We start from the raw sequence: 56,769 nt of genomic DNA, 5'->3' as shown, positions 1-56,769 counted from the left end.
TGTGGCGTCAGAGGCGGGTCCAGCCGTCCGCGAAGTCGCACCGGAGGTCGCTCCATCCGCGTAGCCCCTCCGGGGTGAAGGCGGGGTCGTCGCGCAAGCCGGGCGAGACACCGACCCAGGTGTCCCAGAGGCCGCCCGGGGTGAGGAACCGCTCGGCGTACGAGGTCCCCAGGGCGGCGTCGAGCCGCAGCAGCGAGCCGAGCGCCTTGTGCTGGTCGTACCGGAGGTCGGTCCGGGGCAGATAGCGGTCCAGGTAGGCGGCGAGGAGCTCCGCGTCCGCGCGGGTGCCGAGCCTGGCGAGGGCGAAGCAGTAGGCCCCGCCCGCGTAGCAGACCTCGCTGGCCAGGAGCAGCGCGCCGAGCCGCTCGCGGAACCGGGCCCGCCGGTCCACGCCGATCAGCCAGGCCGCCGTGAACCGTGACCGCCACTCATACGCGAGCAGGGCGTCCAGCTCCTCGTCGGTGATGCTCGCCGCGTCCTCGGCGATCCGGCGGGTGAAGTCGCGGTCCGGCTCCTGCCCGGGGTGCAGGTACCGGCCGCCGAGCAGCCGCAGGTAGCGCGGCCGGCCGCCGTCTCCGCCCCCGGCGACCACGTACCGCTCCACGACGTCGCCGTGCCCGCTGTCCCGGGGGTCCCGCAGGACCATCCGGCCGGTGGCGCCCGCCACATGGGCCTCGACGCCGGTCACCTCTCGACTGCCGCTCATGGGACGCAGTCTGCCGGGGAACGGCGCCGAGCGGCCAGGTGTTTACGCCCGCCTGCCCGCCCGCTCCCCCGTACGTCAGGAGCGCCCCGGTCCCAGGCTCACGGGACCAGCCCCGTCTTCGCGCCCGCCCCGCAGAGCGGTACCACCGTGAGGCCCGGGCGGGGCGGGGTCGCGTTCACCGCCGCCCAGCAGGCCACTCCGGTGGCCTCCACGAAGAGGCCGCGTCGCGCCAGGTCGTGCTGGGCGGCGCGGATCTCGTCCTCCGGCACCGTGAGGAACGTGCCGCCCGTCGCGCGGACCGCCCGGAGGATCTGCCGGGCGCGGGGCGGGGCCGGGATCGCGATGCCCTCGGCGAGGGTGGGGCGCGCGACCGCCGGTTCCGTCAGGTCGTCCGCGCCCGCGTGGAAGGCTTCGGCCAGCGGGGACACGGCCTCCGCCTGGACGGCGACGAGCGCGGGCCGGGTGCCGATGAGGCCGTGGCCGTACAGCTCCTCGATCGCGAGGGCGGCGCCGAGGAGCAGGGTGCCGTTGCCGACGGGGACGACGATCGTCTCCGGGAGCCGGCCGCCGAGCTCCTCCCACAGCTCGTAGACATAGGTCTTCGTGCCGTGCAGGAAGTACGGGTTGTGGACGTGCGAGGCGTAGAACACGCCCGGCTCGTCGGCGGCCTCGCGCGCCGCCCGCGCCGTCGCCTCGCGGTCGCCGGGGACCTCGACGGTCCGGGCCCCGTGCGCCCGGATCTGCTCCAGCTTCTTCGGGGAGGTGCCCTCGGGGACGTACACGACGCAGTCGAGCCCGGCCCGCGCGCCGTACGCGGCGATCGCCGTGCCCGCGTTGCCGCTGCTGTCGGCGAGGACCGTGCGCGGTCCCAGCGCGCGGGCGTGCGCGGCGAGCATCACGGCGCCCCGGTCCTTGAAGGAGAGCGTCGGCATGAGGAAGTCGAGCTTGGCCGAGACCGATCCGGTGGCCGACGCGGTGAGGGGTACGAGCGGGGTGCGGCCCTCGCCGAGGCTCACCTCCGGCCCGTGCGGGAGCGGCGGGAGCGCCTCCGCGTAACGCCACAGCGAGTTCACGCGCGAGCCGAGGGACGCGAGCGGGACGGGCCCGCCCGTGAAGGCGAGGTCCCAGGGGCCGCGGCACTTCGGACAGCACCAGGCGAGGGCGGAGACGGGGGACTGGGTCCGGCAGTCGGGGCACTCGTAGAAGGTCATGGGCGGCAGCATCGCAGTCGTACGGCAGGGGTGTCGTGAAGGTGCGCGGGACCTCGCGGGAGTGCCGTGGACCGGTCGCCGCCTCGCCCGTCGGCCGGACCTCGGCGCCGGAGGTCCGCACCAGGGCGCCGCGGCCCCGGAGTTCCGGTCTCGGCCCCGCGCCTGCTCCGCGTCGGCCAGACCTCAGGCCGGAGGTCCGCACCAAGGCGCCGCGGCCCCGGAGTTCCGGTCCCGGCCCCGCGCCTGCTCCCCGTCCGAAACAGGGGGGTGGTCGCCCGAGGGCAGCCGCCCCTTACGTACGATGCGCGACCGAGCATTTGTTCGCGTCGCCCGCCCGCCCGTCACAGGAGCACGCACCCGTGGAGCCGAGCCAGCCGAGCCAGCCGACCCCGCCGCCCTCGGGCGGCCCGCAGTCCGGGGGTGGTCCGGGTGCGGGAGGGTGGCCCGCGCCCGGCCCGTACACGTCCCCGGGAATGCCGTACGGGCCGCCCGGCCCCGCCCCCTACGGGCAGCCGCAGCACCGCTCCACCAACGGGTTCGCCGTCGCCTCCCTCGTCGCCGGCCTCGTGTGCTGCGTCCCGCCCCTCGGACTCGTCCTCGGCCTCGTCGCCCTGCCGCGGATCAGGAAGAGGGACCAGAACGGCAAGGGCCTCGCGATCGCCGGCATCGCGCTCTCCGTCGTCAGCTGCCTGCTGCTCGTCGCAGGGCTCGTGAGCGGCGGCTTCCGGACGGCGTACGAGAGCTTCAAGGAGGGCGTCGACGAGGCCTCCCGCTCGCGGTCGGCCTTCGCGCTGCGCCCGGGGCAGTGCTTCACGGACCACAGCAAGGGCGAGGAGTACGCGACGGACGTCCGCGTCGTCGACTGCGCCGGCCCGCACGACGGCGAGGTCAGCGGCACGTTCAAGGTCACCGGCGTCGCCACGTGGCCCGGCGACGACGCGCTGGAAGACATCGCGGACGAGCGCTGCGAGCCGATCAACGCGGCGTACGCGATGGACACCTGGGCGATCCCGCGTAGCGTCGGGCTCTCCTACTACCAGCCCAGCCGGGAGAGCTGGCGGCTCGGGGACCGTGAGGTGACCTGCGCCTTCACCGGGGAGAAGCCCTTCTCGGGCTCGGTGCGCTCCGACACGACCCGGCTGACCCTCGACCAGGAGCACTTCCTGCTCAGCCTCAACCCGATCGAGACGGTCGGCTACCGGGAGCCGGAGGAGGACCCGGACGAGGACTTCGAGGCCAACCGGCAGTGGGCCCGTGAGCTGCTGGCCGCGATCGACTCGGCGCGCGAAGGCGTGCGGGACCGCGACTGGCCCGGCACCTCCAAGCCGGCGCTCGAGGCGCTCGGCAAGGAGCTCGACACGGCCTCGGAGCGCTGGCGCGCGATGACCGCGGCGACCGACGCGGACGCGTACTGGGAGGGGTACGAAGCCGCCTGGGACGCCCTCCCCGAGGACCTGGGCGCCGAGGCGCGGACCGCCCTCGGCCTGACGGGCACGCCCCCGGCGGACGAGGGCACCCAGGCCTGAGCCCCGGGCGGGCGGAGGGAGCCGGGGCGCGGACCCGCGCGGCCTGGCCGACGGGGTGCGGACCCGGGCGTACGGACGGGGCCAGGCGTACGGACGGGGCCGGGCGTGCGGACGGGGCCGGGTGTACGGACGGGGCTGGGCATACGGACGGGGCCGGGCGTTGGGACGGCCCGGGCATACGGACGGGGCCGGGCCTCCCTTCTCGGGAGGCCCGGCCCCGTCGGGTGCGGACCGGCGGCGGTGGACCGGTGCGGCGGCCCGTGACCGACCGCCGTGCCGGTTCACCGTGGGCGGCGGGGCGCCGGTCCGCGGTTCGGGGGGTGGCTCAGCGCCGGGTGAGACCCCGGTCGATGGCGGTGATCAGCTCGCCGTCGGGGGTGTCCCCGTCGAGGGACCAGACCATCGCGCCGCCGAGCCCGTTCTGCCGGACGTACGAGGACTTGGCGCGCAGGACGGTCGGGTCGTCGTACGTCCACAGGGTCGTGCCGTCGAAGAGCCAGGCGTGGCCGTTCTTCGCGCCCCGGTAGAGCTTGTACGTCCCCGAACCGGCCAGCTTCCTCAGGTTCTTGTAGTCCTCCGTGCCGGCCGTCCAGGTGGCCGGGGCGGGGGCCGCCGCGGGCTGCCCGAGTCCGTCGCCGCCGCCGGTCACTCCGGTCCAGCCCTGGCCGTAGAAGGGCATGCCGACCACGAGCTTGTGGGCGGGGGCGCCGCGCCGCAGCCAGGCCCGGACGGTCTGGTCGACGCTGAAGTCGTCCTTGGCGTAGAGCGCCGACTGCTGGGCGGTGGTCGCCTCGCCGGAGACGTGGAAGTCGTAGCCCTGGAGGTTCACGAAGTCGAAGTCCCGCATGATCCTGGCGACCTCGAAGCCCGCGTCGATCTTCGCGGGCGCGGTGGGCACGTACGCGCTGAGGTCGTAGTGCCGGCGCTGCTTCTGCGTGCGGCCGTACGCGTCGAGCTGCGTGCGGAACTCCCGTACGAGCTTGGTGAAGTTGGGCTTGTCCTCGGGGCGGATCACGTTTCCCGGGGCGCCTTCCGAGCCGGGCCACTCCCAGTCCAGGTCGATGCCGTCGAAGACCCCGGCCGCGGCCCCGGCGCCGCCTCGGGCGCCGTCCACGGGCAGGTTGCCCTTGATGTACGTGTCGATGCAGGAGGCGACGAGGGCCTTGCGGCCGGCGTCGGTGCGCACCGCGTCGGAGAAGTGCGCGGAGCCGCTCCAGCCGCCGAGCGAGATCATGACCTTGAGGCCGGGGTGCTTCGCCTTGAGCTCGCGCAGCTCGTTGAAGTTGCCGGCGAGCCGCTGGTCGGCGGTGTCGGCGGCGCCGTCGACGGAGTTCGCGGCGTCGACGGGGCGGACGTAGTCGGCCCACGGGTCCGCGCCCGGGGCGTTGCCCACGAGGCACTTGCCGTCCGCGCCGATCACGCCGAAGGCGTAGTTGATGTGGCTCAGCTTGGCGGCCGTGCCGCTCGTCTCCAGATCCTTGACCTGGAAGTTCCGGCCGTAGATGCCCCATTGGGTGAAGTAGCCGACGCGCTTGAGCGCCGGCGTGTGCGCGGTCCCGTGCGGGGACGCGGACGTGTGCGGGGCCCTGGGGGTCGCGTCGGCGGCGGGGGCCAGGGTGGCGAGGAGGCCGAGGGCGGCCGCGGCGGCGGTGCCGAGGGTCAGCGTGGTCAGGGCTCTGGGGCGCATGGGCTCGTTCCTGTGCGAGGCGGGATGGAGCGTGCGGGCAGGAACTTATTGGTCTGGACCAATAGGGGTCAAGGGGTCTGACGGCATCCGTCTCGACATGACCGCCGGTAGCCGGGATCGTCATCACTTCGAGTGAAACTTTGGCCCATGCTTGCGGATCGCGACCGTCGGTTGTCAGGCTGTAGCTGACAGTCAACCTGAGGGGAGTGTCCAGTGACGTTCGGTGAGCAGCCCGCCTATCTGCGCGTGGCGAGCGATCTGCGGGAGAAGATCGCCAACGGCTCGCTTCCGCCGCATACCCGCCTCCCCTCGCAGGCACGCATCCGCGAGGAGTACGGGGTGTCGGACACCGTCGCGCTGGAGGCCCGCAAGGTGCTCATGGCGGAGGGGCTGGTGGAGGGCCGCTCGGGGTCGGGGACCTATGTGCGCGAGCGGCCCGTCCCGAGGCGGATCGCCCGCTCCGGCTACCGGGCCGCGTCCGGCGCGAGCCCGTTCCGCCAGGAGCAGGCCGCCGAGGGGGCCCGTGGCACCTGGGAGTCGCGCAGCGAGCAGGAGCCGGCGAGCGTCGAGGTGGCCGAGCGGCTCGGCATCGACCCGGGCGAGCGGGTGATGCGCACGCGGTACGTCTACCGGGACGGCGGCGAGCCCATGATGATCTCCACCTCCTGGGAGCCCCTCGCCGTCACCGGCCGGACTCCGGTCATGCTGCCGGAGGAGGGTCCGCTGGGCGGCTGCGGCGTCGTGGAGCGGATGGCGGCGATCGACGTCGTCGTGGACAACGTGGTGGAGGAGGTGGGCGCCCGGCCGGGTCTCGCCGAGGAGCTCCTGACCCTCGGAGGGGTGCCGGGGCACGTGGTCATGGTCCTGGAGCGGACGTACTACGCCTCGGGCCGCGCCGTCGAGACGGCCGACGTCGTCGTCCCCGCCGACCGCTATCGCGTCGCCTACCACCTACCGGTGCGGTGAGGCTCCGGGGGTGGGGTGGATGCGGGGGTACGGGGGCCTCCGGCGGTGCGGCGTCGGTGCCTGGCGGGGCCTCCGCGCCCGCCCGCCCCGCCGGTGGCTCCCTCCCGCCCTCCGTCGCTCCGTCGCCCCCCGCGACCACTGTCCCGACCGTTCAGCGGGTCCGGCCGTCCGGGTGGTGTGACCGCGAGTTAACGGGGCGTCAACTCGTGTAACCGCGCGGCAACCGCCCGCCGACGCCCGCCGTCACGCGCGGCTCCTACCTTCCTCGTCCGTACCCGCGACCCGGTCGGACGACAGGAACCCTCATGACGGACACGGTCACCCCACCCACCCCGCAGCCGGAGGCGGCCCCCGAGCCGCACGCCGGACCCCGCCGCAGCTACGCCAGGCTGGCCGCGGACGAGAGCCGCGAGGACTACTCCCTGCGGTACGCCCCGCACTCCTTCCGGCGCTGGTCGCCCGGGACCGTCGCCGGCACCGCCCTCGGCGGCATCGCCTACCTCGCCGACTTCGCGATCGGCGCCTCGATCGTCTTCACCTACGGCTTCACCAGCGGCCTCGCCTCGATCCTCACCGCCGCCGCCCTGATCTTCCTCACCGGCATCCCCATCGCCCGGGCCTGCGCCACGTACGGCCTGGACATGGACCTCATCACCCGCGGCGCCGGCTTCGGCTACTTCGGCTCCACGCTCACCTCGCTGATCTACGCCTCCTTCACCTTCATCTTCTTCGCGCTCGAAGGCTCGATCATGGCCCAGGCCATGCACCAGGCCGTCGGCCTCCCGGTGCAGGCCGGCTACCTCGTCACCACGCTGATCGTCATCCCGATCGTCTTCCGGGGCATGGGCGCCCTCGCCAAGGTGCAGGCCTGGACCCAGCCGATCTGGCTCGTCGGCCTGGTGCTGCCCTTCGCCGTGCTGGCCTTCGAGGCCCCCGACGCCTGGGGCGCCTTCGCCTCCTTCGGCGGCACGGAGGGCGCCGGAGCGGGCTTCTCGTGGATCGGCTTCGGTCTCGGCACGGGCGTCGCGCTCTCGCTCATCGCCCAGATCGGCGAGCAGGCCGACTACCTGCGCTTCATGCCTGCGAAGACCGAGGCGAACAAGCGCCGGTGGAACCTCGCCGTGCTCGCCGCCGGACCCGGCTGGGTCGTGATCGGCGCGGCCAAGCAGCTCGGCGGCGCCTTCCTCGCCTTCGTCGCCCTGGAGGCCGTCGGCAAGACCCACGCCCTGGAGCCGATCGCCCCTCAGATCGAGGCGCTGAGGCCCTGGCTCGGCTCTGTCGCGCTGCCCGCCGCTGCGCTCTTCGTGATCGTCTCCCAGATCAAGATCAACGTCACCAACGCCTACAGCGGCTCGCTGTCCTGGTCGAACTTCTTCTCCCGCGTCACCCACCGGCACCCCGGGCGCGTCTGGTACATCTTCCTCAACCTCGTCATCGCGCTGACGCTGATGGAGATGAACATGTTCGCCGCCCTGAACAAGCTGCTCGGGTTCTACTCCAACGTCGGCATCGCCTGGATCGCGGCCGTCGCCGCCGACCTCGTCATCAACAAGCGGGCCGGCTGGAGCCCCCCGTACATCGAGTTCAAGCGCGCCTACCTGTACGCCGTGAACCCGGCCGGCTTCGGTGCGATGGTCATCGCCTCCGTCGTCTCGATCCTCGCCTTCTTCGGCCTCTTCGGCACCTACGCCGAGGCGTTCTCCACCTTCATCGCCGCCGGCCTGGCCCTCGTCCTCTGCCCGCTCATCGCGTGGGCCACCCGGGGCCGCTACTACCTGGCCCGCCCCAACACCGTGAACGGCCCCGGGGCCGACGTCGCCGACGAGCGCGCGACCCACACCTGCGCCGAGTGCGAGACGGCCTACGAGCTGCCGGACATCGCCGACTGCCCGGTGCGGTCCGGCCCCGTCTGCTCGCTGTGCTGCTCGCTCGACGCCACGTGCGGGGACGCCTGCCGCAAGGACCCCGGGGGCGCGGGCCGCGGTCCCGTCCTGATGCCGGTGCCCACCGTCCCCGCGGCGGCGCCCGGAGTGTGACCTTCGGCCTCCGTCCGTCGGTTCCCGGCCGATCCGTGCCTCTTTGTGAAAACCCGTATCCGCTGTGTGAAGGTCAGGCGTAAGCTCCGGCATATGCGGATTGCGGTTTCCCGGAGATCCTTGACGGTGCCCGGACCGGCGGAGGGAGAAGCCTGATGACCGACAGCGGCCCCGTCCTTGCCTGGCTCGTCATACGGCAGGACGACAACGGCAACCGCTACCGGGTGGGGCGGTACGCGACCGAGGCCGAGGCCCAGAAGATCGCGGACAGTCTCGACGACCGAGGTCACAAGCAGCTCTACTGGGTCGAGCGCATCGGCACCCCCGCCCTCTGACCCCGGCGGGCCCCGCCCGGTCCGGGCTACGCTCACGCCCATGACGGAACGCGCCACCGGCCCCGCCGCATCCCACGAGCACCACCGCGACGCCGACCCCGGCCAGGGGGCCGGCGTCGTGGTCGTCGTCGCCGGCGCGCTGTACGACCGGGGTCGGCTGCTCGCCGCCCGCCGCAGCGCCCCCGTCGAGCTCGCCGGCCGCTGGGAACTGCCCGGCGGCAAGCTCGAACCGGGCGAGACCCCGGAGGATGCCCTGGTCCGCGAGCTGCGGGAGGAGCTCGGCGTGGAGGTCGAGCCGGGTGAACCCCTCCCCGGCGTCTGGCCGCTGAAACCCGGATACGTCCTGCGGGTGTGGACCGCGCGGCTGCTCTCCGGCGAACCGCGCCCGCTGGAGGACCACGACGAACTGCGCTGGCTCGCCCGGGGCGAACTCGACTCGGTCGACTGGCTCGACCAGGACCGCCCCGCCGTCGCCGAGGCCGCGCTGAGACTGCCCGCCGCCCCCGGCGGTGGCGCGCGCGACTGACTTCCTACGCCGTTCGTGCCACCGTGCGCCTGTGGACGCCCCCGACGGGATATCCCGCCCCAAATAGCGGGTATGTGCAGAATGTCCCCTGGGGGAGGGGGCTGGACCTTCCTGCTGACGCACGGCTGGGGAAGTGATCGGGTGTGATCGACACCGAGGGCGACCGCGCGGAGTGGCACTTCCCCGCGGAGGCGAACGCCGTGCGCACGGCCCGCCACGCGGTGCGCGAGACGCTCCGCGCCTGGGAGCTCGACAAGGAGCTCGGCGATGTGACCGTCCTGCTGGTCAGCGAGCTGGTGACCAACTCCCTGCGGTACGCCTCCGGACCCATCGGGGTCCGGCTCGTCCGGCCCCGCTCCGACGGCGCCGACCCGGCGCATCCGCCGGCGCTCCTGGTGGAGGTTTCCGATCCGCTTCCGGATCCCCCCACCGAGCGGGCCCCGGGACCCGAGGACGAAGGGGGCCGCGGCCTCGGTCTCGTGGCCTGTTCCGCCCGCCGCTGGGGGACCCGTAGAGGAAGCCAGGGCAAAACCGTATGGTTCGAGCTGGCTCTCCCGGGTGAGTAAACAGGGTGGGACAACGATCACCGGTACTCGGCGAGGGACGAACGAGACCACCCTGTGATCGTGAACGTCGTGCCGTCGGGGCCCGCTGTATTGAATACTGCGGGCATGGCCGGTCCGGTGCGGTGAGCTGGAGGGGACGGTCGCGTGAGCGAGATACCTGAGACGGCGAGCGGCGGCGTCGTGTGGCAGAGCAGCCCGCCCGGCTCGATCTATGACTACATCCGGGTGGCCTCCTTCTCGATCGGGCCGGACGGCCTCGTCGAGCAGTGGAGCCGACGGGCCGTGGACCTGTTCGGGGTCACCGCGGAGGAGGCCAGGGGCAAGGACCCCGTCGAGGCCTTCATGCCCGCGGACCTGCGGGAGCGCGGCCACCGGCGGGTCAAGGAGATCCTCGACGGCAAGGAGTGGACGGGCCTCGTCCCGTTCCGCATGCCCGGCGAGGACCGGCCCCGGGGCATCGCCGAGATGTACGTCATGCCGAGCGAGACCCAGACCGGGGAACGGGCCGCGCTGTGCATCGTCGTCGACGTGCGCGCCCTGCGCCGCATCGAGACCGACCTCGCCGCCTCCCAGGCGATATTCGGCCAATCCCCCTTCGGCTTCCTCCTCTTCGGCACCGACCTCACCGTGAAGCGGGCCAACCGGCGTTTCGCCACCGTCTTCGGCGGCGAGGCCGACGACCACCGCGGCCGGACCGTCCACGACTACCTCGGCCACGCCGAGGCGGACCGGATGACCACGGCCCTCCGGCGGGTCCTGGAGACGGGCGAGTCCGTCACCGACTTCCAGATCATCGGCGCCGCCCCCGGCGCCAGGGACCGCCGCCACTGGTCCATCAACCTCTACCGCGTGCACAGCGGCTCCGGCCGCCCGATCGGCGTCGCCGGGCTCGGCATCGACGTCACCCGCCGCCACAACGCCGCCCGCGAAGCCGCCAACGCCCGCCGCAACCTCGCCCTGCTGAACGAGGCCGGCGCCCGCATCGGCAACTCCCTCGACCTGGAGGCCACCGCGCGCGAGCTGCTCGACGTCGCCGTCCCCGGCTTCTGCGACCTCGCCTCCGTCGACCTCTACCAGGGCCTCCTCACCGGGGACGAGGCACCACCGGGCCGCTGGGGCAACTCCCACGACGTCGGCTACGGAGCGGGCAGCGCCGAACTCCGCAGGGTCGCCTTCGCCAGCGCCGTCTCCGACACCCCCCTCAGGACCGACGAGGGACACGGACCGGACAGCGGCTGTCGCGGACCCGTGCCCATCGAGGTCGGCGCCGTCCACCGCTACCCCTTCAACTCGCCCTGCGCCGGAGCCCTGCGCACCGGACGCGTCCGCACCGTCCCGGGCGGCGAGGGCGACCTCGTCCAGTCCACGCTGATCGTCCCGATGGTCGCCCACGACACCCTCGTCGGGCTCGTCCAGTTCTCCCGCGCCAAGGGCAGCGAGCCCTTCGGGGAGCGCGACCGGGCCCTCGCCGTCGAACTCGCCGCCCGCGCCGCCGTCTGCATCGACAACGCCCGCCTCTACCGCCGCGAGCACGAGCGCGCCCTGATCCTCCAGCGCAGCCTGCTCCCGCCCGGCGACCCCGAGGCCGCCGGCCTCGACATCGCCTGCCGCTACCTCCCCGGCACCGCCGCCACCGAGGTCGGCGGCGACTGGTTCGACGTCATCGAACTCCCCGGGCACCGCACCGCGCTCGTCATCGGCGACGTCATGGGCCGCGGCCTGCGCGCCGCCGTCGCCATGGGCGAACTCCGCACCGCCGTCCGCACCCTCGCCCAGCTCGACCTGGAGCCCGCCGAGGTGCTCTCCCACCTCGACGAGATCGCCCGGGGCCTGGGCGCCCCCATCGGCGCGCAGCAGTCCCGCAGCCACAAGAACCGGGGACCCGAGCTCTCCGAGGTCTACCTCGCCACCTGCGTCTACGCCGTCTACGACCCGGTCACCCGGCGCTGCACCTTCGCCAACGCCGGACACCTCCCGCCGGTGCTCGTGGAGCCCGGCGAGCCGGCCCTGCTCCTCGACGTACCCCCCGGGATGCCGCTCGGCGTCGGCGGGGAACCCTTCGAGGAGGTCGAGGTCGAACTGCCCGAGGGCGCGCTCCTCGCCCTCTACACCGACGGGCTCGTCGAGTCCCGCGACCATCCCCTGGACGAGGGGCTCCAGGCCTTCCGCCGCGCCCTCACCGACCCGGACCGCGCCCTGGAGGACGTCTGCGACCGCGTCCTCACCAGCCTCGACACCGGACACGGCGAGGACGACATCGCCCTCCTCATGGCCAGGATCCAGGGGCTGCCCGGCGAGGCGGTCGGCGACTGGCAGCTGCCCAGGGAACCCCGCTCGGTCGGCCGGGCCCGCGAACTCGCCCGCGCGCAGCTCGCCGCCTGGGACCTGGACGCCCTCGTCGACACCGTCGAACTGCTCGTCAGCGAACTCGTCACCAACGCCCTGCGCTACGGGGAGGGCGAGATCAGGCTCCGCCTGCTGCGCGACCGCACCCTCGTCTGCGAGGTCTGGGACGCCGGACTGGTCCAGCCGAGGCGCCGCAGGGCCCGGGACACCGACGAGGGCGGCCGCGGCCTCCAGCTCGTCGGGCTGCTCTCCTCCTCCTGGGGCTCGCGGCGCACCCCGCGCGGCAAGACCGTCTGGTTCGAACTGGCCCTGCCGGACGGCGAGGGGGCTGCGGAGCCGACGGTGGAACAGCTCCTCAGCATGTTCTGAGGGGCCGCCACCGCCGGCCTCGGGCGAGGAGCACGTCGGTCCTCGGGGGCCTCGGTCCTCGCGTACTTCGGTCCCTGGGTCCGTCGGCCCTCGACCACCGCGGCTCCCGGGGCTCCCGAGGACCCTCGGCTCCCGCGCGGCCTCAGTTCTTGAGGGCGGCCAGCCGGGCCTCGATCTCGGCGCTGTCGCCGAGCGCGTCCAGCTGCTCGAACTGGGCGTCCAGCGAAGAGGCGGCCAGCTCCTGCTTGCCCAGCGCCTTCGCCTCCTCCCGGCGCACCTTGTCCTCGAAGCGGCCCAGCTCGCTCGTCGGATCGAGCACGTCGATGTTCTTCACGGCGTCCATCATCCGGTTCTGCGCCCGGGCCGAGGTGGCCCGCGCGACCAGCTCGTCGCGCTTGGCCTGGAGCTCGCCGAGCTTGGCCTTCATCTGGTCGAGGCCGGTCCTGAGCTTCGCCACGACCTCGGTCTGGGCGGCGATCGTCGGCTCGGCGGTCCTCGCCTCCTTCTCCGACTGCAACTGGCGCCCCAGTGCCACCTTCGCCAGGTTGTCGAAGCGGTCCGCCTCCGCCGCCTGCCCGCCGGCCCGCAGCTCGTCGGCCTTCCGGCTGGCGGCGAGGGCCTTGCCGCCCCACTCCTTCGCCGCCTCCACGTCCTCCTGGTGGTCCTGCTCCATCAGCCGGAGGTTGCCGATGGTCGCCGCCACCGCCTCCTCCGCCTCCGCGATGTTGTTCGCGTAGTCGCGGATCAGCTGGTCCAGCATCTTCTGCGGATCCTCCGCCTGGTCGATGAGGGCGTTGATGTTCGCCTTCGCGAGCTGGGTGACCCGGCCGAGGATCGTCTGCCTGCTGCTCATGTCTCGCTCCTTGGAGATCGCGTGGAACTCAGAAACGGCCGCCGCCGCCCCGTCGGCCGCGGGTGCCGCTGCCGCCGAAGCTGCCGGGCCCGCCGCCGAAGCCTCCGCCCCCGAAACCGCCCCCGCTCCCGAAACCGCCCCCGCCCCCTCGGCCGGACCCGCCGCCGAACAGTCCGCCGAGGATGATGCCGCCGAGCACCGCGCCGCCGAGCCCGCCGCCACCGCCACCGCCTCCGCCCGGCCCGCGCGCACCGCCGAGGCCGTTCGGATTCCCGTACGTGCGGACGTCCCGCTCGGCGAGGTCCTGGGCGCGCCGGGCCAGGGCGTCCGCCTGCTGCGCCTCCGTCAGCGCCGCCTGCGGGTCGCCGCCGGACGCGAGCGACCGGGCCTTCTCCCAGCGGCGCTGGGCCTCGGCGAGGCGCGTACGGGCCTCGCTGCCCACCGCGCCCCGGTGCGTGGTGATGTAGTCGGCGGCTGCCCCGATCGCCGAACGGGCCGTCAGCATCACCTGGTCGAGGAGCACGCGGGCGCGCCGCGTCCCCGCGTCGCGCTCCCGCGTGCCCTCCAGCGTCTCGTCGAGCGCCCCGTCGGCCTCCTCGACCCGGCGCAGCGCGTCGATCGGGTCGTACCGCCCGGCGTCCACCCCCCGCCGCACCTCGGCGATCACCGACTCGGCGCGGGCGATCCGGCCCTGGAGGTTGGCCGTGGACACCCCCTCGGCGGTGCCCTTCAGCAGCCCCCGGGCCTCCGCCAGGTCCGCGTCCGTCTCCGCGAGCGCGCCCGGCAGCTTCCCCACGGCCTCGGCCAGCTCCCGCGCCCGGCGGTCCACCGCCTCGATGAGCCGGGCGGCCTGGTCCACCGCGCCCTCGGCGGCCCGGATGTGCACCGCCGCCCCGCCGTTGTCGCCGGCGTCGATCCGCCCGCGGGCCTGGCCGGCGTGGGCCGTGGCGAACACGAGCCGGTCCTTCGCCTGCTCGACGTCACCGGCGACGGGAGCCGCAGCCGTCTCCGCGTACCGTTCGCGCATCGCGGTCAGCGTCGCCTCGGCCGTCCCGATCCGGCCGGTCTGCTCCCGGAGGGTCTCCTCCACCGCGGCGAGCGCCGCCGGGGCCGTGCGCTCCAGGGCCCGCAGCCGGTCGAAGTCCTCCGTCTCGGCGTCGAGACGCGCGTCGGCCTCGGCGCAGCGGCGGAGGATCTCGTCCAGCATGCCCCGGCGGGTCGCGTCGTCCTCGGGGTAGGCGTCGTCGAGCTTCTGCCGCAGCCGGAACGAGGCCGTCAGCTGCTCCCTGGCGAAGTCGACGGCCTCGGTGAAGGGCCGGACGGCCTCCTCGCCGAACTGGGCGGAGGCGAATCCGAGTTCCTCCTGGCTGGTGCGGACGGCGTCGTCGGTGGCGACCAGGGTGCGGCGGGCCTCGCCGTCGAGCTCGTCCAGCGAGGGCGGCGCGGTCTCCTTCGGCGGGCCCCACCCCTGCCCGCCGCCCGGGGTGGTGCGGGTCTCGGCACGGCGCCGGCGCTTGGTGTACGCGTAGGCCGCGACGGCCCCCGCGCCGCCGACGAGGACCACCGGCAGGACGAGGTCGGTCGCCGAGGTGCCGTCGTCGGGCGCGGTCCCGGGATCGGCGGGGCCGGGGGTGACGGCCGGGGCGGGGACGGGCTGCCCGGCGAGCACGGCGCCGTAGCCGTTCGCCGCGCCGATGGCTGCGCCGGCCCAGTCGTTCTGCCGCAGGGCCGGTTCGATCGCGGTCCGCGCGACCTCGTCGAGCTGGGCCTGGGTGAAGCGGGAGCCGGGGTCGGCCGAGTAGCCGTACTGCCGGTCGTGGGTGGCGACGGCGAGCAGGAGGTCGTCGACGCCGAGCCCGTTGCGCTCGGCGGTGGCGTCGGCCCAGCTCTGGCCCGAGCGGCCGGAGAAGTCCCGTACGTAGACGACGAAGAGCTGGACGCGCCGGTCGTCGTAGAGCCGGTCGAGGGCCTGGACCACGGAGGCGCGGCGGTCCCCGAGGGCGTCCACCCGGTCGGTGATCTGCCCGTCCCGGGAGAGGACGACGGGATCGTCGGCGTGGGCACCGTGTACGGCGGGCACGAGGAGCCACCACGCCGCCACCAGCACCGCGAGAAGGGCTCGGGTGGCTATTCGCGTCACAAAGGGGAGGTTATGTCCGGGTATCTGCGCCCGCGACCGGACACCTGCCGTCCGGTCCGGGTATCTGCGCCCGCGACCGGACCCCCGCCGTCCGCAACCGTCCCCAGCCGCCCGGACGTCACTGTCAGTAGCCGCCGCTACGGTGGTTCCAGTGACGCGACGGCTCTCGGGGGGCTCGGGTGGACGGAAGGCTGAGGCGTGTGTGGCGGCGGGGGCGCTGGTTCGTCCTCGGTCTCGTGCTGCTGCTCGTGGTGCCCCCGCTGTTCGGCGCCCTGGCGCTGCGCGTCAGCTACGCCGGCGACCTGAGGGACGACGCGCGGACCCGCGGCAAGGACGCGTTCTGGATCGGGCACGCCTGGGTCGACGGGCGGAAGAAGGACGCCGACCTCACGGCGCTCGCCGCGCGGCTGAAGGGCAGCGGCGTCCGTGACCTGTACGTGCACGCCGGACCCCTGGAGCACGACGGGACCCTGCGTGCGGCGAAGTACCCGCGCGTCCGGTGGCTGATCGACGGGGTGCACCGCCTGATGCCCGGGATACGGGTGCAGGCCTGGCTGGGCGACGTCCTGGCCAGCGAGGGGCCGGTGGGTCTGCGCCTGGAGGACGCGGGGTCGCGCCGCGCCGTCGTGGGATCGGCCCGGCAGGTCCTCGACGCCGGCTTCGACGGGGTCCACTTCGACCTGGAGCCGCTGCACTCCGGCGACCGGGACTACCTCTCCCTCCTCGACGACCTCGGGAGGCTCACCGGCGCCCGAGGAGTCCCGCTCTCGGTGGCCGCCCACCAGATCGACCCGCTGCCGGGCGCCCACGCGGCCCTCGGCGCGGTCAGCCCGAACGGCAGCGAGAAGTGGTGGTCGCAGGAGTTCTTCGGCGAGGTCGCCCGCCGCGTCGACCAGATCGCCGTCATGTCGTACGACTCCTGGATGCCGCTGGAGAGCCTCTACGGCGGTTACGTCGCCCAGCAGACGGCCCTCGCCCTGGAGGTGACCCCCGGGAGTACGGACCTGCTCATGGGCCTCCCCTTCTTCCACGAGGACGACCTCGGCCACCACGAGGCCGCCGAGACGGTCTCCGCGGCGGTCAGGGGCGCGAGACTCGGCCTCGGCCGCACCGATCCCGGCCGCGAGCGGTTCGGCCTCGCGCTGTACGTCGACTTCGCGGCGGAGGACGCCGACTGGGCGGCCTACCGGGCGGGCTGGCTGTAGGGGTGTCCCGTATCGTCCCGGCCCCGACGCCGTAGGGGCCCTTTCGGGCATGCCCACGGCGCCCCGCGCACGGCCCCCGCCAGAAAGGGCGTCCGTCACCTCACGCTCGGGAGGGCGCCTGCACTTCGCCCTCAGAAGGGCGCCCTTCACCCCGCGCTCAGGAGGGCGCCCGCGTGTCGCGACGGAAGGGCGCCCGCGCCTCGCGACCGGAGGGCACCCGCGCCTCGCGACAGAGGGCGCCCGCCCGAGTCGTTGGGCCGCACGAGTGGGGTTCGGTGGGCGCGCCGCCGTGTCGCCGTGGCCGGATCCGCTCCGTCCTTTTCAGTGAATGGGCAATAGGTCTGATCATCTCCATATGGCATAAACCTGGACGAAGGGTACAAGTCATGTCCCAGATCGGCGCCCCTCGCGGGAGGACATGCTCCAGGAGCCCGCGCTCCCGCACGCTCCGCTCCGTCGCCACCCTCACCAGCGCGGTCCTCGCGGTCACCGTCCTCGCGGGCTGCAGCTCCGGCGACGAGGCCGACGAGACGCCCGCGGCGGCCCAGGACGACGCGCCCGCCGCCCGCGACCGGGTCGCCGACGGAGGGACCCTCCGCTGGGCCGTCGACGGGGTGCCCACCACGCTCAACGCCTTCCAGGCCGACGCCGACGGCACCACCGCCCGCATCGCCGGAGCCGTGCTCCCCTCCCTCTACACCCTCGACGACCGCGGCCGGCCGCGGCTCAATCCCGACTACCTGGAGAGCGCGCAGGTCATCGAGACCGAGCCCAAGCAGGTCGTCCTCTACAAGCTCAACCAGCAGGCCGTGTGGAGCGACGGGCGCGAGATCGGCGCCCCCGACTTCGTGGCCCAGTGGCGCGCGCTGAGCGGCCGCGACACCGCGTACTGGACCGCCCGCAACTCCGGCTACGAGCGGATCGAGAAGATCGAGCGCGGCAAGAACGACCTGGAGGTCCGGGTCACCTTCGCCAAGCCCTACGCCGACTGGCAGTCCCTCTTCTCGCCCCTCTACCCGAAGCAGGTGATGGGCTCGCCGAACGCCTTCAACGACGGCGCGCGCACCACCATCAAGGCCACCGCAGGACCGTTCCTGCTCAAGACCGTCGACCGCGGGAGCGGCGACGTCACCCTCGCCCGCAACCCCCGCTGGTGGGGCCGGCCCGCCAAGCTCGACAGCGTCGTCCTCAAGGCCGTCCCCCGGGCCGAGCGGGCCGACGCGCTCGCCGCGGGCACCCTCGACCTCGCCGAGATCGACCGGCCCGCGGCCGAGCGGATCACCCTCGCCCTCCGGGACGCCCGCGCCGGCCGCAACGGCGCCCAGGCGGCCCTCGCCCACGGCCCGGGCGCGGCGATCACCCCCTCCAAGGCGCTGAAGTCCTGGGCCCTCGCCCACGGCTCCGACGACGAGAAGGCGGAGGAGGTCCAGGCGGCCCGCAAGGAGAACCAGGAGGCGATCGCCCGGTACGCGAGCGCCCAGGACGCCCTGGCGAAGTACGTGGTGCGCAAGTCCCTGGAGCCCGCCTACACCCAGCTCTCGCTGAACGGCGAGTCCGGCCCGCTGGCCGACGAGCGGGTCCGGCGGGCGGTGGCCCGCGCCATCAACCGCCAGGAACTGGCCGACGTCGTGCTCAAGCCGCTCGGCCTCCCCGCCCGGCCCCCCGGCAGCCACCTCGCCCTCGCGGGCCAGGCGGCCTACGCGGACGGCAGCGACGCGCTCGGCGGTCAGGACACCAAGGAGGCGCAGGCGCTCCTCGCCGACGCGGGCTGGGTCCCCGGCGGCGCGCTCCGGAAGCCCCCCGGCACCAAGGCGGGCAGCGAGGCGGAGAAGGAGAAGGAAGGAAAGAAGGGGGAGGAAGGAAAGAAGAAGGAGGAGGAGAAGGAGACCACCGGGAAGACCGCGGAGACGGAGAAGAAGGCCGGGGGCTCCACCGACGCCAAGAAGAAGGCGGACGACGACGCCGCCTCCGACGAGGGCCTCTACATCGTCGGCGACGACAAGCCCGGCGACGTCGGCGCCGCCCCCGCCATCGGCGCGAACGGTCCCGAGAGCGCCACCGACGCGCTCGTCCCGGGCTCCGCCGCCGCCCGGCAGAGCGCCGCGCTCCTCGCCCGCGTCCAGTCGCTCGACACCGGCGCCGGTGCCCCCGCCGCCAAGCCAGACCAGGGGATGGCCGGGGCCTACGCCCCGCGCGGCACCGCCGCCCCCGTGACGGCCCCCGAGGCCGGCCAGGCCCTCGGCAAGGACGGCAAGGCGCTGAGCCTCCGCTTCGTCCTGCCGTCCGGGCCGGGCTCCGAGTCGCTGCGGACGGTCGGGGACAAGATCGTCCGGATGCTCGACGCGGTCGGGATCCGCACCGAGGTCACCAAGGTCTCCGACGACAGCTTCTTCAAGGACCACGTCGCCTCCGGCGACTACGACCTGGCCCTCTACTCCTGGCCGGCCTCCGCCTTCCCGGCGACCGACGCCCGGCCGATCTTCGCCAAGCCCGAGCCGGCCTCCGACGGCTCGCTCCTGGTCGAGCAGAACTACTCGCGCGTCGGCACCGACCGCATCGACCAGCTGTTCGACCAGGCGGCGGGGACGCTCGACGAGGAGGAGGCCCGCGACCTGGTGCGCCAGGCCGACGCCCGGATCTGGGCCGCGGCCGGTTCCATCCCCCTCTACCAGCGCCCGCAGCTCGTCGCCGCCCGGGCCGATCTCGCGAACGCCGGGGCCTGGGGATTCGGCACTCCGCGCTACCAGGACATCGGGTTCAAGAAGCCCGAATCCTCCAAGGGCGCCGAAAGAAACCGCTGAAACCTCTGAAAGCGCAGCTCACAACCTCAGAAGCAGCTCAATACCCTTGCCCGCCGGTGACCCCGGCGGGCAGGATCGCGACGGCCCCTTGACCCGGTCGCACGACCTGCCCCACACCCCCCAGAACTCCCGGCACCACCTCTCGGATCTTGGCCGGGGAAGCCCCTTGCGCGGCAGCCCCGTACCATAGGACATAGCCGTGGCGCGTCCGCCCGGCGGGCGTACGAGGAACTGACGCCGCATCCCACGATCCGAGAGAAGCGCAAGCACCCATGCCCACGCGCCACGACATCCGTAACGTCGCCATCGTCGCCCACGTCGACCATGGCAAGACGACCATCGTCGACGCCATGCTCAAGCAGGCCGGTGCCTTCGCCGCCCACCAGCAGCTCGACGACCGCATGATGGACTCGAACGACCTGGAGCGTGAGAAGGGCATCACGATCCTCGCCAAGAACACGGCGGTGAAGTATCACCCCAAGGACGGCGGGGCCCCGATCACGATCAACATCATCGACACCCCCGGCCACGCCGACTTCGGTGGCGAGGTCGAGCGCGGTCTGTCGATGGTCGACGCGGTCGTCCTCCTCGTCGACGCCTCCGAGGGTCCGCTCCCGCAGACCCGGTTCGTGCTGCGCAAGGCGCTCCAGCAGCGCAAGCCGGTCATCCTCTGCATCAACAAGACGGACCGCCCGGACTCCCGAATCGACGAGGTCGTCAACGAGACCTACGACCTCTTCCTCGACCTGGACGCGGACGAGGACCAGATCGAGTTCCCGATCGTCTACGCCTGCGGCCGTGACGGCATCGCCTCGCTGACCAAGCCGGAGAACGGCACCGTTCCCGCGGACAGCGACAACCTGGAGCCGTTCTTCTCCACCATCCTGGAGCACGTCCCGGCCCCGTCGTACGACGAGGAGGCCCCGCTCCAGGCGCACGTCACCAACCTGGACGCCGACAACTTCCTCGGCCGCATCGCGCTGCTCCGCGTCGAGCAGGGCGAGCTGCGCAAGGGCCAGACGGTCGCGTGGATCAAGCGGGACGGCACGATCTCCAACGTCCGCATCACCGAGCTGATGATGACCGAGGCGCTCACCCGCAAGCCCGCCGAGGTCGCCGGCCCCGGTGACATCTGCGCCGTCGCCGGTATCCCCGACATCATGATCGGCGAGACCCTGGCCGACCCGGAGAACCCGATCGCGCTGCCGCTGATCACGGTCGACCAGCCGGCCATCTCCATGACCATCGGCACCAACACCTCGCCGCTCGTCGGCCGCGGCGGCACGGGCAAGGGCGCGGACGCCAAGTCCGCGGTCAAGCAGCGCAAGGTCACCGCCCGCCAGGTCAAGGACCGTCTGGACCGCGAGCTGATCGGCAACGTCTCGCTCCGCGTCCTCGACACCGAGCGCCCGGACGCCTGGGAGGTCCAGGGCCGCGGTGAGCTCGCGCTCGCCATCCTGGTCGAGCAGATGCGCCGCGAGGGCTTCGAGCTCACCATCGGCAAGCCGCAGGTCGTCACCAAGGAGGTCGACGGCAAGACGCACGAGCCCGTCGAGCGCCTCACGGTCGACGTCCCCGAGGAGCACATGGGCGCGGTCACGCAGCTCATGGGCGTCCGCAAGGGCCGCATGGACAACATGTCGAACCACGGCTCCGGCTGGGTCCGCATGGAGTTCGTGGTCCCGTCCCGCGGCCTCATCGGCTTCCGTACGGAGTTCCTCACCAACACCCGCGGTACGGGCATCGCCCACTCGATCCACGAGGGCCACGAGCCGTGGTTCGGCACCCTGACGACCCGTAACAACGGCTCGCTGGTCGCCGACCGCGCCGGTGCGGTCACCGCCTTCGCGATGACCAACCTCCAGGAGCGCGGCGTCCTGTTCACCGACCCCGGCACCGAGGTGTACGAGGGCATGATCGTCGGCGAGAACTCCCGCTCCGACGACATGGACGTGAACATCACCAAGGAGAAGAAGCTCACCAACATGCGCTCCTCCTCCGCCGACTCCTTCGAGGCGATCGTCCCGCCGCGGAAGCTCTCCCTGGAGCAGTCGCTGGAGTTCTGCCGCGACGACGAGTGCGTCGAGGTCACCCCGGAGGCCGTGCGCATCCGCAAGGTCATCCTTGACCAGAACGCGCGTGGCCGGGCGTCTTCCCGCGCCAAGAACGGCTGAGTAAGGTCGCATACGGCCGAGTACGGCGGGGTAGGTCACGGACCTGTGATCTACGCCGCTCTCGGCTGACATGACGTCAGCAACGGAGCCCGGGCCCCCACAGAAGCTGTGGGGGCCCGGGCTTTTCGTCAAGTCGCGTCAACTCCATTTCGGAGGCGAGGTGTCCGCATATCGGCGATCGCTCTCCGGTACGTGTGTTAACGGTCCGTTTCGGGGGTGTCTGTCTGTGCTCAGTTTGTCCGGATTTCGGTCTTCGGGGCCCTGGCGATGTTGTCAAAACGAGACCACTTAAGTGTGGTTTACAGCCCGGACGTACTTAATAGTTGGCTCCATTGAGCTCGGGTCAATGGGTCACGCACTGTGGGGAGTGCCGACTCACGAGCACACTCGGGGCACTTGAGTGCAAAGCCGTCAGGGGTGTCGGCGAAACTCGGAGTGCCCCTCTTGTAGTGACAAAGTGGACTCATGAGGAGGAACCCATGCGCGGTGCCAAGAGCGCCAAGTGGGTAACGGGCGCGATCATCGTTGCCCTTGCTGCGACCGCCTGTGGCGGGGGTAAGAGCGACGGCGGCGACGCCAAGGGCGCTGTTGACCCGAACGGAATCTTCTCCGTGGAGCTGGGCGAGCCCGAGAAGCCGCTGCTCACCGGTGACACGATGGAGTCCAACGGCTCCGCCGTCATGTCCGGCCTGTTCTCGACCCTGGTCGACTACAAGGCCGACGGCTCCCTGGAGATGATCAACGCCGAGTCGGTCACCACGACGGACTCGAAGACGTGGACCGTCAAGCTCAAGCCGGGCTGGACCTTCCACGACGGCACCCCGGTCACCTCCAAGTCCTTCGTGGACGCGTGGAACTGGAACGCCAACGTCAAGAACGCCCAGGGTCTGGCGTCCTGGTTCGCGGACATCAAGGGCTTCGACAAGATCCACCCCGAGGCCGAGGGCGCCAAGCCCACGACCGACAAGCTCGAGGGTCTCTCCGTCGTCGACGAGAACACCTTCAAGATCGAGCTGACGAAGCCGGTTCCGTACTTCGCGCACAAGCTCGCCTACATCGTCTTCGCCCCGCTCCCGGCCTCCTTCTACAAGGACCCGGTCGCCGGCGGCCAGAAGCCGGTCGGCAACGGTCCCTACAAGTTCAAGTCGTGGGACCACAAGAAGAAGATCGAGATCACCCGGTACGACGGCTACAAGGGCCCGAACAAGGCGAAGAACGGCGGTGTGGTCTTCAAGAACTACACCACCCTCGAGGCCGCGTACGAGGACCTGAAGTCGGGCAACGTCGACGTCCTGCGTCAGATCGCCCCGAAGGACCTCCCGGTCTACCGCCAGGACCTCGGCGACCGCGCCGTGGACCAGCCGTACTCCGCGATCCAGACCATCGCCGTCGCCTTCTACTCCGACCAGTGGAAGAAGCCGAAGCAGGTCGACCCGCGCGTCATCCAGGGTCTGTCCATGGCGATCGACCGCGCCACCATCACCAAGACGGTGCTGAACGGCACGCGTGAGCCCGCGACCGGCTGGGTCGCGAAGGGCGTCCTGGGCTTCCAGGAGGACGGTGGCGCCGGCGTCACCAAGTACGACCCCGCCAAGGCCAAGGAGCTCATCAAGGCCGGCGGTGGCGTCCCGAACAACAAGATCTCCATCCAGTACAACGCCGACGGCGGCCACAAGGAGTGGGTGGACGCTGTCTGCAACTCCATCCAGCAGGCCACCAGCGTCCAGTGCGTCGGCGACGGCAAGCCGGACTTCCAGGCCGACCTGACCGCTCGTAAGACGAAGCAGGTCAAGTCGCTCTACCGCTCCGGCTGGGTGCTCGACTACCCGGTGAACGCCAACTTCATCTCGGACCTGTTCCGTACGGGTGCGGGCGGCAACCAGGGCGACTTCTCCAACAAGGAGCTGGACGCCAAGATCGCGAAGGCCGACTCGGCCGCCACCCTTGACGAGTCCGTCAAGGCCTACCAGGCGATCGAGAAGGACCTCAAGAACTACATGCCGTCCATCCCGCTCTGGTACTACAAGGTCAACGCGGGCTTCTCCGAGAAGGTTTCGGGCGTGGCCTACGGTCAGGACGGCGACCCGATCCTGACCGGCGTCGAGGTCACGAAGTAATCACCTAAGCGTAGTCCGCACGCCGTCACGGGACTGACGGACCGTCAGTCCCGTCTCGGTGCCTTACGCAGCGGCTGGGGGGCCCTTCCACGACATCAGCGTGCCCGAATCCGGGCATGCTGTCGCGGGAGGGCCCGTCGGTTGCGCTGTCACATCTCAACGGAGGCATGATGGGGCGTTATGTCGCACGACGACTGCTCCAGATGATCCCGGTTTTCCTCGGGACAACCCTGCTGATCTTCATCATGGTGCACAGCCTGCCCGGTGACCCCGTGCTGGCCATGTTCGGCGACAAGGGCGCCGATCCGGCGACGCTCGCCGCGAAGCGCCATGAGCTGGGTCTCGACAGGCCGCAGTGGGAGCAGTACGTCACATATATGTGGGACATGATCTGGCACCAGGACTTCGGTACCCAGATCCGCAACGGGCGTCCGGTCACCGAGGTTCTCGGCGACGCGTTCCCCATCACGCTCCAGCTGGCCGCACTGGCCTTCGCCGTGGAGCTGATCTTCGGCATCGGCCTCGGCATCGTCGGCGGTCTGCGCGCCGGCCGCCTGGCCGACAACCTGATCCTGATCTTCACCCTGCTGATCATCGCGATCCCGGTCTTCGTCCTCGGCTACATCATCAAGATGGTGTTCGCCTTCAACCTGGGCTGGATCTCCCCGAACGTCAGCACCGAACCGCAGTGGGGCGAGATGATCGCCCCGGCCATCGTCCTCGGTGGTCTCTCCCTGGCCTACGTGGCGCGGCTCACCCGCACCTCGATGGCGGAGAACCTGCGCGCCGACTACATGCGCACGGCCGTCGCCAAGGGCCTCCCGCGCCGCCGCGTCATCGGCGTCCACCTGATGCGCAACTCGATGATCCCCGTCGTGACCTTCCTCGGCACCGACATCGGCGCCCTCATGGGCGGCGCCGTCGTCACCGAGTCGATCTTCAACATCAAGGGCATCGGCGGCGTCATCGCCGACTCGATCTCCCGCCGCGAAGGTTCGACCCTGGTGGGCCTCGTCACCATCCTGGTGCTCGTCTACCTCGTCACCAGCCTGCTCATCGACCTGCTGTACGCGGTCCTGGACCCGAGGATCCGGTATGCCTGACGTGACCAAGACCGCCACCGCGGCCGTCGAGGACGCCATCGCCCCGCCCACGGTGGGCCCGCCTCCGGCGGCCAAGCAGGACAAGGCCCGCAGCCTCTGGGGCGACGCCTGGGCGGACCTGCGCCGCAACCCGTACTTCATCGTCTCCTCGGTCCTGATCGCGCTGCTGCTGCTGATATCGGCGTGGCCGACCCTCTTCACCGGCGCGTCCCCGACCACGGGTGACCTGGTCCACCACTTCCTCGGCAAGCCGGAGCTCAGCAAGATCGGCTCGGCCGACTGGCTGGGCTACGACCAGCAGGGCCGCTCCGTCTACGCCCGTCTGATCCACGGCACCCGCGCCTCCGTCACCGTCGGCATCGCGGTCACCGCGATCGTCACGATCATCGGCGGCGTGATGGGCATGATCGCCGGTTACTTCGGCGGCTGGGTCGACGTGGTGCTCTCCCGGCTCACCGACGTCTTCTTCGGCATCCCGTTCCTGCTCGGCGCCATGGTCGTCCTCCAGGCCTTCGTCGAGCGGACCGTCTGGGTCGTCGTCTTCGCCCTCGCGTTCCTCGGCTGGACCCAGATCACCCGCGTCATGCGCGGTGCCGTGATCACGGTCAAGCAGGCCGACTACGTCCACGCGGCGAAGGCGCTCGGCGCCGGCACGACCCGGATCCTCTTCCGGCACATCCTGCCGAACGCCATGGCCCCCGTGATCGTCGTCGCCACCATCGCGCTCGGCGGCTACATCTCCGCCGAGGCGACCCTGTCCTACCTCGGCCTGGGCCTCGCCGCCCCGACCGTCTCGTGGGGTGTCGACATCTCCGCCGGTGTCGCCCAGATCCGAGTGGCCCCGCACGTCCTGCTGTGGCCCTCGATCATGCTGAGCATCACCGTTCTGGCGTTCATCATGCTCGGCGAAGCCGTCCGCAACGCCCTCGACCCCAAGCTGCGCTGAGGAGGGCGTACCAGATGAGCATCATCGACAAGACCGCGGCCGTCCCCGCGCCGCGCGACGGCTCCGACCACAACGGTCCGCTGCTCGAAGTCAAGAACCTGCACGTCGAGTTCCACACCCGCGACGGTGTGGCCAAGGCGGTCAACGGCGTCAACTACTCGGTGGACGCCGGCGAGACCCTCGCCGTCCTCGGCGAGTCCGGCTCCGGCAAGTCCGTCACCGCGCAGGCCATCATGGGCATCCTCGACATGCCGCCCGGCAAGATCCCGCAGGGCGAGATCCTGTTCCGCGGCGAGGACATGCTGAAGATGTCCGAGGAGGGGCGGCGGAAGATCCGCGGCCGGAAGATCGCCATGATCTTCCAGGACGCGCTGTCCTCCCTCAACCCGGTCCTCACCGTCGGCTACCAGCTCGGCGAGATGTTCCGGGTGCACCACGGCATGTCCAAGAAGGACGCCAAGGTCAAGGCCATCGAGCTGATGGACAAGGTCAAGATCCCCGCCGCCAAGGCGCGGGTCGGCGACTACCCCCACCAGTTCTCCGGCGGTATGCGCCAGCGCATCATGATCGCCATGGCGCTCGCCCTGGAGCCGGACCTGATCATCGCCGACGAGCCCACCACGGCTCTCGACGTGACCGTCCAGGCCCAGGTCATGGACCTCCTCGCGGAGCTCCAGCAGGAATACAACATGGGCCTGATCCTGATCACCCACGACCTCGGCGTCGTCGCCGACGTCGCGGACAAGATCGCCGTGATGTACGCCGGCCGGATCGTCGAGCAGGCGCCGGTGCACGAGCTGTACAAGCGCCCGGCGCACCCGTACACCCGCGGCCTGCTGGACTCGATCCCGCGCCTGGACCAGAAGGGCCAGGAGCTCTACGCGATCAAGGGCCTGCCGCCCAACCTGCTCAAGGTCCCCACCGGCTGCGCCTTCAACCCGCGCTGCCCCAAGGCCGACGACATCTGCCGCACGGAGATCCCGGCGCTCGTGCCGGTCACCGAGCGGGACGGCGCGGACCTCCCGGGCCGCAAGAGCGCCTGCCACTTCTGGAAGGAGACGATCCATGGCTGACCTCAGCAACAACGAAGAGGCCGTGGCCGCCGCCATCGACGCCCCCGTGGGCCGCGGCGAGCCGATCCTCCAGGTGCGCAACCTGCAGAAGCACTTCCCGCTGACGCAGGGCATCCTCTTCAAGAAGCAGGTCGGCGCGGTCAAGGCCGTGGACGGGGTCTCCTTCGACCTCTTCCAGGGCGAGACCCTCGGCATCGTGGGCGAGTCCGGCTGTGGCAAGTCCACGGTCGCCAAGCTCCTGATGAACCTGGAGCGGGCCACCGCCGGCGAGGTCTTCTACAAGGGCCAGGACATCACCAGGCTGTCCGGGCGCGCGCTGAAGGCCGTCCGCCGCAACATCCAGATGGTGTTCCAGGACCCGTACACCTCGCTGAACCCGCGCATGACGGTCGGCGACATCATCGGGGAGCCCTTCGACATCCACCCCGAGGTGGCCCCCAAGGGCGACCGGCGCCGCAAGGTGCAGGACCTCCTGGACGTCGTCGGTCTGAACCCGGAGTACATCAACCGGTACCCGCACCAGTTCTCCGGCGGTCAGCGCCAGCGCATCGGCATCGCCCGCGGCCTCGCGCTCAACCCGGAGATCATCATCTGCGACGAGCCGGTCTCGGCCCTGGACGTCTCCGTCCAGGCGCAGGTCATCAACCTGATGGGGAAGCTCCAGGACGAGTTCAACCTGTCCTACATCTTCATCGCGCACGACCTGTCGATCGTCCGGCACATCTCGGACCGCGTCGGCGTCATGTACCTCGGCAAGATGGCCGAGATCGGTACGGACGAGCAGATCTACGAGCACCCGACGCACCCGTACACCCAGGCGCTGCTCTCCGCGGTGCCGGTGCCGGACCCGGAGGCCCGCGCGCACCGCGAGCGGATCATCCTGACCGGTGACGTCCCCTCGCCGGCCAACCCGCCGTCGGGGTGCAGCTTCCGCACCCGCTGCTGGAAGGCGCAGGAGAAGTGCTCCCAGGAGGCCCCGGTCCTCGCGGTCCCGCAGCGCTTCCAGGGCGTGGACAGCCCGGCCGCCCACTTCTCGGCGTGCCACTTCGCCGAGGAGAAGCAGGTCGTCCCGGTGCACTGACGCACTGACGCCCCGAGCGTGAAAGGGCGCCCCGGACCGTGTCGACGGTCCGGGGCGCCCTTCATCGTGCCGGCGGCCGGTCCGTCCTCCCGGGCGCGTCCCGCGCGCGGCACGGGACACACCCGGCCGAACGGCCTCGCGCACCGATGGGTGCCGAGAACATGCAGCCCTCTTGAATACGGGTCATATTGAGCCCTAAGTCACATTCAGGGACATTCAGGAGGCACTCCATGCGCGGAGCCACGCACGCCAAGTGGGCCGCACTGGCCACCGCCGTCGCCCTCGCGGCGACGGCCTGCGGCGGCGGCGACAGCGGCGGTGGCGGAGGGGCCGACGGCATCGTGAGTTCTTCGTGGGGCGACCCGCAGAACCCGCTGGAGCCCGCCAACACCAACGAGGTCCAGGGCGGCAAGGTCCTCTCGATGATCTTCCGCGGGCTCAAGCAGTACGACCCGAAGACCGGCGAGGCGAAGGACATGCTCGCCGAGAAGATCGACACCACCGACTCGCAGAACTTCACCATCACCGTCAAGAGCGGCTGGACGTTCTCCAACGGCGAGAAGGTCACCGCGAAGTCCTTCGTCGACGCCTGGAACTACGGCGCCCACCTGAAGAACAACCAGAAGAACGCCTACTTCTTCGGGCAGATCGAGGGCTACGACCAGGTCCACCCCGAGAAGGGCGAACCCACCGCCGAGACGATGTCCGGCCTCAAGGTGACGGGCCCCCAGACCTTCACGGTCAAGCTCACCCAGAAGTTCTCCACCTGGCCCATCACCCTCGGCTACGCGGCCTTCTCGCCGCTGCCCCAGACGTTCTACACGGACCACGCCGGCTGGCTCTCGAAGCCCGTCGGCAACGGCCCGTACACCATCGACACGTACTCCAAGGGCTCCCAGATGGCCCTGAAGAAGTGGGACGCCTACCCCGGCCCCGACAAGGCCCAGAACGGCGGCATCACCCTCAAGGTCTACACCGACAACAACACCGCCTACACGGACCTGACGGCCGGGAACCTCGACCTCGTCGACGACGTGCCCGCCTCCCAGCTCAAGAACGTCGACGCCGACCTCGGCGGCCGCTACATCAACGTCCCGGCCGGCATCATCCAGACGCTGTCCTTCCCGTTCTACGACCCGGCCTGGAACAAGCCCGGACAGGAGAAGCTCCGCCAGGGCCTCTCCATGGCGATCGACCGCGACCAGATCACCCAGACGATCTTCCAGAAGACCCGCACCCCGGCCGTCGACTGGACCTCCCCGGTCCTGGGCGCGGACGGCGGCTTCAAGGACGTCTGCGGCGAGTTCTGCAAGTACGACGCGGCGCAGGCCAAGAAGCTCGTCGCCGAGGGCGGCGGCATCCCCGGCGGCACCATGAAGATCTCGTACAACGCCGACACCGGCTCCCACAAGGAGTGGGTGGACGCCGTCTGCAACTCCATCAACCGGGCCCTGGCCAACAACAAGGCCTGCGTCGGCAACCCGATCGGCACCTTCGCCGACTTCCGCAACCAGGTCACCCAGTCGAAGATGCCGGGGCCGTTCCGGGCCGGCTGGCAGATGGACTACCCGCTCATCCAGAACTTCCTCCAGCCGCTGTACTACACCAACGCCTCGTCCAACGACGGCAAGTACACGAACCCCGAGTTCGACAAGCTGGTCAACCAGGCCAACGCCGAGGCCGACACCGCGAAGGCCGTCGGGATCTTCCAGCAGGCCGAGGGCGTCCTCCGCGACGACATGGGCGCCATCCCGCTCTGGTACCAGAACGGCAGCGCCGGCTACTCGGACCGCGTCGAGAACGTGACCCTGAACCCCTTCAGCGTCCCCGTCTACGACCAGATCAAGGTCAAGTGACGCCGTAGCAGTTCGGCGGTGTACGGCCCGGGCCGCGGACCCCCGCACCGGGCCGTACGCCGTCCCGCAACCCACCCACCCTGGAGGCCTCCGTGGGTCGATACGTGATCCGGCGGCTGCTGCAGATGATCCCGGTCTTCTTCGGCGCCACGCTGTTGATCTTCCTGATGGTGAACGTGATGGGCGACCCCATCGCCGGACTGTGCGGCGACCGCGCCTGCGACCCGGCGACCGCCGCCCAGCTGGAGAAGGAGTTCGGCCTCGACAAGCCGGTCTGGCAGCAATACCTGACCTACATGGGCAACGTCTTCACCGGCGACTTCGGCACCGCCTTCAACGGCCAGCCCGTCACCGAACTGATGGGCAACGCCTTCCCGGTGACCATCCGGCTGACCATCGTCGCGATCCTCTTCGAGATCGTCATCGGCATCAGCCTCGGCGTCGTCACCGGCCTCAAGCGCGGCCGCCCCGTCGACACCACCGTCCTGCTGCTGACCCTGGTCGTCCTCTCCGTCCCGACCTTCGTCACCGGCCTGCTCGTCCAGCTGCTCCTCGGCGTCAAATGGGGCTGGATCAAGCCCGCCGTCTCGCCCGAGGCGCCCTTCGACGAGCTGATCATCCCCGGCCTGGTCCTCGCCTCCGTCTCCCTGGCGTACGTCACCCGGCTCACCCGCACCTCGATCGCCGAGAACAAGCGGGCCGACTACGTCCGCACCGCCGTCGCCAAGGGCCTGCCCCGCCGCCGGGTCATCAGCCGCCACCTGCTGCGCAACAGCCTCATCCCGGTGGTGACCTTCATCGGCGCCGACATCGGCGCGCTCATGGGCGGCGCCATCGTCACCGAGCGGATCTTCAACATCCACGGCGTCGGCTACCAGCTCTACCAGGGCATCGTCCGCCAGAACACGCAGACCGTGGTCGGCTTCGTCACCATCCTCGTCCTGATCTTCCTGCTGGCCAACCTCCTGGTCGACCTCCTGTACGCCGTCCTTGACCCGAGGATCCGCTATGCCTGAGCCCGAGCCGTTTGAGCCGCTGGAGTCGTACGGCGAGGAAGGACGCGCCGTCGCCTCGACCGGCGCCGGGGGAGCCTCCGACCTGGCCACCGCCGAGGCGGAGACCCTGGAGAAGGTGCCCGACGGGCCCCAGGGCACGGGACCCGACAAGAAGCCCCGCTCCCTGTGGTCCGACGCCTGGCACGACCTGCGCCGCAACCCCATCTTCATCATCTCCGGGCTGGTCATCCTCTTCCTGGTGGTCATCTCCATCTGGCCCCAGCTGATCGCCTCCGGAGACCCGCTCGACTGCGACCTGTCCAAGGCCCAGGAGGGCTCCCAGCCCGGCCACCCCTTCGGCTTCAACGGCCAGGGCTGCGACGTCTACACCCGTACGGTCTACGGCGCCCGCACCTCCGTCACCGTCGGCGTCCTCGCCACCCTCGGCGTCGCGATCCTCGGCAGCATCCTCGGCGGGCTCGCCGGCTTCTTCGGCGGAGCCTGGGACGGCATCCTGTCCCGGATCACCGACGTCTTCTTCGCCATCCCCGTCGTCCTCGGCGGCCTCGTGCTGCTGTCCGTGGTGACCAGCTCCACCGTCTGGCCCGTCATCGGCTTCATGGTGCTGCTCGGCTGGCCGCAGCTCTCCCGGATCGCCCGCGGCTCCGTCATCACCGCCAAACAGAACGACTACGTGCAGGCGGCCCGCGCCCTCGGCGCCTCCAACTCCCGGATGATGCTCCGCCACATCGCGCCCAACGCCATCGCCCCGGTGATCGTCGTCGCCACCATCGCCCTCGGCACGTACATCTCCCTCGAAGCGACCCTGTCCTACCTCGGCGTCGGTCTGAAGCCGCCCACCGTCTCCTGGGGCATCGACATCTCCTCGGCCTCGCAGTACATCCGCAACGCCCCCCACATGCTGCTCTGGCCCGCCGGCGCGCTCGCCATCACCGTCCTCGCGTTCATCATGCTCGGCGACGCGGTGCGCGACGCCCTCGACCCGAAGCTGAGGTAGGGACCCATGCTGCTCGAAGTGCGCGACCTGCACGTGGAGTTCCACACCCGGGACGGCGTGGCCAAGGCGGTCAACGGCGTCAACTACTCCGTCGACGCGGGGGAGACCCTCGCCGTGCTCGGCGAGTCCGGCTCCGGCAAGTCCGTCACCGCCCAGGCCGTCATGGGCATCCTCGACATCCCGCCGGGCCGGATCAGCTCCGGCGAGATCCTCTTCCAGGGCCAGGACCTCCTGAAGCTCAAGGAGGAGGAACGGCGCAAGGTCCGCGGCGCCAAGATGGCGATGATCTTCCAGGACGCGCTGTCCTCCCTCAACCCCGTCATCAGCGTCGGCGACCAGCTCGGCGAGATGTTCCAGGTCCACAAGGGCATGTCCCGCAAGGACTCCCGGGCCAAGGCCGTCGAACTCATGGACCGGGTCCGGATCCCCGCCGCCAAGGAACGCGTCGGGCAGTACCCCCACCAGTTCTCCGGCGGCATGCGCCAGCGCATCATGATCGCGATGGCGCTCGCCCTCGAACCCGAACTGATCATCGCCGACGAACCGACCACCGCCCTCGACGTCACCGTCCAGGCCCAGGTCATGGACCTCCTCGCCGAGCTCCAGCGCGAGCTCAACATGGGCCTCATCCTCATCACCCACGACCTGGGCGTCGTCGCCGACGTCGCCGACAAGATCGCCGTGATGTACGCCGGCCGGATCGTCGAACAGGCCCCCGTCCACGAGATCTACAAGGCCCCCGCCCACCCCTACACCCGGGGCCTGCTGGACTCGATCCCGCGCCTGGACCAGAAGGGCCAGGAGCTCTACGCGATCAAGGGCCTGCCGCCCAACCTGCTCGCGATCCCGCCCGGCTGCGCCTTCAACCCGCGCTGCCCCATGGCCCAGGACGTCTGCCGGACCGACGAACCCCCGCTGTACGAGGTGACCGAGTCCCCGGTGCCGCGCGCCAGCGCCTGCCACTTCTGGAAGGAGTGCCTCCATGGCTGAGGCGATTCTCGAAGTCCGGGACCTCCACAAGCACTACCCGCTGACCCGGGGCATCGTCTTCAAGAAGCACGTCGGCGCCGTCAAGGCCGTCGACGGGGTCGACTTCGACCTCGCCGCGGGCGAGACCCTCGGCATCGTCGGCGAGTCCGGCTGCGGCAAGTCGACGGTCGCGAAGATGCTGGTCAACCTGGAGCGGCCGACCTCCGGCACCATCCGCTACAAGGGCGAGGACATCACCACGATGTCCCCCCGGGCCCTCAAGTCCGTCCGTCGCAACATCCAGATGGTCTTCCAGGACCCGTACACCTCGCTCAACCCCCGCATGACCGTCGGCGACATCATCGGCGAGCCGTACGAGATCCACCCCGAGGTCGCGCCCAAGGGCGACCGGCGCCGCAAGGTCCAGGACCTCCTGGACGTCGTCGGCCTCAACCCCGAGTACATCAACCGCTACCCGCACCAGTTCTCCGGCGGCCAGCGCCAGCGCATCGGCATCGCCCGGGGTCTCGCCCTCCAGCCCGAGATCATCGTCGCCGACGAACCGGTCTCCGCGCTCGACGTCTCCGTCCAGGCGCAGGTCGTCAACCTCCTCGACGCCCTCCAGTCCGAGTTCTCCCTGTCGTACGTCTTCATCGCCCACGACCTGTCGATCGTGCGGCACATCTCCGACCGCGTCGGCGTCATGTACCTCGGCCGGATCGTCGAGATCGGCACCGACGCCCAGATCTACGACCATCCCACCCACCCCTACACCCAGGCGCTGCTCTCGGCCGTCCCCGTCCCCGACCCCGAGGCGCGTGCCCACCGCGAGCGGATCATCCTCACCGGCGACGTGCCCTCCCCGGCCGACGTGCCCTCCGGCTGCCGCTTCCGCACCCGCTGCTGGAAGGCGCAGGAGCGGTGCGAGCTGGAGGTCCCGCTGCTCGCCGTCCCGGCCGTCTTCCGCCTCACGGACACCCCCGCGAAGCACGACTCGGCCTGCCACTTCGCGGAGGAGAAGCAGGTCGTCCCACCGGAGGAGGGCGGCGACGGCCCGCCGAACGGCGGCGTGGCACCGGCGAACGGGAGCGCGGGACCCGCGGGCGGCGGCGCGGCACCCCCGGACGGCGACGCGCCCCGGACCGACAGGTCCCCGGACGGCGGCACCGGGATCGACGGGTCCCCGGACGGCGGGCCCGGCCCCACGTCGCCTTAACCTGCGGGCAACCCGGCGGAAGCGACTCCGATATACGGACACGCCAGGCTGACCGACGTACGGCCGTGCGGGTGCCGTGAGCCGGCCGGGGCGCATCTGCCGCCCCGGCCGGCTGCCATGTGCCGTTCATGCGGAACCGCTTGTTTCGGTGCCCCGCGACCGTGAGTATCGAGGCCGTGACTGTGACACGCCCGGCACGTCTCACGGGCGCCGCGCTCTGCGCCGCGCTCGCCCTCATCGCCGCCGTGTGGATCCTCCAGGACCTGGCCGAGATCGGTTCGCCCGCCGACCTCGCCCGGTACTGGACAGGGGACCACCACGTCCTGATCCAGGGGCGGTCCGCCACCTCCCTGATCGACCCCGTCCTCCTCGCCGCCTCCGCGGCCGCCGCCGTGGCGGCCCTCCGCTCCCGGCACGCGGCCTCGGCCCTCGCCGCCGTCGGCACGGTCACGCTCGCCCTGCGCCTCCCCGGGCTCTGGGCGCCCGGGAGCGGCGCCCTCGTCACCGCCCTCCTCGAACTGGCCCTCGCCGCCGGACTCGTCCTCACCGCCGCCGTCGGCCGCCGCCGCGCACAGGCCCCCCACGAGCGGGAGCCCACCCGGCCCCGCACGGGCCCCGCGATCGCCGCCGGGGTCCTCCTCGCGCTCGCCGCGCTCCTGGTCATCCTCTGGGAGCTGTACTGGGCGGGCGAACTGCCCACGGAGTTCACCGTCGACCGGTTCACGGGCGGCCGCTCCGTCGTCAAACCCGCCCTCGCGCCGCCGCCCGGCTGGCTGTCGGTCATCGCCGTCGGGCTGTACGGCACGGCCGCCGTCTCCTGTCTCTTACGGGCCCGTCACAGCCGGGCCTTCGGTCTCCTCGCCGCCGCGTTCCTCGCGGCGGGCGGCGCGGCCGGGGTCGCCCGCGCCGTCCGCTCCGAGACCCTCCCGCGCCTCGGCGACCTCACCTCGGCCGGCGCGGCGGACGTCCTGACGGCCGTCTTCGAACTGCTCGCCGGACTCGCCGTGCTCGTGCTCCTGGCCGGGCGCGGCGTCCCCGCCCCGCCCGGTCCGCACCCGGCGGCCGGGGCGCTGCCCCCGGCCCCGCCGCACCCCCGGCCGCCGGGCTGGTGACCTACCCGGAGAGACCGAGCGACCGCCGCAGGAAGTCCACCTGGAGCAGCAGCAGGTTCTCCGCGACCCGCTCCTGCGGCGTCATGTGCGTCACCCCGGACAGCGGCAGCACCTCGTGCGGCCGGCCCGCCGCGAGCAGCGCCGACGAGAGCCGCAGCGCGTGCCCCACCACCACGTTGTCGTCCGCGAGGCCGTGCACGACCATCATCGGCCGGGCCGGCTCCTCCGGCGCGGACAGGCCGTCGTCGGTCAGCAGCGACTGCGCCGCGTACACCTCCGGGTCGTCCTGCGGGGTGCCGAGGTACCGCTCCGTGTAGTGCGTGTCGTACAGCCGCCAGTCCGTCACGGGAGCCCCGACCACGGCCGCGTGGAAGACGTCCGGCCGCTGGAGCACCGCCCGCGCGGCCAGGTAGCCGCCGTACGACCAGCCGCGGATCGCCACCCGGTCCAGGTCGAGCGGGAAGCTCCCGGCGAGCGCCCGCAGCGCCTCCACCTGGTCGTCCAGCGTCGGCGTGAGGTCCCGCAGCAGCGACTTCTCCCAGGCGGGGGAGCGGCCCGGCATGCCCCGCCCGTCCGCCACGACCACCGCGAAGCCCTGGTCGGCGAACCACTGCGAGGTCAGGTGCGGGTTGTGCGCGGCCAGCACCCGCTGTCCGTGCGGGCCGCCGTACGGATCCATCAGGACCGGCAGCGGCCCGTCCCCGTCCGCGTACCCCGAGGGAAGCAGCACCGCGCACGGGATCCGCCGGGCGCCCGCCTCCGCCAGCCGCACCCGGGCGGAGATCACCGGCCGCTGCGCGTACGAGGCCACCACCGCGACCTCCTCGCCGTCCCGCAGCACCCGCGCCACGCTCCCCGGCGTCTCCGGCCGCGCCGACACCAGGACGGTCACCGCGCCCGAGCGGACCGCGCCGTGCACGCCCACCCCCTCGGAGAGCCGCACCGGCCGCGCCGGCCGCTCTCCGTCTCCTCCCGCCACCCGGTACACGTGGATCTCGCCGGTCTCCGGCTCCGCCGCCGCCTCACCCGCCGAGGCCGACACCAGGACGTCGTCCGGCCCCACGTCGAGCACCGCCCGCACGTGCAGCGCGGGGCCCGTCCACGCCTCCTCCCCGACGGCCAGGACCCGGGCCCCGCCCTCGTCCGTGACCCGGACGAGGGCCCCCTCCGGCCCCCACGCCGGCACCCCGCGGTGCAGCTCCAGCCAGGCCGGGTCCGTCTCCGCCCGCACCGTCGAGGTCCGCCCCGACTCCGGGTCCACCGCGAGGACCAGCTGCTCGCGCTGGTCCCGCGCCTGCACGAGCAGCAGCGGGGCCCCGGCCGCCGACCAGTGCGCCCGTGCCAGGTACGGATACCGCTCCCGGTCCCACACGACCTCGGTGCGCGCCCCGTCGAGGTCCACGACGAAGAGCCGCACCTCCGCGTTGGCCGTCCCCGCCGCCGGGTACCCCACCCGCTGCGGCTCGCGCTCCGGATGCGCCGGGTCCGCGATCCACCAGCGGTTCACCGCCCGGTCGTCCGCCCGCGCCACGAGCAGCCGGTCCGAGGCGGGCGACCACCAGTGGCCGCGGTCCCGTCCCATCTCCTCCGAGGCGATGAATTCGGCCAATCCGTAGGAGACGTGGGCGTCCTCCGGGACCGCGAGCTCCCGGTCGCCCCCGCCGTCCGCCCCGACGACCCGCAGGGCGCCGTCCGTCACGTACGCCACGAACCGCCCGTCCGGCGAAGGACGCGGGTCGATCACCGGCCCCGGCACCGGGAGCTCCCGCGCCGTGCCCGCCCGCAGCTCCGCCGTGAACAGCCGCCCCGACAGCGCGAACGCCGCCCACTCGACCGCCGCGTCCACCGCGTACGCCACGATCCCGGCCGAGCCCTCCCGGCTCCGCTCCCGGCGCGCCCGCTCCTCCGGCGACAGCTCCTCCTCCGCGCCCGCGAGGAGCTCCGCGGGGTCGGCCGCGACCCGCTCCCCGGGGGCGCCGTCCCGGGGCAGGTCGAGGACCCAGAGCCGGTGGGAACGGTCGGTCCCCGAACCGGATCTGACGAACACCACGCGCTCCCCGTCCGGGGAGACCGAGAATCCACGGGGGACCCCCAGGGTGAACCGCTGGGTCCGCGCGTGCTGACGGGGGAAGGAAAGCCCGGCCGACGACGGGGCCGACTGCTGCGAAGACAAGGTCATGCGGCTGAAACTAGCGCCGTGCGCCCCCCTCGTGCCTCCGTCCGCCGATCGATGCGGCGGCACGGATAGTTATGATCCGTAGCGCTAGGTGGGTATGCATCGCACTGACATGCCCTCTGGCACATGCTGATCGACCGAACCACTCGAATATCCGACCGAAGGTGGAGGTGAACCGCCGTGGCACTCTCGATCTCCGTGGTGGTGCTGCTGGCGATCGTCGTCTTCCTGCTGATCCGGAAATCCGGGCTGAAGGCTGGACATGCGGCGATCTGCGCGCTCCTGGGCTTCTACCTGGCGAGCTCGTCCATCGCCCCGTCCATCAGCACCCTCACCACGAACGTGGCGGGCATGATCGGCGGCCTCAAGTTCTGACGCCACCCCCGTCCTGACCTCGTAGGGTGGGGGGCATGTCCGATCTCCCCGCCCGCCGTCTGCTGCTGGTGCACGCGCACCCGGACGACGAGTCGATCAACAACGGCGCCACCATGGCCAGGTACGCGGCCGAGGGCGCCCTCGTCACGCTCGTCACCTGCACGCTCGGCGAGGAGGGCGAGGTCATCCCGCCCGACCTCGCCCACCTGGCACCCGACCGGGAGGACCGGCTCGGCCCGCACCGCGTCGGCGAACTCGCCGCCGCGATGAGCGAGCTGGGCGTCACCGATCACCGCTTCCTCGGCGGCCCCGGTCGCTTCCGCGACTCCGGGATGATGGGCGCCGAGCAGAACGGCCGCGCCAACGCCTTCTGGAACACCGCCGTCGACACCGCCGCGCCCCACCTCGTCGAGGTGATCCGCGAGACCCGCCCGCAGGTCCTGGTCACCTACGACCCCGACGGCGGCTACGGCCACCCCGACCACATCCAGGCCCACCGGGTCGCCACCCGCGCCGCCGAGCTCGCCGCCGATCCCGACTACCGTCCCGACCTCGGACCCGCCCACACGATCGCCAAGATCTACTGGAACCGTGTCCCCCGCCCGGTCGCCGAGGCCGGCTTCGCCCGGCTCCGCGCCGAGGGCTCCGCCTTCCCGGCCGTCGCCGAGGTCGAGGACGTCCCCGGCGTCGTCGACGAGGACCGGATCACCGCCGAGATCGCCGCCGACCCCGCGTACACGGCCCGCAAGACCGCCGCCATGGCCGCGCACGTCACCCAAGTCGCCGTCGACGGTCCCTTCTTCGCCCTCTCCAACGACCTGGGCCAGCCGATCTTCACCACCGAGTACTACGAGCTCGTCCAGGGCGTCTCCGGGGCGCCCTCGGGCGAGCGCGAGACCGACCTCTTCGCGGGGGTGACCGCGTGAGCGCCGCGACCGTCCCCCCGGCCGCCCGGTACGCCTGGTACGCCGGTCTGCTCGTCCTCGGCGCCCTCGTCGGCGTCGCCGGCTCGCTCGTCCAAGCCGCGTGGTTCCCCGGCGGCTTGCTGCTCGCGCTCCTCGCCACGGCCGGACTCTTCTACGGAGGGCTCCGCGCCACCGGCACCCAGGCCGGCGTCGCCTCCGCCGGCGGAGGCTGGCTCGTCGCCGTCATCCTGCTCAGCCTCGGACGCCCCGAGGGGGACGGGGTGTTCGGCGGAGGCGCCGGCGAGCTGCTCTTCCTCTTCGGGGGCATGGCGCTCGCTGTGATGTGCGCCACGCTGCCCCGGCTGCCGCGACCTGCCCCGTGAACAGGACGACTTGAGTCCGGGGACGTCCTGACTTCGGCCGGATTGCCCGTCGTCCGCCGACCAGGGGTCGGGTATGAGGCGGCGGCGTTCAGTATGGTGGTGCGCGCCGCCGAACCGCCCGGGTCAACACGAGCATCAGCAAGAGCGGGCGGTGGAGCCAACCGGGAGATCCTGCTTTGAGTCGTGAAACTGGTCGAGAGACTGACAGTTCGTCCTCCGGCGCCCAGGGGCGCGGTGGAGCCGCCTACCCCTCGGGTACCCCGCCGTACGGATCCCGCCAGTATCCGTCGCTCCACCCCACGCAGGACGCGTCGGAGGAGACCGGCGGCACGTCCGTGCCGTCGGAGGAGCCCAAGACCGAGACGACGCTGACGACCCGGATCCGGATCAACATCCCGGGTTCGCGTCCGATTCCGCCCGTCGTGGTCCGTAAGACGGTCAACGAGGCGCCCGCGCCGGACCCCGAGCCGGAGCCCGCCCCCGTCGCGGAGCCCGAGCCCGAGCCGGTGGCCCCGGCCCCCGAGCCGCCCCAGGCGGCCGAGGAGGCCCCGCAGGCGCCGAAGGCCAAGGAGACGAGCGACTGGTTCGCCCCGCGCAAGGCGGCGGCCCCGAGCCCGGCCCCCACGCCCGCGATCGCGCCCGCGCCGGCCGGGAGGCCCGCGCTCGCCGGTCCCGACGCCCCGGGCACGGGCTTCGCGGGCTCGGCGACCTCGGGCGTCCCGACCGTCGGCTCGGCCCCGTCGAGCCGCCCGGTCAGCGCGCCCGCCCCGACCCCGCCGGGCAACCCGCTCTACGAGAGCGGCACACCGGCGGCCGGCACCCCGATGTACGACGGGGCGCCCACGGGCGGGACCCCGATGTACGACGGCACGCCGTCCGGCGGCTCCCCGATGTACGACGGCACGCCCTCGGCCGGGACCCCGATGTACGACGGGACCCCGTCCGGCGGCTCCCCGATGCACAGCGGCACCCCGGCCTCCGGCACGCCCGCGTACCGCGGTCCGGGCGGCCCCGGCGCCCCGGGCGCCCCCGAGGCGCCCCACGGGCCCACCACGGGCCCGGTGACCGGCACCGCCTCCCTCGGCGGCCCCGCCGCCGCGCGGGACCCCTTCGGCGGCGCCCAGGGCCCCGGCTCTCCCTTCGCCGGTCCCGGCGCGCCCCGCCTGTCCGACGACACCGCGGTCCTGACGCCGCAGCAGCCCGCCCCGGCCCCGCCGTCCGGACCGGGCGCGCCCGCCGACAACGGCGCGCACATCTCCGGGGACACGCTCACCAGCGGCATCCCCGTGGTCCCGCCGACGGCGGCCCGCCCGAACCTGACCCCGCGCATCGAGGAGCGGCAGGCCCCGGCCCCCGCCCCGGCGCCCCGTCCGGCCCCCGCGGCCGGCCGGGCCCCGGCGAAGAAGGGCCGCTCCAAGCTGGTCCTGGTCGCGGTGGGCGTCTTCGGCCTCGCGGGCGTCGCCTACGGCGCCGGGCTGCTCCTCAACCACTCCGACGTCCCCAAGGGCACGACCGTGCTCGGCGTGGACATCGGCGGCGGGACGAAGGAGGAGGCCGTCAACAAGCTGGACGCGGCGCTCGGCAAGCGCGCCACCGCCCCGCTCCAGCTCGGCGTGGGCGGCAAGAAGGTCCAGCTGGCCCCGGACAAGGCGGGCCTGACGCTCGACAGCCAGGAGACCGTCCGAGGGGCTGCGGGCAGCGACTACAACCCGGTCTCGGTCATCGGCTCGCTCTTCGGCGGCGAGCGGGTCGCCACGCCCGTCTTCCCGGTCGACGAGGAGAAGCTCGCCGTCGCCCTGACCGACCTGGCGGGCAGCTCGGCGTCGGCGTCCGAGGGCACGATCCTGTTCGCGCCGAACAAGGTGACCCCGGTCGAGGGCAAGCCGGGCAACGGCCTGGACGTCCAGCGCTCGATGATCTCGGTCCGGGACGCGTTCCGGGCCCAGGTCGAGACGGGCCAGGGCAAGCTCGTCGAGCTGCCGGTCACCACCCTCCGGCCGACGGTCACCAAGGCCGAGCTCGACCGGGCGATGAAGGAGTTCGCGACGCCCGCGATGTCCGGTCTGATCCGGATCCAGGCGGGCGGCCGGCACATCGACTTCGGCCCGGCGCGGTCGCTGCCGCAGATCCTCTCCATGAAGGCCGTCGACGGCCGGCTGGTCGAGGTCTACGACAAGAAGGCGATCGAGCGGCTCCTGGACGGCGCGTTCGACGGCGTCATGATCACCAAGGGCGACGGCAGCAAGCACCAGGTGTCCGCCGACGACGTGGCCTTCGTGATGCGCGACGCCCTGCGGGGCAAGAACCTCGCGGAACGCACGAAGACGATCGACCTCACGGGCCAGGGCTGACCGCCCCGTCCCCGACGCTCCGAGCCCCCGCCCCCACCAGGGACGGGGGCTCGCGCGTGTCCGGGCCCGCATCGGGGGGATCGGGAAAAAGAAGTCGTCGGGGCGAGCCGGGGCGCCTAGGGTGACGGGCAAGGGCGGGGTCGTAGCACAGAGGTAGTGCGCCGCGACAGCATCTCGGAGGACGCCGGTTCGAATCCGGTCGCCCCGCCCCCTCTCTCCTTCCGGCGGCCCCGTCAGCCGCGCCGCCCCGCCGCGCGGGCTAGTTGAGCAGCGCCCGCGCCGCCTGGGCCCGGCGGCGGATCGCCGTCGCCGACTCCGGGTCCACCGCGTCCATCACCTCCGCGTACGCCTCCATCTCCACCGCGCCCGTGAGGAACGCGCCGCGCTGGACGAGCAGCTCGGCCCGCTCGTAGCGGAGCCTCGCCGGGTGGGAGGGGAGCAGCAGGGCCAGTTCCACCGCCCACAGGGCCACGTCCGAGCGCTCGGGACGGGGGGCCGCCCAGGCGCGGATGTTGTTGAGGATCCGCAGGACGATCGCGCCCGGTTCGGCCGGGCGGAGCATCGAGCGGTCGAGGGCCTCGCCCGTCGCGCTCGCCACCAGGAGCTCGGCGTCCGTGCCCGTCATGGCCCGCCCGCCCGCGAAGGGGTCGGCGAGGTCCAGGTCGGCCGGATCGCCGAAGCCGACGACGAAGTGACCGGGCAGGCCGAGCCCGTACACGGGGGCGCCGGCCCGCCGGGCGACCTCCATCCAGACGACGGAGAGCAGGATCGGCAGGCCCCGGCGGCGCCGGAGCACCTCGTGGAGCAGCGAGGACTCCAGCCGCTGGTAGTCGGCGGGCACGCCCTCGAAGCCCTCGTGGCGGCCGAGGAGCGCGGCGAGTTCGGCGGCCCAGTCGCCGGTGATCCGCGTCGCGTACGGGACGAGCCCGGCGAGCCGGTCGAGTTCGATCTCGGCCTCGTCGAGGTCGTGCCGGGTGACGGCGGGGTCGGCCACGGCGCCGATCAGCAGGCAGAGCCGGGCGAGGTCGGGCCGCTCGGCCCTGGCCTCCTCGGCGAACTCCCGCCGCCAGTCGTCCCCGTCCGGTGGTGGTGCGTCCTCGCTCACGCCTCCGCCCATCGGTAGTGGTGGTAGTGGTGGTGCGGCGCGAAGCCCATCCCGTCGTACAGCGCCCGCGCGCCGTCGTTGTCCGCCTCGACCTGGAGCCAGGCCGCCGACGCGCCCTCGTCGAGGGCCCGCCGGGCGAGCGCGGTCATGACGGCCGTCGCCAGGCCCCGGCGCCGCTGCCCGGGGTCGACCTCGACGGCCATGAAGCCGGCCCACCGCCCGTCGACCACACAGCGGCCGATCGCGGCCGGTACCCCTCCCGTGCCCGCGACGGACGCGAACCACACACTCGGGCCGGAGGCGAGGACGGAGAGGACGGCCGGGCCCGGCTCCTCGAAGCGCTGGTAGCGGCGCAGCCAGGCCTCGTCGAGGGTCCGGGAGAGGCGTACGGCGGACACGTCGGCGTCCAGGTCGCCGATCGGGGCGAGCGCCCCGATCCGTACCTCGGCGGACACCTCGCGCCGCCAGCCGTGCCGGTCGAGCTCGGCGCAGAGCAGTTCCTGGGTGCCCTCGGCGCCGGTGGAGGTCTGGACGTAGGCGAGGAGCCCCCGGGCGGCGTACCACGCGCGCACGTGCGTCAGGGCGTCGGCGACGGGCAGGCCCGGATCGCCCAGGGGGAGGACGGAGTTGGCACGGCGGGTGAACCCGTCGGCGGCCCGCAGGGTCCACTCGCCGAGGGCCTCGCTCTCGACCGGCCGCCACGCGCGCGCGGTGGCGCGGGCGAGCTCCGGGAAGGTGGCCGAGGGGCCCCGTCGGCGGGCCGGGGCGGCCGGGACGACCTTCCCCGCGGCCAGCGAGGATTCCGCGATCCGGACGCCCTCGCCGCTCTTTCGTGTGATCAGCAGCACACCGGCGTCCCATGATGTGAGAACCCCGACCGCGTCGGTGAATCCGCCGCCCACTTCGGCCGAGTCCGTCACGTACCGAACGGAGACACGTTTTCCCACGTCAGCGCTGGTAATTCGGACCTCAAGGCGCCCTCCGCCGATGATTTCCACAGCTTCTCCGCCCCTCCTGTTCGGATCGCCCCCAAGAACGGAGATACTAGGTGCGGGCATCGACGACGCCGCGCTCCCGCGCAGACCAGCCCTATCGAGGAGGAACGACAGCGTGACCTACGTCATCGCGCAGCCTTGTGTCGACGTCAAGGACAAGGCGTGCATCGAGGAGTGCCCCGTCGACTGCATCTACGAGGGCAAGCGGTCCTTGTACATCCACCCGGACGAATGCGTCGACTGCGGGGCCTGTGAGCCGGTCTGCCCGGTCGAGGCGATCTTCTACGAGGACGACACCCCGGAGGAGTGGAAGGACTACTACAAGGCGAACGTCGAGTTCTTCGACGAGCTCGGTTCGCCCGGTGGTGCCTCCAAGCTCGGCGAGATCGAGCGCGACCACCCCTTCATCGCCGCCCTGCCGCCGCAGAACGGCTGATCGTCCGCCCTCGGTCCCGTACGGCCTCGCCGCTGTACGGGGCCGAAGCGTTTTCCGTACGTACGAGGAAAAGAGCCAACCCGTGAGCGCAGTGTCCTCGCGCCTTCCCGTCTTCCCCTGGGACAAGCTGGAGCCCTACAAGAAGACGGCCGCGGCGCACCCGGACGGCATCGTGGACCTGTCCGTCGGCACGCCCGTGGACCCGGTCCCCGCCCTGATCCAGGAGGCCCTGGTCGCGGCCGCGGACTCGCCGGGCTATCCCACGGTGTGGGGGACGAAGGAACTGCGGGACGCGCTCACCGGCTGGTGCGAGCGGCGTCTGGGCGCGGTCGGCTTCGCCCACGAGAACGTGCTGCCGGTGGTCGGCTCCAAGGAGCTGGTGGCCTGGCTGCCGACGCAGCTGGGGCTCGGCGCCGGTGACGTGGTCGCCTACCCGCGGCTCGCGTACCCGACGTACGAGGTGGGCGCGCGGCTCTGCGGCGCCACGCCCGTCGCCTACGACGACCCGGTCGCGGACCTCGACCCGGCCGTGGTGCGGCTGCTCTGGCTCAACTCCCCGTCCAACCCGACCGGCAAGGTCCTCGGGAAGGACGAGCTGACCCGGATCGTCGCCTGGGCGCGCGAGCACGGCGTCCTCGTCTTCTCCGACGAGTGCTACCTGGAGCTGGGCTGGGAGGCCGACCCGGTCTCGGTCCTGCACCCGGACGTGTGCGGCGGTTCGTACGAGGGGATCGTCGCGGTCCACTCGCTGTCGAAGCGTTCCAACCTGGCCGGCTACCGGGCCGCCTTCATCGCGGGCGACGCGGCCGTCCTCGGCGAGCTGCTCCAGATCCGCAAGCACGGCGGCATGATGACGGCGGCGCCGGTGCAGGCGGCGACGGTGGCGGCGCTCGGCGACGACGCGCACGTGGCGGAGCAGCGCGAGCGGTACGCGGCCCGGCGGGCGGCGCTGCGCGCGGCCCTGGAGGCGCACGGCTTCCGGATCGAGCACAGCGAGGCCAGCCTCTACCTGTGGGCGACGCGGGACGAGCCGTGCTGGGACACCGTGGCGTACCTGGCGGAGAAGGGCGTCCTGGTGGCGCCGGGCGACTTCTACGGCGAGGCGGGCGAGCGGTTCGTGCGGGTGGCGTTCACGGCGACGGACGAGCGGGTCGAGGCGGCGGTCAAGCGCCTGGGCTGAGCCGCGGGCCTCACGCGGGAGGGCCCGGGGAGCGTGTGCTCCCCGGGCCCTCCCGCGTTCTTCCGGTGGTCAGCCGCCGATCGGCAGACCGCCCAGGGCCTGGCCGGTCGGCAGGCCGCCGAGACCGCCGCCCAGGGCGCCGCCGGTGGGGGCCTCGGTGCTCTCGGCGGCGGCGCCGGCGGTCTGGCCGACGACCTCGCCCGTGCTGCCGGCCGTCTTGCCGACGACCTCCTGGGCGGCGGGGGTGGCGGTCTTGCCGGCCGTGCCGACGGTCTTGCCCGCGGCCGGGACGGCCGTGCCGACGGCCTTGCTGCCGGTCTCGCCGACCACGCCGGTCGCGGTCTGCGAGGCACCGTCGAGGGCGCTCCCGGCGCCGGCGCCGTCCAGGGCGGTCACGCCGCCCAGGGCGCCGGTCGGGGCGAGGCCCTGGTCCAGGGCGCTCGCGGAGCCGGCCGCACCGACCACGGGGGCTGCACCGGCCGCGACGATGAGGGCGACGCGGGCGATCCGGCGGGTCAGGGAGAGGGACATGGTGCTCCTTCGGCGGAGAGGACGATTACGCCGTGACAACCGGCCCTGGGGCGGGTGAGGTTGCGGCGGCCGAAGGTAAAGAGTTGGCAATGCGTCGTATTGTCGGGTGGGGAGGAAAACGGACGAACGTGTCATCGGGTGCGGCCCTGGTGAACCGTCACTTCCCTTGTGCCGCAAGGGAAGCAAGGGGGAGGAGTGGCAGCCGGAGCAGACGGCTCGAAGGGCGCTCGAATTTCCCGCGCCGCGCGCCGGTGGCATGCCACGACCGGGTGAAGCACCGCACGGATGCCCGGCCCGAGACGGGCTACGGGGCGAGCCGCACCCGGACCGAGGCGGGGCCCGCCGCGCTCGCGCCCGAGGCCTTCGCCCAGCCGCCGCGCGCCTCGCCCGCCCGCCACACCCGGTCGCCGTACGCGACCTCCGAGATGCGCAGCGCGTCCGCCCGCGCCACCGCCCACTGCGCCAGCTCCCAGCCGCGCCGCTCGTCCGCGCCGGCCCCCGCCGCGCTCCCCGCCGCCGTCCGGACCGGCACCATGAGCACCGGCGGCTCCGCGGCCGAACGCCCCGCGCTCGGACCGCCCGCCACCAGCTTCGGCGCCGCCTTCGCGCCGAAGGCCCGCACCAGCTCCCGGCGCACCTGCTCCGGGTCGCCCGGCCGGTCCTCCGCCGTCCGCGCCGTACAGATCAGCGCCGCCGGCGAGCGGCCCGTCAGCGCGGCCGAGAGCAGCGCGGCGTCCGGCTCGTGCTTCGCGTACGCCTGCGGGAAACCGCTCCGCTGCACCTTCTGCGCCGCCACCGTCAGCGGCAGCCGCGAGTACCCCGGGACCTTCTCCAGGCCCTGGTAGAAGCGCCCCGCCGCGTACACCGGGTCCATGATCTGCTCCGGCGTCCCCCAGCCCTGCGAGGGCCGCTGCTGGAACAGCCCGAGCGAGTCCCGGTCGCCGTGCTCGATGTTCCGCAGCGCCGACTCCTGGAGCGCGGTCGCCAGCGCGATCGTCACCGCCCGCTCGGGCAGCCCCCGGGTCGTGCCCACGGCCGCGATCGTCGCCGCGTTGGACGCCTGCTCCGGAGTGAACTCGTACCGGTTGTCCCCGCTGCCCACGGTGCACCGGGGCGAGCCGGTGCTGCCCGTCATCTGGTGGAGCGCCACGTACCCGGCGAGGCCGAGGAGCGCGGCGAAGGCGGCCGCGGTACGGGCGAGGCGGCCGCGACGGCGGGTGCGGGTGGGCTCGGACACGGGGCCCACCGTACTGGAGGCCGCGTTAGGGTCGGCACATGGCAGACATCACCCCGCTCGACGGCGCCCTCGACCTGTCCCTGGACGGAGGCGCGCTCACCGCCGCCCTCGTCGACTTCCCCTCCGTCAGCGGGACCGAGCAGCCGCTCGCCGACGCGATCGAGCGCGCCCTGCGCCTCCTGCCGCACCTGACCGTCGACCGGTACGGGAACAACGTCGTCGCCCGGACGAACCTCGGCCGGGGCGAGCGCGTCGTGCTCGCCGGCCACATCGACACCGTGCCGATCGCCGACAACGTGCCCTCGCGCCTCGACGAGAACGGCGTCCTGTGGGGCTGCGGCACCTCCGACATGAAGTCCGGCGTCGCCGTCCAGCTGCGGATCGCCGCCACCGTCCCCGAGCCCAACCGCGACCTCACCTTCGTCTTCTACGACAACGAGGAGGTCGCCGCCGACCTCAACGGCCTCGGGAAGATCGCCACCGCGCACCCCGACTGGCTCGAAGGGGACTTCGCCGTCCTCCTGGAGCCCTCCGACGCCCAGGTCGAGGGCGGCTGCCAGGGCACCCTGCGCGTCATCCTGCACACGGCCGGCGAGCGCGCCCACTCCGCGCGCTCCTGGATGGGCTCCAACGCCATCCACACCGCCGCCCCGATCCTCGCCCGCCTCGCCGCCTACGAGCCGCGCAAGCCGGTCATCGACGGCCTCCAGTACCACGAGGGCCTCAACGCCGTCCGGATCGAGGGCGGCGTCGCCACCAACGTCATCCCCGACGCCTGCGCCGTCACCGTGAACTACCGGTACGCCCCCGACCGCTCCCCGGCCGAGGCCCTCGCCTGGGTCCGCACCTACTTCGAGGGGTGCGACATCGCCGAGTTCGTCGTCGACGACGAGAGCCCCGGCGCCCTCCCCGGCCTCTCCCACCCCGCCGCCGAGGCCTTCATGAAGGCCGTCGGCGGCAGCGCCCAGCCCAAGTTCGGCTGGACCGACGTCTCCCGCTTCAGCGCCCTCGGGGTGCCCGCCGTCAACTACGGCCCCGGCGACCCGATCTACGCGCACAAGCGCGACGAGCACGTCCCGGTCGAGCGGATCCACCACTGCGAGGCACGTCTCCGCGACTGGCTGACCGCCTGACTCCCGTAATTTCGCGTTTCGTCACCTCTGTGGTCCTACGCTGACCGGACCAGAAGATCGTTGGATCGACGGAGGGAGCAGGCCATGGGGATCCCCGAAGGGGAGACGAAGCCGGAGGAGCAGCGGCTCGGGCCGGTGCTCAGGCGCAGGGACCAGGTCCAGCCGGGCACCACGGACCAGAGGCTGCTCGACACCGAGGGCGACTCGGAATGGGTGCACACCGACCCCTGGCGGGTCATGCGCATCCAGTCCGAGTTCGTCGAGGGCTTCGGCGCCCTCGCCGAACTGCCGAGCGCGATCAGCGTCTTCGGCTCGGCCCGCACGAAGCCCGACTCGCCGGAGTACGAGGCGGGCGTACGGCTCGGCAGAGCGCTCGTCGAAGCCGGGTTCGCCGTCATCACGGGCGGTGGCCCGGGCGCCATGGAGGCGGCCAACAAGGGCGCCAGGGAGGCCAAGGGCGTCTCGGTGGGCCTCGGCATCGAGCTGCCCTTCGAGCAGGGGCTGAACGCGCACGTCGACATCGGCGTGAACTTCCGCTACTTCTTCGTCCGCAAGACGATGTTCGTGAAGTACGCGCAGGGCTTCGTCGTCCTGCCCGGCGGTCTCGGCACCCTCGACGAGCTCTTCGAGGCGCTCACCCTGGTCCAGACCCGCAAGGTCACCCGCTTCCCGATCGTGCTCTTCGGCACGGAGTACTGGAAGGGCCTGGTCGACTGGCTGCGCGACTCGGTCGTCGCCGGCGGCAAGGCCGCGGAGCGCGACCTGCTGCTCTTCCACGTCACGGACGACGTGGAGGAGGCGGTCGCCCTGGTGACGAAGGAGACCGGCAAGTAGGCCGTCCCCCCCCCGGTCGGGGGCGCCGGTCCGGCGCCCCCTTCCGTCCCCCGGAGCGCTAGGGCGTGTCGTCACACTCCCGTCGTCGCCCGGAGGGCGGCCCTGCGGCGTCTGGTGCGTGCTCTCGGTGCGCCGGGTGGAAGCACGCGTACTGGACGTACTCGGCTTTCGCCCGGTGCGGCGAGAGCGCGTGCCAGGCGTCGCGGGGCAGACGGGAGTGTGACGACACGCCCTAGGCCAGCCCGCGCCGGGCCACGGCCGGGGCCCGGTGTCCGGCGATCGACGCCACCATGTCCAGGACCTGACGGGTCTCGGCGACCTCGTGCACCCGGTACACCCGCGCGCCCAGCCAGGCGGAGACGGCCGTCGTCGCCAGGGTCCCGAGGACCCGCTCCTTCACCGGCCGGTCCAGGGTCTCGCCGACGAAGTCCTTGTTCGACAGCGACACCAGCACCGGCCACCCCGTCGCGGTCATCTCGTCGAGCCGCCGGGTGGCCTCCAGGCTATGCCGGGTGTTCTTCCCGAAGTCGTGACCCGGGTCGATCATGATCCCGTCCCGCCGCACGCCGAGCGCGACCGCGCGCTCCGCGAGCCCCACGGTGACCCGCAGGATGTCGGCCATCACGTCCTCGTACTCCACCCGGTGCGGCCGGGTCCGCGGCTCCGCGCCGCCCGCGTGCGTACAGACGAGCCCCGCGCCGTACGTGGCGGCGACCTCCGCGAGCCGGGGGTCGACCCCGCCCCAGGCGTCGTTCAGGACGTCCGCCCCGGCCTCGCAGACCGCCGCGCCGACGTCCGCCCGCCAGGTGTCGACGCTGATCACCACGTCGGGATGGCGCCGGCGGACCTCGGCGACGAAACCGACCGTGCGCCGCGCCTCCTCCTCGGCCGTCACCTCCTCGCCGGGGCCCGCCTTCACCCCGCCGATGTCGATGATGGCCGCCCCCTCCGCCACGGCCTGCTCGACCCGGGTGAGCGCGGGCTCGTCCCGGAAGGTCGCGCCCTGGTCGTAGAAGGAGTCCGGCGTCCGGTTCACGATCGCCATGATCACCGGCTCGTGCGGCCCGAATTCACGCCGTCCCAAGCGCAGCATCCCTTTTGTCCTCCCTCGCGTCCGTTCGCCTGCGACCCTAACCGTCGGTGGCGCATGGCACGATCGGCACGGGACGTTTTCCACTCCGGGAAGAGGCGCGCAGGTGTTCTGGTTTCTGCTCATCACGATGGTGGTGGTCGTGGCCGCGGTGACCCTCGCCGTGGTCGGCGGCGGCGACAGCGAGGTGCTGCCCGAGGTGGCGCCCGAGCAGCTCGTCGACCCCCTGCCGGCCGCCCGCCCGGTGGACCGGACCGACGTCGAGGCGCTCCGCCTCCCCGTCGCCGCCCGCGGCTACCGGATGGCCGACGTGGACGACGTCCTCGTGCGCCTCGGCGCCGAACTCGCCGAGCGGGACGCCCGGATCGCCGAGCTGGAGGAGGCGCTCGCGGGCGCGGCCGCCACCGGAGACGGCGGCGCGGAGGGCGGCGAGCAGTGACCGGCGAGGCCATCCCCGGACCCGACGGACGGCTGCGCTGCCCCTGGGGCCTGTCCACCGAGGACTACGTCGCCTACCACGACGAGGAGTGGGGCCGGCCGGTCCACGGCGACGACGCGCTGTTCGAGCGGCTCTGCCTGGAGGCCTTCCAGTCGGGCCTGTCCTGGATCACGATCCTGCGCCGCCGCGAGGGCTTCCGGCGCGCCTTCGCCGGCTTCGAGATCGCCTCCGTCGCCGCCTTCGGCGAGGCGGACCGCGAGCGGCTCCTCGCCGACGAGGGCATCATCCGCAACCGCGCCAAGGTCGACGCGACCCTGGCCAACGCGAAGCTCCTCGCCGACTGGGCCCCGGGCGAGCTCGACGAGCTGATCTGGTCCCACGCCCCCGACCCGGAGACCCGCCCGGCCCCCCGCACCCTCGCCGAGGTCCCGGCGGTCACGGACGAGTCGACGGCCCTCTCCAAGGCCCTCAAGAAGCGCGGCCTGCGCTTCATCGGCCCCACCACGGCCTATGCCCTGATGCAGGCCTGCGGCCTGGTCGACGACCACCTGGCGGGCTGCGTGGCCCGGGACGGAGACTGACCCCGGGCCACGCATCCGGCCGGATCGGCCGCCGCTCAGCGGCCCAGGTAGCGGGGCTTCTCCTTGGCGATGAAGGCGCGGACCGCGATCGTGTGGTCCTCGGAGGCGCCGGCCAGGGTCTGGAGCTCCTCCTCCTTGTCGAGCGCCTCGGAGAGGGAGTGGTCGGCGCCGTGCGCGAGGGACTCCTTCAGGGCCGCGTACGCGACCGTCGGGCCCGCCGCGAGGGCGCGGGCCACCTTCTCCGCCTCGGCGGCCAGGTCGGCGGCCGGGACCAGCCGGTTCACGATGCCCAGCTCGTACGCCTCCTGGGCGCCGATCGAGCGCGGGAAGAGCAGCAGGTCGGAGGCGCGGCTCGCGCCGATCAGCCGGGGCAGCGTCCACGACACGCCGGAGTCGGCGGTGAGCGCGACCCCCGCGAACGAGGTGTTGAAGGAGGCCGTGTCCGCGACCACCCGGTAGTCAGCGGCGAGCGCGAAGCCGAATCCGGCCCCGGCGGCGACGCCGTTCACCCCCGCGACGACCGGCTTGCGCATGCCGGTGAGCGCGCGGACGATCGGGTTGTAGTGGTCACGGACCGTGTTCATGGTCTCACGCGTGCCGGACTCCTGGTCCGCGGTGAGCAGCCCGACGTGCTCCTTCAGGTCCTGGCCCACGCAGAACGCCCGGTCACCGGCCGCGGTGAGCAGCACCGCCCGGACGGCGGGGTCGGCCGCGGCCGTCTCGGCGGCGTCCCGGAGGGCCACCTTCGCCGCCACGTTCATCGCGTTCATGGCCTCGGGCCGGTTGATCGTGAGGGTGGCGAGCCCGTCGCTCACCTCGTACAGAACCGTGTCGGCCATCGGGATCCCTTCGCCTCTTCGCGTGGTGTGACCCGCCCAGCATGGCGGAGATCACCCGTGCCGCCCATGTGAGCTGCGTCAAAGACTTCGAGGAACGGAGGGGCTCCGTCCGACGCCGAGCGGCGAAGTATCGCAGGCCGATCCCCGAAATGTGGGGTTTTGCGGAAGCGCGTTGCGGAAGCGATGCCGATCGATGTTGGTCATCGGGTCCTGCCATGCGGGATAATGACCTGGAAGCAATGTGTTCGAAGCCGGTGAGGCGTGCTCCGTTTCAAGGAGCTGCCCGGCTGTAGATGAGCTGGTTTCAGGAAGGGGAACAAGCATGGCGGCCATGAAGCCGCGGACGGGTGACGGCCCGCTCGAGGTGACCAAGGAGGGGCGGGGCATCGTCATGCGCGTTCCGCTCGAAGGCGGCGGTCGGCTGGTCGTCGAGCTGACCCCGGACGAGGCCGAGGCACTGGGCGACGCCCTCAAGAAGGTCGTCGGCTGACCCTCTTCTCCACGCTTTTCCACCGCTGCCCCGGGACGGTCCGCCGTGCCGGGGCAGCGGTGTCTCCGGGCGCGGTACGGCGCGCGGACCCGCGCGGCACGGGCCCCGGCGGGCGCGGTCAGCCCCGGCGTACCCCGCAGAGCAGGCCGTCGCCCACCGGCAGCAGGGACGGGACGAGCTCCTGGCTCTCCCGCACCGCGCGCAGCAGCTCGCGGATCCGCTGGACCTCCGCCGGCTGGGCCGCTGAGTCGACCGTCCGGCCCTCCGCGAAGACCCCCTCGAAGCAGACGAGACCGCCCGGTCGCAGCAGGCGCAACGATTCAGCGAGGTAGTCCAGGTACTCCAGCCGGTCGCCGTCGCAGAAGACGAGGTCGTACCCGCCGTCCGCGAGCCGCGGCAGCACGTCCAGGGCCCGGCCGGGGATGAAACGGGCCCGGTTGCCCGCGAAGCCCGCCGCCCGGAACGCCGTCTTCGCGATCTGCTGCCGCTCCGGCTGGAGGTCCACCGTCGTCAGGACGCCGTCCGGCCGCATCCCGAGCAGCAGATAGATGCCCGACACGCCCGTGCCCGTGCCGATCTCCGCCACCGCCTTGGCGTCCGCCGTGGCGGCGAGCAGGCGCAGCGCCCCACCGGTGCCCGGGGACACCGAGGGCAGCCCTGCCTCCCGGGCCCGCTCACGGGCCCAGCGCAGAGCATCGTCCTCGGCGACGAAGGCGTCGGCGAACGACCAGCTCGTCTGCCGGTTGGCGGTAATGGCCCTCTCCTGTCCCCGTAGTTGACGCAACGGTGACTGTATCCGCTGTCCGCGGGAACCCGCAGATGGGACCGGGCGTTCACCAGGGGAAGGACGCGACACGGGCAGCCGGGCGAGCCGGTCCCAAATTCGCGTAAAGATTCTTATCCGGAGCTAACGGGCGAGGTGGCTATGGTAGGGGCTCCACTGGACACCACCAGAGCCGACAGGGGAGGTGCGGCTGCGCCTGTGGATCGGGGAGGAGTGCTTCGGCGTCTTCTCAGGTCGGCGGGTGAGCCGAAATCCGTGACCGACACCGCTGACCGTTTCCGCACCACCGACTCCGCTCCCACCACCGCGACCTTCGCATCGGATGCGGAATCGCAGGCGTGGACCCCTCCCACCTGGGAGGAGATCGTCAGCACGCACAGTGGCCGGGTCTACCGCCTCGCCTACCGCCTGACGGGCAACCAGCACGACGCCGAGGACCTCACCCAGGAGGTCTTCGTCCGCGTCTTCCGCTCGCTGTCGACGTACACCCCCGGCACCTTCGAGGGCTGGCTCCACCGCATCACGACCAACCTGTTCCTCGACATGGTCCGCCGCAAGCAGCGCATCCGCTTCGACGCGCTCGCCGACGACGCCGCCGAGCGGCTCCCCAGCCGCGAGCCCTCACCGCAGCAGGTCTTCAACGACACGCACTTCGACGCCGACGTGCAGCAGGCCCTGGACACCCTCGCGCCCGAGTTCCGCGCGGCGGTCGTCCTCTGCGACATCGAGGGCCTCTCGTACGAGGAGATCGCCGCGACCCTCGGCGTGAAGCTCGGCACCGTCCGCAGCCGCATCCACCGCGGCCGCTCCCACCTGCGCAAGGCCCTCAAGCACCGCTCGCCCGAGGCCAGGGCGGAGCGTGCCCTGGCCTCCGTCGGATGGGAGGCGGGTACAGCGTGAGCGGCACTCGACCCACGCCACCGACCCCCGCGGAGCACCACCTCGGGGACCGGCTGGCCGCGCTCGTCGACGGCGAGCTCGGCCACGACGCCCGCGAGCGGGTCCTCGCCCACCTCGCGACCTGCGCCCGCTGCAAGGCCGAGGCCGACGCGCAGCGGACCCTGAAGAGCGTCTTCGCCTCCGCGGCCCCGCCACCGCCGTCCGAGGGCTTCCTCGCCCGGCTCCAGGGCCTCCCCGGGGGACCCGGTGAGCCCGGCGGCGGACCCGGCGGACCGCGCGGGCCCCTGGAAGACCTCCTCGACGCCCGCGGAGTGAAGTCCGACGGCTTCGCCACCGCCGTCGTCACCCCGCACCCCGGCACCGCCGGCCCGGGCTTCCGCATCCACGAGGTCGGATTCCGCCCCGGGCACTCCGGACGCGGGCGGCGCTTCGCCGTCGCGGCGGCCGGCGCCGTCTCGTTCGCGGCGATCGCCCTCGGCGGCACCCTGCCCCTGGAGACCTCGGTGACCGCGAGCGCACGCGGCGGTCAGGGCACGGGCACCGCCGTCACCCCGCTGCGCTCCGGAGCCTCCGGCGGCGGCGTGGGCGCGAGCCCGGGCACGGCGCGCGGCACACGCTCCGGGGAGCGGTCCGGCGCCCAGTCCGTGACCGCCGCCGAGCCGCTGGTCGCGACGACCCCGTACGCCCTCCCGCGGGGGCCGGTCGCGGCCGCGGGCCAGGGCACGGTGCCGTCGGGCGCGGTCCCACCGGACGCGGTGCGCTCGGCGGCCGCCCCGCTGGTCGCCGTACCCCTGCGGAACACGTCCCCGCAGTCGCTCCTCGCGCTCTCGCCGTTCATACGTCCGACGGGGCCGGCCCTCCAGCTGGCCTTCGCCCCCGGGCCCAGCCCGATGGCGAGCCCGTCGACCGGACCGCTCGGCTCCCACCGCTGACCCGCGCCCCCACGACCTGGTTGAATCCAGGGACAGGGGCCCCGACCCAGGGGCGCGGACGGGTCAGCGGTTGCGGGGAGAGCATGGACAACGGGAAGCCGAACTGGTGGAGTCGGCCGTCGAGCACACCGGAAGCGGCGCGGATAGCCACGCCGCCGCCCGCCGACGAGGCCGACGGTGACTTCCCCCTGCCCGCACCCCAGTCGGCCCCGGACCGGACCCCGGAACCCCCGGCGGCGGCCCCGGAACCTCCGACGTCAGCCCCGGCGCCCGCCGCCGGGCCGGTCGTGCCCGCGCCCGTGCCGTCCGTCGAGCTGACGAAGTCCGCGCCCGAGCCCGCACCCGAGGCGGCCCCCGCGCCGGTCGGGGCGCCCGCCGCGCTGGCGCCGCAGCCGCTGCACGCGCCCGACGAGTACCGCACGCCGCCCTACGGCGAGCCGGGGCCGTGGGCGCCCGCACCGCCTGTGCAGCGCCCGCCCGCCTCCGTACCGCCGCAGGCGCACCACCAGCCGCCGCACGCCCCGCCGGCCCCGCCGCAGGGCGGAGCCGCGCCCTGGGTGCAGTACGACCCCTGGGCCGCGGCCGGCACCGGACCCGCACCGGTGACCGCGAAGAGGTCCCGGAAGGGACTCGCGATCGCGGGCGCGCTGGTCTTCGCCCTCGTCACCGGCGTCATCGGCGGCGGGATCGGCGCGTACGTCGAGCGGAACGGCGGACTCACCACCGTCGAGCTGCCGCAGGCCGACGGCGGCGACACCGGCCGCGCCCCCGACAGCGTCGCCGGGATCGCCGCCAGCGCGCTGCCCGGCGTGGTCACCCTGCACGTCACGGGCAACGGATCCGCCGGCACCGGCACCGGCTTCGTGCTGGACACCAAGGGCCACATCCTCACCAACAACCACGTCGTCGACGGCGCCGGGGCCTCCGGGGACATCTCGGTGACCTTCTCCAGCGGCGAGACGGCCCGCGCCAAGCTCATCGGCAAGGACACCGGCTACGACCTGGCCGTCGTCCAGGTCACCGGGGTCTCCGGCCTCAAGGCGCTCCCGCTCGGCAACTCCGACGACGTCCGCGTCGGCGACCCCGTCGTCGCCATCGGCGCGCCCTTCGACCTCTCCAACACCGTCACCTCCGGGATCATCAGCGCCAAGGAGCGCCCCATCACCGCCGGCGGCGAGAAGGGCGACGGCAGCGACATCAGCTACGTCGACGCGTTGCAGACCGACGCGCCCATCAACCCCGGCAACTCCGGCGGCCCGCTGCTCGACTCCAAGGCCCGGGTCATCGGCATCAACAGCGCGATCCGCGCCGCCGGCGGCTCCGGCGAGGGCGAGGGCGAGGGAGCGAGCCAGCCCGGCTCCATCGGCCTCGGCTTCGCCATACCGATCAACCAGGGCAAGCGCGTCGCCGAGGAGCTCATCAACACCGGCAAGGCCACCCACCCCGTCATCGGGGTGAGCCTCGACATGCAGTTCAACGGCGACGGCGCCCGGGTCGGCGAGAAGGGCAAGGACGGCTCCGCCTCCGTCACCGCCGGCGGCCCGGCGGCCAAGGCGGGGCTCCGGCCCGGGGACGTCATCACCAAGGTCGACGGCCAGCGCGTGCACAACGGCGAGGAGCTCATCGTGAAGATCCGCGCCCACCGCCCCGGCGACCGGCTGGAGCTCACGCTGACCCGGAACGGCAAAGAGCTGACAAAGACCTTGACGCTCGGGTCCTCCCAGGGCACCTGAGCGCCATGTGGCGGACGCCGGGAGGTACCCGTCCGGCAGTTTCGGCGGGTACCGTGGACCGGGCCCTGGACCGGCGTGAAGGAGCTACTAGGTGTTCAGCGACATAGGCGCACTCGAGCTGGTGACGCTCGTGGTCCTCGCCGTGCTCGTCTTCGGGCCGGACAAGCTCCCGAAGGTGATCCAGGACGTCTCCCGGTTCGTCCGCAAGATCCGCGAGTTCTCCGACAGCGCGAAGAACGACATCCGCAGCGAGCTGGGCCCGGAGTTCAAGGACTTCGAGTTCGAGGACCTCAACCCCAAGACGTTCCTCCGCAAGCAGATGGAGGGCAACGAGGACTTCAAGGAGCTCAAGGAGCTGCGCGGCACCTTCGACCTCAAGAAGGAGATGAACGAGGTCGCCGACGCCG

General features: G+C 72.5%; 49 protein-coding genes and 1 tRNA gene (1 of these 50 cut by a window edge). 37 read left to right on the top strand and 13 right to left on the bottom strand.

Going from position 1 to position 56,769, the window contains the following annotated elements; genetic code table 11:
• Window positions 1–7: 7 nt before the first annotated feature.
• Entirely contained in the window at window positions 8–706 is a 699-nt protein-coding gene (locus ACFYXU_RS02915; RefSeq protein ID WP_389456294.1) for a DUF6000 family protein, read from the bottom strand.
• A 98-nt stretch (window positions 707–804) separates the two neighbouring features.
• Window positions 805–1,917 carry a threonine synthase gene (locus tag ACFYXU_RS02910; protein WP_389407979.1) on the bottom strand — a complete coding sequence of 371 codons (1,113 nt, stop codon included), beginning with the start codon at window positions 1,915–1,917 and terminating at the stop codon, window positions 805–807.
• Window positions 1,918–2,390: 473 nt separating this feature from the next.
• On the opposite strand from ACFYXU_RS02910, the gene ACFYXU_RS02905 reads away from it, so the two are divergent.
• The gene (locus ACFYXU_RS02905) at window positions 2,391–3,443 is read left to right on the top strand and encodes a DUF4190 domain-containing protein (RefSeq protein ID WP_389407980.1); all 1,053 of its coding nucleotides are present in this window, start codon (window positions 2,391–2,393) and stop codon (window positions 3,441–3,443) included.
• A gap of 325 nt (window positions 3,444–3,768) precedes the next feature.
• On the opposite strand, the gene ACFYXU_RS02900 is transcribed toward ACFYXU_RS02905, so the two are convergent.
• A complete protein-coding gene (locus ACFYXU_RS02900; RefSeq protein WP_389407981.1) occupies window positions 3,769–5,130 on the bottom strand; it encodes a glycoside hydrolase family 18 protein in 1,362 nt (453 codons plus the stop codon).
• A 213-nt stretch (window positions 5,131–5,343) separates the two neighbouring features.
• On the opposite strand from ACFYXU_RS02900, the gene ACFYXU_RS02895 reads away from it, so the two are divergent.
• The 6 genes from ACFYXU_RS02895 to ACFYXU_RS02870 all read left to right on the top strand — a co-directional run bounded on the left by ACFYXU_RS02895 (window position 5,344) and on the right by ACFYXU_RS02870 (window position 12,274).
• Complete coding sequence (locus tag ACFYXU_RS02895) at window positions 5,344–6,096, top strand: GntR family transcriptional regulator (protein WP_329854044.1); 753 nt, start codon at window positions 5,344–5,346, stop codon at window positions 6,094–6,096.
• A 305-nt stretch (window positions 6,097–6,401) separates the two neighbouring features.
• Window positions 6,402–8,132: a purine-cytosine permease family protein gene (locus tag ACFYXU_RS02890; protein WP_389407982.1), complete on the top strand. Its 1,731-nt coding sequence runs from the start codon at window positions 6,402–6,404 to the stop codon at window positions 8,130–8,132.
• Between the two features lie 155 nt (window positions 8,133–8,287).
• Entirely contained in the window at window positions 8,288–8,467 is a 180-nt protein-coding gene (locus ACFYXU_RS02885) for an SPOR domain-containing protein (RefSeq protein ID WP_376514210.1), read from the top strand.
• Between the two features lie 40 nt (window positions 8,468–8,507).
• On the top strand, window positions 8,508–8,993 hold the full coding sequence (locus tag ACFYXU_RS02880; protein WP_389407983.1) for a (deoxy)nucleoside triphosphate pyrophosphohydrolase: 486 nt from the start codon (window positions 8,508–8,510) through the stop codon (window positions 8,991–8,993).
• Window positions 8,994–9,136: 143 nt separating this feature from the next.
• Window positions 9,137–9,559 carry an ATP-binding protein gene (locus ACFYXU_RS02875; RefSeq protein WP_376514206.1) on the top strand — a complete coding sequence of 141 codons (423 nt, stop codon included), beginning with the start codon at window positions 9,137–9,139 and terminating at the stop codon, window positions 9,557–9,559.
• A gap of 144 nt (window positions 9,560–9,703) precedes the next feature.
• Window positions 9,704–12,274 (top strand): SpoIIE family protein phosphatase, encoded by a 2,571-nt coding sequence (locus ACFYXU_RS02870; protein WP_376514204.1) that lies wholly within the window; start codon window positions 9,704–9,706, stop codon window positions 12,272–12,274.
• Window positions 12,275–12,416: 142 nt separating this feature from the next.
• Here ACFYXU_RS02870 and ACFYXU_RS02865 read toward each other — a convergent pair whose 3' ends face one another.
• On the bottom strand, window positions 12,417–13,127 hold the full coding sequence (locus ACFYXU_RS02865) for a PspA/IM30 family protein (RefSeq protein WP_376514202.1): 711 nt from the start codon (window positions 13,125–13,127) through the stop codon (window positions 12,417–12,419).
• Window positions 13,128–13,155: 28 nt separating this feature from the next.
• Complete coding sequence (locus ACFYXU_RS02860; RefSeq protein WP_389456292.1) at window positions 13,156–15,267, bottom strand: TPM domain-containing protein; 2,112 nt, start codon at window positions 15,265–15,267, stop codon at window positions 13,156–13,158.
• A 200-nt stretch (window positions 15,268–15,467) separates the two neighbouring features.
• On the opposite strand from ACFYXU_RS02860, the gene ACFYXU_RS02855 reads away from it, so the two are divergent.
• The 14 genes from ACFYXU_RS02855 (at window position 15,468) to ACFYXU_RS02790 (ending at window position 34,933) form a co-directional block, all read left to right on the top strand.
• Window positions 15,468–16,472, top strand: a complete 1,005-nt coding sequence (locus tag ACFYXU_RS02855; RefSeq protein ID WP_389456290.1) for a hypothetical protein — start codon at window positions 15,468–15,470, stop codon at window positions 16,470–16,472.
• A 386-nt stretch (window positions 16,473–16,858) separates the two neighbouring features.
• Window positions 16,859–19,273 carry an ABC transporter family substrate-binding protein gene (locus ACFYXU_RS02850; RefSeq protein ID WP_389456288.1) on the top strand — a complete coding sequence of 805 codons (2,415 nt, stop codon included), beginning with the start codon at window positions 16,859–16,861 and terminating at the stop codon, window positions 19,271–19,273.
• Between the two features lie 272 nt (window positions 19,274–19,545).
• Window positions 19,546–21,447, top strand: coding sequence for a translational GTPase TypA (gene typA, locus ACFYXU_RS02845; RefSeq protein ID WP_351668950.1), 1,902 nt, complete (start codon window positions 19,546–19,548; stop codon window positions 21,445–21,447).
• Between the two features lie 479 nt (window positions 21,448–21,926).
• On the top strand, window positions 21,927–23,564 hold the full coding sequence (locus ACFYXU_RS02840; RefSeq protein WP_329854026.1) for an ABC transporter substrate-binding protein: 1,638 nt from the start codon (window positions 21,927–21,929) through the stop codon (window positions 23,562–23,564).
• A gap of 170 nt (window positions 23,565–23,734) precedes the next feature.
• Complete coding sequence (locus ACFYXU_RS02835; protein ID WP_361396457.1) at window positions 23,735–24,667, top strand: ABC transporter permease; 933 nt, start codon at window positions 23,735–23,737, stop codon at window positions 24,665–24,667.
• Window positions 24,660–25,613 (top strand): ABC transporter permease, encoded by a 954-nt coding sequence (locus ACFYXU_RS02830; protein ID WP_389456286.1) that lies wholly within the window; start codon window positions 24,660–24,662, stop codon window positions 25,611–25,613. The genes ACFYXU_RS02835 and ACFYXU_RS02830 overlap by 8 nt, the downstream gene beginning before the upstream one ends.
• Window positions 25,614–25,627: 14 nt before the next feature.
• Window positions 25,628–26,686, top strand: a complete 1,059-nt coding sequence (locus ACFYXU_RS02825) for an ABC transporter ATP-binding protein (protein WP_329854022.1) — start codon at window positions 25,628–25,630, stop codon at window positions 26,684–26,686.
• A complete protein-coding gene (locus ACFYXU_RS02820) occupies window positions 26,679–27,767 on the top strand; it encodes a dipeptide ABC transporter ATP-binding protein (protein ID WP_361395890.1) in 1,089 nt (362 codons plus the stop codon). Before ACFYXU_RS02825 ends, ACFYXU_RS02820 begins: the two co-directional genes overlap by 8 nt.
• A gap of 230 nt (window positions 27,768–27,997) precedes the next feature.
• Window positions 27,998–29,623, top strand: a complete 1,626-nt coding sequence (locus ACFYXU_RS02815; protein ID WP_376514193.1) for an ABC transporter substrate-binding protein — start codon at window positions 27,998–28,000, stop codon at window positions 29,621–29,623.
• 92 nt (window positions 29,624–29,715) lie between these two features.
• Window positions 29,716–30,639 (top strand): ABC transporter permease, encoded by a 924-nt coding sequence (locus ACFYXU_RS02810; RefSeq protein ID WP_361395887.1) that lies wholly within the window; start codon window positions 29,716–29,718, stop codon window positions 30,637–30,639.
• Entirely contained in the window at window positions 30,632–31,636 is a 1,005-nt protein-coding gene (locus ACFYXU_RS02805; RefSeq protein ID WP_361395884.1) for an ABC transporter permease, read from the top strand. Before ACFYXU_RS02810 ends, ACFYXU_RS02805 begins: the two co-directional genes overlap by 8 nt.
• A gap of 6 nt (window positions 31,637–31,642) precedes the next feature.
• Window positions 31,643–32,626: an ABC transporter ATP-binding protein gene (locus tag ACFYXU_RS02800; protein ID WP_389407987.1), complete on the top strand. Its 984-nt coding sequence runs from the start codon at window positions 31,643–31,645 to the stop codon at window positions 32,624–32,626.
• A complete protein-coding gene (locus ACFYXU_RS02795) occupies window positions 32,619–33,821 on the top strand; it encodes an ABC transporter ATP-binding protein (RefSeq protein WP_389456283.1) in 1,203 nt (400 codons plus the stop codon). The genes ACFYXU_RS02800 and ACFYXU_RS02795 overlap by 8 nt, the downstream gene beginning before the upstream one ends.
• Before the next feature lie 176 nt (window positions 33,822–33,997).
• Window positions 33,998–34,933 carry a hypothetical protein gene (locus ACFYXU_RS02790; RefSeq protein ID WP_389407989.1) on the top strand — a complete coding sequence of 312 codons (936 nt, stop codon included), beginning with the start codon at window positions 33,998–34,000 and terminating at the stop codon, window positions 34,931–34,933.
• A gap of 1 nt (window position 34,934) precedes the next feature.
• Here ACFYXU_RS02790 and ACFYXU_RS02785 read toward each other — a convergent pair whose 3' ends face one another.
• On the bottom strand, window positions 34,935–37,112 hold the full coding sequence (locus tag ACFYXU_RS02785; protein WP_389407990.1) for a prolyl oligopeptidase family serine peptidase: 2,178 nt from the start codon (window positions 37,110–37,112) through the stop codon (window positions 34,935–34,937).
• A gap of 177 nt (window positions 37,113–37,289) precedes the next feature.
• Between ACFYXU_RS02785 and ACFYXU_RS02780 the strand changes: the two genes are divergently transcribed.
• From ACFYXU_RS02780 to ACFYXU_RS02760, 5 genes are all read left to right on the top strand, one after another.
• On the top strand, window positions 37,290–37,484 hold the full coding sequence (locus tag ACFYXU_RS02780) for a hypothetical protein (RefSeq protein ID WP_053640878.1): 195 nt from the start codon (window positions 37,290–37,292) through the stop codon (window positions 37,482–37,484).
• Window positions 37,485–37,519: 35 nt separating this feature from the next.
• Entirely contained in the window at window positions 37,520–38,410 is an 891-nt protein-coding gene (gene mshB / locus ACFYXU_RS02775) for an N-acetyl-1-D-myo-inositol-2-amino-2-deoxy-alpha-D-glucopyranoside deacetylase (protein ID WP_376514183.1), read from the top strand.
• Window positions 38,407–38,772: a DUF6113 family protein gene (locus ACFYXU_RS02770; protein WP_376514181.1), complete on the top strand. Its 366-nt coding sequence runs from the start codon at window positions 38,407–38,409 to the stop codon at window positions 38,770–38,772. The genes mshB and ACFYXU_RS02770 overlap by 4 nt, the downstream gene beginning before the upstream one ends.
• Before the next feature lie 335 nt (window positions 38,773–39,107).
• Window positions 39,108–41,123, top strand: coding sequence for a hypothetical protein (locus ACFYXU_RS02765; protein WP_389456281.1), 2,016 nt, complete (start codon window positions 39,108–39,110; stop codon window positions 41,121–41,123).
• A gap of 134 nt (window positions 41,124–41,257) precedes the next feature.
• Window positions 41,258–41,332 (top strand) — tRNA-Leu (locus ACFYXU_RS02760).
• A gap of 50 nt (window positions 41,333–41,382) precedes the next feature.
• Here ACFYXU_RS02760 and ACFYXU_RS02755 read toward each other — a convergent pair.
• Complete coding sequence (locus ACFYXU_RS02755; protein ID WP_361395864.1) at window positions 41,383–42,240, bottom strand: transglutaminase-like domain-containing protein; 858 nt, start codon at window positions 42,238–42,240, stop codon at window positions 41,383–41,385.
• A complete protein-coding gene (locus ACFYXU_RS02750; RefSeq protein ID WP_389456279.1) occupies window positions 42,225–43,226 on the bottom strand; it encodes a GNAT family N-acetyltransferase in 1,002 nt (333 codons plus the stop codon). Before ACFYXU_RS02750 ends, ACFYXU_RS02755 begins: the two co-directional genes overlap by 16 nt.
• 112 nt (window positions 43,227–43,338) lie before the next feature.
• Between ACFYXU_RS02750 and fdxA the strand changes: the two genes are divergently transcribed.
• Window positions 43,339–43,659 (top strand): ferredoxin, encoded by a 321-nt coding sequence (fdxA, locus tag ACFYXU_RS02745; protein ID WP_015035968.1) that lies wholly within the window; start codon window positions 43,339–43,341, stop codon window positions 43,657–43,659.
• A gap of 82 nt (window positions 43,660–43,741) precedes the next feature.
• The gene (dapC, locus tag ACFYXU_RS02740; RefSeq protein WP_389456277.1) at window positions 43,742–44,839 is read left to right on the top strand and encodes a succinyldiaminopimelate transaminase; all 1,098 of its coding nucleotides are present in this window, start codon (window positions 43,742–43,744) and stop codon (window positions 44,837–44,839) included.
• 69 nt (window positions 44,840–44,908) lie between these two features.
• Here dapC and ACFYXU_RS02735 read toward each other — a convergent pair whose 3' ends face one another.
• Both ACFYXU_RS02735 and ACFYXU_RS02730 read right to left on the bottom strand, forming a co-directional pair.
• Window positions 44,909–45,370, bottom strand: coding sequence for an ATP-binding protein (locus ACFYXU_RS02735; protein ID WP_329854004.1), 462 nt, complete (start codon window positions 45,368–45,370; stop codon window positions 44,909–44,911).
• A 304-nt stretch (window positions 45,371–45,674) separates the two neighbouring features.
• Window positions 45,675–46,616 (bottom strand): hypothetical protein, encoded by a 942-nt coding sequence (locus ACFYXU_RS02730; protein WP_376516192.1) that lies wholly within the window; start codon window positions 46,614–46,616, stop codon window positions 45,675–45,677.
• Between the two features lie 29 nt (window positions 46,617–46,645).
• On the opposite strand from ACFYXU_RS02730, the gene dapE reads away from it, so the two are divergent.
• Both dapE and ACFYXU_RS02720 read left to right on the top strand, forming a co-directional pair.
• Window positions 46,646–47,740, top strand: coding sequence for a succinyl-diaminopimelate desuccinylase (gene dapE, locus ACFYXU_RS02725; RefSeq protein WP_329854002.1), 1,095 nt, complete (start codon window positions 46,646–46,648; stop codon window positions 47,738–47,740).
• A gap of 84 nt (window positions 47,741–47,824) precedes the next feature.
• Window positions 47,825–48,574, top strand: coding sequence for a TIGR00730 family Rossman fold protein (locus tag ACFYXU_RS02720; protein ID WP_329854001.1), 750 nt, complete (start codon window positions 47,825–47,827; stop codon window positions 48,572–48,574).
• Window positions 48,575–48,806: 232 nt separating this feature from the next.
• Here ACFYXU_RS02720 and folP read toward each other — a convergent pair whose 3' ends face one another.
• Entirely contained in the window at window positions 48,807–49,667 is an 861-nt protein-coding gene (gene folP, locus ACFYXU_RS02715) for a dihydropteroate synthase (RefSeq protein ID WP_389456274.1), read from the bottom strand.
• A 103-nt stretch (window positions 49,668–49,770) separates the two neighbouring features.
• On the opposite strand from folP, the gene ACFYXU_RS02710 reads away from it, so the two are divergent.
• Together ACFYXU_RS02710 and ACFYXU_RS02705 are read left to right on the top strand one after the other, a co-directional pair.
• Complete coding sequence (locus tag ACFYXU_RS02710) at window positions 49,771–50,103, top strand: hypothetical protein (protein WP_376516196.1); 333 nt, start codon at window positions 49,771–49,773, stop codon at window positions 50,101–50,103.
• Complete coding sequence (locus ACFYXU_RS02705; protein ID WP_376516199.1) at window positions 50,100–50,684, top strand: DNA-3-methyladenine glycosylase I; 585 nt, start codon at window positions 50,100–50,102, stop codon at window positions 50,682–50,684. Before ACFYXU_RS02710 ends, ACFYXU_RS02705 begins: the two co-directional genes overlap by 4 nt.
• A gap of 35 nt (window positions 50,685–50,719) precedes the next feature.
• On the opposite strand, the gene ACFYXU_RS02700 is transcribed toward ACFYXU_RS02705, so the two are convergent.
• Window positions 50,720–51,523: an enoyl-CoA hydratase-related protein gene (locus tag ACFYXU_RS02700; protein WP_329853996.1), complete on the bottom strand. Its 804-nt coding sequence runs from the start codon at window positions 51,521–51,523 to the stop codon at window positions 50,720–50,722.
• Between the two features lie 322 nt (window positions 51,524–51,845).
• Between ACFYXU_RS02700 and ACFYXU_RS02695 the strand changes: the two genes are divergently transcribed.
• Window positions 51,846–52,013, top strand: a complete 168-nt coding sequence (locus ACFYXU_RS02695; RefSeq protein ID WP_009997451.1) for a DUF3117 domain-containing protein — start codon at window positions 51,846–51,848, stop codon at window positions 52,011–52,013.
• Between the two features lie 118 nt (window positions 52,014–52,131).
• On the opposite strand, the gene ACFYXU_RS02690 is transcribed toward ACFYXU_RS02695, so the two are convergent.
• Window positions 52,132–52,797 (bottom strand): O-methyltransferase, encoded by a 666-nt coding sequence (locus ACFYXU_RS02690; protein ID WP_329853991.1) that lies wholly within the window; start codon window positions 52,795–52,797, stop codon window positions 52,132–52,134.
• Between the two features lie 141 nt (window positions 52,798–52,938).
• On the opposite strand from ACFYXU_RS02690, the gene sigE reads away from it, so the two are divergent.
• From sigE to ACFYXU_RS02670, 4 genes are all read left to right on the top strand, one after another.
• Window positions 52,939–53,697: an RNA polymerase sigma factor SigE gene (gene sigE, locus ACFYXU_RS02685; protein WP_078623434.1), complete on the top strand. Its 759-nt coding sequence runs from the start codon at window positions 52,939–52,941 to the stop codon at window positions 53,695–53,697.
• Window positions 53,694–54,629 (top strand): anti-sigma factor family protein, encoded by a 936-nt coding sequence (locus tag ACFYXU_RS02680; RefSeq protein ID WP_376516202.1) that lies wholly within the window; start codon window positions 53,694–53,696, stop codon window positions 54,627–54,629. Before sigE ends, ACFYXU_RS02680 begins: the two co-directional genes overlap by 4 nt.
• A gap of 83 nt (window positions 54,630–54,712) precedes the next feature.
• The gene (locus ACFYXU_RS02675) at window positions 54,713–56,362 is read left to right on the top strand and encodes a S1C family serine protease (RefSeq protein WP_389456272.1); all 1,650 of its coding nucleotides are present in this window, start codon (window positions 54,713–54,715) and stop codon (window positions 56,360–56,362) included.
• Window positions 56,363–56,453: 91 nt separating this feature from the next.
• Window positions 56,454–56,769: the 5' portion of a sec-independent translocase gene (locus ACFYXU_RS02670; protein WP_376516207.1), read on the top strand. The gene runs 140 nt beyond the window's last position; only the first 316 of its 456 coding nucleotides appear in the window; the start codon lies at window positions 56,454–56,456; the stop codon falls past the right edge of the window.

The organism is Streptomyces sp. NPDC002232 (genome assembly GCF_042890295.1).
GTDB lineage: Bacteria > Actinomycetota > Actinomycetes > Streptomycetales > Streptomycetaceae > Streptomyces.
This window is presented reverse-complemented; position numbering and strand designations above follow the sequence as displayed.

Coding starts and splice junctions, on each gene's coding strand:
- ACFYXU_RS02915 (WP_389456294.1), bottom strand. CDS start 706: ATGAGCGGCAGTCGAGAGGTGACCGGCGTCGAGGCCCATGTGGCGGGC.
- ACFYXU_RS02910 (WP_389407979.1), bottom strand. CDS start 1,917: ATGACCTTCTACGAGTGCCCCGACTGCCGGACCCAGTCCCCCGTCTCC.
- ACFYXU_RS02905 (WP_389407980.1), top strand. CDS start 2,391: ATGCCGTACGGGCCGCCCGGCCCCGCCCCCTACGGGCAGCCGCAGCAC.
- ACFYXU_RS02900 (WP_389407981.1), bottom strand. CDS start 5,130: ATGCGCCCCAGAGCCCTGACCACGCTGACCCTCGGCACCGCCGCCGCG.
- ACFYXU_RS02890 (WP_389407982.1), top strand. CDS start 6,402: ATGACGGACACGGTCACCCCACCCACCCCGCAGCCGGAGGCGGCCCCC.
- ACFYXU_RS02885 (WP_376514210.1), top strand. CDS start 8,288: ATGACCGACAGCGGCCCCGTCCTTGCCTGGCTCGTCATACGGCAGGAC.
- ACFYXU_RS02880 (WP_389407983.1), top strand. CDS start 8,508: ATGACGGAACGCGCCACCGGCCCCGCCGCATCCCACGAGCACCACCGC.
- ACFYXU_RS02865 (WP_376514202.1), bottom strand. CDS start 13,127: ATGAGCAGCAGGCAGACGATCCTCGGCCGGGTCACCCAGCTCGCGAAG.
- ACFYXU_RS02850 (WP_389456288.1), top strand. CDS start 16,859: ATGTCCCAGATCGGCGCCCCTCGCGGGAGGACATGCTCCAGGAGCCCG.
- typA (WP_351668950.1), top strand. CDS start 19,546: ATGCCCACGCGCCACGACATCCGTAACGTCGCCATCGTCGCCCACGTC.
- ACFYXU_RS02840 (WP_329854026.1), top strand. CDS start 21,927: ATGCGCGGTGCCAAGAGCGCCAAGTGGGTAACGGGCGCGATCATCGTT.
- ACFYXU_RS02835 (WP_361396457.1), top strand. CDS start 23,735: ATGGGGCGTTATGTCGCACGACGACTGCTCCAGATGATCCCGGTTTTC.
- ACFYXU_RS02830 (WP_389456286.1), top strand. CDS start 24,660: ATGCCTGACGTGACCAAGACCGCCACCGCGGCCGTCGAGGACGCCATC.
- ACFYXU_RS02825 (WP_329854022.1), top strand. CDS start 25,628: ATGAGCATCATCGACAAGACCGCGGCCGTCCCCGCGCCGCGCGACGGC.
- ACFYXU_RS02820 (WP_361395890.1), top strand. CDS start 26,679: ATGGCTGACCTCAGCAACAACGAAGAGGCCGTGGCCGCCGCCATCGAC.
- ACFYXU_RS02815 (WP_376514193.1), top strand. CDS start 27,998: ATGCGCGGAGCCACGCACGCCAAGTGGGCCGCACTGGCCACCGCCGTC.
- ACFYXU_RS02805 (WP_361395884.1), top strand. CDS start 30,632: ATGCCTGAGCCCGAGCCGTTTGAGCCGCTGGAGTCGTACGGCGAGGAA.
- ACFYXU_RS02800 (WP_389407987.1), top strand. CDS start 31,643: ATGCTGCTCGAAGTGCGCGACCTGCACGTGGAGTTCCACACCCGGGAC.
- ACFYXU_RS02795 (WP_389456283.1), top strand. CDS start 32,619: ATGGCTGAGGCGATTCTCGAAGTCCGGGACCTCCACAAGCACTACCCG.
- ACFYXU_RS02785 (WP_389407990.1), bottom strand. CDS start 37,112: ATGACCTTGTCTTCGCAGCAGTCGGCCCCGTCGTCGGCCGGGCTTTCC.
- mshB (WP_376514183.1), top strand. CDS start 37,520: ATGTCCGATCTCCCCGCCCGCCGTCTGCTGCTGGTGCACGCGCACCCG.
- ACFYXU_RS02755 (WP_361395864.1), bottom strand. CDS start 42,240: ATGGGCGGAGGCGTGAGCGAGGACGCACCACCACCGGACGGGGACGAC.
- ACFYXU_RS02735 (WP_329854004.1), bottom strand. CDS start 45,370: ATGTCCCTCTCCCTGACCCGCCGGATCGCCCGCGTCGCCCTCATCGTC.
- dapE (WP_329854002.1), top strand. CDS start 46,646: ATGGCAGACATCACCCCGCTCGACGGCGCCCTCGACCTGTCCCTGGAC.
- ACFYXU_RS02720 (WP_329854001.1), top strand. CDS start 47,825: ATGGGGATCCCCGAAGGGGAGACGAAGCCGGAGGAGCAGCGGCTCGGG.
- folP (WP_389456274.1), bottom strand. CDS start 49,667: ATGCTGCGCTTGGGACGGCGTGAATTCGGGCCGCACGAGCCGGTGATC.
- ACFYXU_RS02700 (WP_329853996.1), bottom strand. CDS start 51,523: ATGGCCGACACGGTTCTGTACGAGGTGAGCGACGGGCTCGCCACCCTC.
- ACFYXU_RS02695 (WP_009997451.1), top strand. CDS start 51,846: ATGGCGGCCATGAAGCCGCGGACGGGTGACGGCCCGCTCGAGGTGACC.
- sigE (WP_078623434.1), top strand. CDS start 52,939: ATGGTAGGGGCTCCACTGGACACCACCAGAGCCGACAGGGGAGGTGCG.
- ACFYXU_RS02675 (WP_389456272.1), top strand. CDS start 54,713: ATGGACAACGGGAAGCCGAACTGGTGGAGTCGGCCGTCGAGCACACCG.